General features: G+C 71.4%; 24 protein-coding genes and 1 pseudogene (1 of these 25 cut by a window edge). 15 read left to right on the plus strand and 10 right to left on the minus strand.

What is annotated here, in order from left to right; genetic code table 11:
- The 10 genes from G7043_RS27065 to G7043_RS27110 all read left to right on the plus strand — a co-directional run.
- A protein-coding gene (locus G7043_RS27065; protein ID WP_166050130.1) for a KamA family radical SAM protein crosses the window boundary here: on the plus strand, positions 1-241 show its 3' end. Its footprint begins 1,106 nt before the window's first position; 241 of the gene's 1,347 nt are visible here — the last part of the coding sequence; its start codon lies off the left edge, out of view; the stop codon is at positions 239-241.
- Between the two features lie 212 nt (positions 242-453).
- Entirely contained in the window at positions 454-1,413 is a 960-nt protein-coding gene (gene sbnA, locus G7043_RS27070; protein ID WP_313888086.1) for a 2,3-diaminopropionate biosynthesis protein SbnA, read from the plus strand.
- Between the two features lie 42 nt (positions 1,414-1,455).
- Positions 1,456-2,460 (plus strand): 2,3-diaminopropionate biosynthesis protein SbnB, encoded by a 1,005-nt coding sequence (gene sbnB, locus G7043_RS27075; protein WP_166050134.1) that lies wholly within the window; start codon positions 1,456-1,458, stop codon positions 2,458-2,460.
- A gap of 2 nt (positions 2,461-2,462) precedes the next feature.
- Positions 2,463-2,666 (plus strand): MbtH family protein, encoded by a 204-nt coding sequence (locus G7043_RS27080; protein WP_166050136.1) that lies wholly within the window; start codon positions 2,463-2,465, stop codon positions 2,664-2,666.
- Complete coding sequence (locus G7043_RS27085; protein WP_166050138.1) at positions 2,663-4,582, plus strand: cobalamin-dependent protein; 1,920 nt, start codon at positions 2,663-2,665, stop codon at positions 4,580-4,582. Before G7043_RS27080 ends, G7043_RS27085 begins: the two co-directional genes overlap by 4 nt.
- Positions 4,582-6,873: a M20/M25/M40 family metallo-hydrolase gene (locus G7043_RS27090; protein ID WP_166050140.1), complete on the plus strand. Its 2,292-nt coding sequence runs from the start codon at positions 4,582-4,584 to the stop codon at positions 6,871-6,873. The genes G7043_RS27085 and G7043_RS27090 overlap by 1 nt, the downstream gene beginning before the upstream one ends.
- A complete protein-coding gene (locus G7043_RS27095; protein ID WP_166050142.1) occupies positions 6,873-8,702 on the plus strand; it encodes an ABC transporter ATP-binding protein/permease in 1,830 nt (609 codons plus the stop codon). Before G7043_RS27090 ends, G7043_RS27095 begins: the two co-directional genes overlap by 1 nt.
- A 17-nt stretch (positions 8,703-8,719) precedes the next feature.
- Positions 8,720-14,278, plus strand: a complete 5,559-nt coding sequence (locus tag G7043_RS27100) for a non-ribosomal peptide synthetase (RefSeq protein ID WP_166050144.1) — start codon at positions 8,720-8,722, stop codon at positions 14,276-14,278.
- A gap of 24 nt (positions 14,279-14,302) precedes the next feature.
- Positions 14,303-23,494 (plus strand): non-ribosomal peptide synthetase, encoded by a 9,192-nt coding sequence (locus G7043_RS27105; RefSeq protein ID WP_166050146.1) that lies wholly within the window; start codon positions 14,303-14,305, stop codon positions 23,492-23,494.
- The gene (locus G7043_RS27110; RefSeq protein WP_166050148.1) at positions 23,491-34,212 is read left to right on the plus strand and encodes a non-ribosomal peptide synthetase; all 10,722 of its coding nucleotides are present in this window, start codon (positions 23,491-23,493) and stop codon (positions 34,210-34,212) included. The genes G7043_RS27105 and G7043_RS27110 overlap by 4 nt, the downstream gene beginning before the upstream one ends.
- A gap of 22 nt (positions 34,213-34,234) precedes the next feature.
- Here G7043_RS27110 and G7043_RS27115 read toward each other — a convergent pair whose 3' ends face one another.
- The 6 genes from G7043_RS27115 to G7043_RS27140 all read right to left on the minus strand — a co-directional run bounded on the left by G7043_RS27115 (position 34,235) and on the right by G7043_RS27140 (position 40,160).
- Positions 34,235-34,720, minus strand: coding sequence for a GNAT family N-acetyltransferase (locus tag G7043_RS27115; protein WP_207311749.1), 486 nt, complete (start codon positions 34,718-34,720; stop codon positions 34,235-34,237).
- Positions 34,721-34,732: 12 nt separating this feature from the next.
- Positions 34,733-35,098: a nuclear transport factor 2 family protein gene (locus tag G7043_RS27120; RefSeq protein ID WP_313888087.1), complete on the minus strand. Its 366-nt coding sequence runs from the start codon at positions 35,096-35,098 to the stop codon at positions 34,733-34,735.
- Positions 35,043-35,861, minus strand: coding sequence for a thioesterase II family protein (locus tag G7043_RS27125; RefSeq protein ID WP_166050152.1), 819 nt, complete (start codon positions 35,859-35,861; stop codon positions 35,043-35,045). Before G7043_RS27125 ends, G7043_RS27120 begins: the two co-directional genes overlap by 56 nt.
- On the minus strand, positions 35,858-37,066 hold the full coding sequence (locus tag G7043_RS27130; RefSeq protein ID WP_166050154.1) for a cytochrome P450 family protein: 1,209 nt from the start codon (positions 37,064-37,066) through the stop codon (positions 35,858-35,860). Before G7043_RS27130 ends, G7043_RS27125 begins: the two co-directional genes overlap by 4 nt.
- 206 nt (positions 37,067-37,272) lie before the next feature.
- Positions 37,273-39,444, minus strand: a complete 2,172-nt coding sequence (locus tag G7043_RS27135; protein WP_166050156.1) for a non-ribosomal peptide synthetase — start codon at positions 39,442-39,444, stop codon at positions 37,273-37,275.
- 14 nt (positions 39,445-39,458) lie between these two features.
- Positions 39,459-40,160 carry a thioesterase II family protein gene (locus G7043_RS27140; RefSeq protein ID WP_166050158.1) on the minus strand — a complete coding sequence of 234 codons (702 nt, stop codon included), beginning with the start codon at positions 40,158-40,160 and terminating at the stop codon, positions 39,459-39,461.
- Positions 40,161-40,285: 125 nt separating this feature from the next.
- Here G7043_RS27140 and G7043_RS27145 point away from each other — a divergent pair, with 125 nt between their 5' ends.
- Positions 40,286-40,471, plus strand: a complete 186-nt coding sequence (locus tag G7043_RS27145; protein ID WP_166050159.1) for a hypothetical protein — start codon at positions 40,286-40,288, stop codon at positions 40,469-40,471.
- A 53-nt stretch (positions 40,472-40,524) separates the two neighbouring features.
- On the opposite strand, the gene G7043_RS27150 is transcribed toward G7043_RS27145, so the two are convergent.
- Positions 40,525-40,788 (minus strand): ubiquitin carboxyl-terminal hydrolase 14, encoded by a 264-nt coding sequence (locus G7043_RS27150; protein WP_166050161.1) that lies wholly within the window; start codon positions 40,786-40,788, stop codon positions 40,525-40,527.
- A 56-nt stretch (positions 40,789-40,844) separates the two neighbouring features.
- Here G7043_RS27150 and G7043_RS27155 point away from each other — a divergent pair, with 56 nt between their 5' ends.
- Complete coding sequence (locus tag G7043_RS27155) at positions 40,845-42,512, plus strand: FAD-dependent oxidoreductase (RefSeq protein ID WP_166050163.1); 1,668 nt, start codon at positions 40,845-40,847, stop codon at positions 42,510-42,512.
- Positions 42,512-43,924 carry an ATP-binding protein gene (locus G7043_RS27160; RefSeq protein WP_166050165.1) on the plus strand — a complete coding sequence of 471 codons (1,413 nt, stop codon included), beginning with the start codon at positions 42,512-42,514 and terminating at the stop codon, positions 43,922-43,924. The genes G7043_RS27155 and G7043_RS27160 overlap by 1 nt, the downstream gene beginning before the upstream one ends.
- 24 nt (positions 43,925-43,948) lie before the next feature.
- Here G7043_RS27160 and G7043_RS27165 read toward each other — a convergent pair whose 3' ends face one another.
- The 3 genes from G7043_RS27165 to pdhA are packed head-to-tail and all read right to left on the minus strand — an operon-like array spanning position 43,949 to position 47,282.
- Positions 43,949-45,214, minus strand: a complete 1,266-nt coding sequence (locus tag G7043_RS27165) for a dihydrolipoamide acetyltransferase family protein (RefSeq protein ID WP_166050167.1) — start codon at positions 45,212-45,214, stop codon at positions 43,949-43,951.
- The gene (locus G7043_RS27170) at positions 45,211-46,206 is read right to left on the minus strand and encodes an alpha-ketoacid dehydrogenase subunit beta (RefSeq protein WP_166050169.1); all 996 of its coding nucleotides are present in this window, start codon (positions 46,204-46,206) and stop codon (positions 45,211-45,213) included. Before G7043_RS27170 ends, G7043_RS27165 begins: the two co-directional genes overlap by 4 nt.
- Positions 46,206-47,282 carry a pyruvate dehydrogenase (acetyl-transferring) E1 component subunit alpha gene (pdhA, locus tag G7043_RS27175; RefSeq protein WP_278185856.1) on the minus strand — a complete coding sequence of 359 codons (1,077 nt, stop codon included), beginning with the start codon at positions 47,280-47,282 and terminating at the stop codon, positions 46,206-46,208. Before pdhA ends, G7043_RS27170 begins: the two co-directional genes overlap by 1 nt.
- 161 nt (positions 47,283-47,443) lie before the next feature.
- Here pdhA and G7043_RS27180 point away from each other — a divergent pair, with 161 nt between their 5' ends.
- Together G7043_RS27180 and G7043_RS27185 are read left to right on the plus strand one after the other, a co-directional pair.
- Positions 47,444-47,881, plus strand: coding sequence for an Lrp/AsnC family transcriptional regulator (locus G7043_RS27180; RefSeq protein ID WP_166050177.1), 438 nt, complete (start codon positions 47,444-47,446; stop codon positions 47,879-47,881).
- Between the two features lie 21 nt (positions 47,882-47,902).
- Positions 47,903-48,155: pseudogene (locus tag G7043_RS27185) on the plus strand (aminotransferase); the annotation flags it as partial.

Genomic DNA, 48,155 nt, shown 5'->3' on the forward strand with positions numbered 1-48,155 from the left:
CATGGGCTACCTGCCCGGATACGCGACGCCGCGCATCGTGTGCGACGTGCCGTACGTCGGGAAGAGATGGGTCCACCAGCTCGCCGAGTACGACCGGGAGCTCGGGATCTCGTACTGGACCAAGAACTACCGCACCACCGTCGAGGGCGACGATCCGGGGGCGCTGGACCGGCGCTACCCCTACTACGACCCGATCTCCACGCTCGGGGAAATCGGCAGGAAGCGGTGGGAGGACACGTGAACTGCTGGTCAGACGTCCACTCGCTGACGATTTCCAGTGATTTGTGGACAACGCGAGACAAGCGTGCTTACGATGGCTCCACTGGGGCTTGGGGCTAAGACTGATCACGTGCAGGGGGACATGGTACCGCCACTGGGACATCGTCACAAAGGATTGCGCCGCACTCGTGTTCTGGTAGCGACATGACCGCGCTGACCAACAGGCTGAATGAGGTGGAACGCTCATTCAGCCCGACTCCGCTCGTGTCCGTGGACGACGACAACGTTGATCTGCACGCGAAGCTGGAGTTCTGCAACCCCACCGGGAGCGTGAAGGACCGGGCGGCGTTCTGGATTCTCAAACGCGCGGTCGAACGCGGCGAGATCACCTCTTCCACCACGGTGGTCGAATCTTCTTCCGGGAATTTCGCGATCGCCATGTCGTCGTTCTGCCGCGCACTCGGGATAGCTTTCGTGCCGGTGATCGACCCGAACTGCAACGTCGCCACGGAACAGTATTTGCGGGCGGCGTGCGACAGGGTCGAGAAGGTCACCGAACGCGACAGCTCCGGCGGGTTCCTGCTGAGCAGGCTCGCCCGCGTCCAGGAGCTCGAAGCCGCCCTGCCCGGCGCCTACTGGCCCAACCAGTACGCCAACGCCGACGCCGCCGAGGCCCACTTCCTGCTGACCGGCGGGGAGATCGCGGGGACGCTCGACAGCCTCGACTACGTGTTCATCGGGGTCAGCACCGGCGGCACGCTGGCCGGCCTGTCACAGCGCCTGAAGAAGGAGTTCCCGCAGGTCAAGGTCATCGCGGTCGACACGGAGGGCTCCGTGATCTTCGGCCGGGCGCCGCGGGCGCGCAAGCTGCCGGGGCTCGGGTCGAGCATCGTGCCGCCGCTCGTGGCGAGCGCCGAGATCGACGACGTCGTGATCGTGAGCGAACACGAGGCGGTCCGCGGCTGCCGGGCCCTGCTGCGCCGCTCCGGCCTGTTCGTGGGTGGCTCGACCGGCAGCACGTACGCGGCGATCCAGCGCTACTTCGCCGGCCGGGGCAATTCCACCGAATGGCCGAGAACGCTGTTCCTCTGCGCTGATCGCGGAACGGCCTACGCGGAGACCGTCTACAACAACACGTGGGTCGCGGAAGCACTCGGCGAGGAAACGCGCACACCGGCGACAGTGGCCGGATGACCTGGAAGGAACAAGTTGTCCAGTTTTTCGAATGAGCTTCGCGTGCCCGCGGTACGGGTTATCACGGGCGATGACGTGCACTCGTGCGTGAATGGCAGCGCCGAGGAGTGCGTTGATCTCGTTCGCCGCGCCTACCTCACGCACTCCGCCGGAGACAGCTCCAACCCGCACAGCAGCTTCCTGCGTTTTCCGCACAAGCCGAACTCGCGGATCATCTCGCTGCCGGCCTATCTCGGCGGTGATTTCGGCGTCGCGGGCATGAAATGGATCGCGAGTTTCCCGGACAACACCGCAGGTGGTATCCCGCGCGCGTCGGCGATGCTCATCCTGAACGACACCGAGATCGGTTATCCGTTCGCGTGCCTGGAGTCCTCGATCATTTCCGCGACGCGCACCGCGGCCTCCGCCGTGCTCGGCGCCGAAGCGCTGGCGGGTGAGCGCGCCGCGCGCAGGGTCGGTTTCATCGGGACGGGCCTGATCGCGGGCCACGTCTGGCGCTTCCTGCGCGACCTGAAGTGGCGGATCGACGGCTTCCGGCTCTACGACACCGTGCGCGCCAACGCGGACCGGTTCGGCGAGACGCTCACCGAGGACGGTGCGACCGGCGTGGTCACTGTGGACACCGCCGCCGAGGCGATCGAGGACTGCGACCTCGTGGTGCTGGCGACCGTCGCGGGCGAGCCGCACATCAGCGACCCGGGCCTGTTCGCCCACGCGCCGACGGTGCTGCACCTGTCGTTGCGCGACCTGTCCCCCGAGGTGATCCTCGCGGGCCAGAACATCACCGACGACGTGGACCACGCGGTCCGCGAACGCACGTCGTTGCACCTCACCGAACAGCGCACGGGCGACCGCGCGTTCGTCGCGGGCACGATCGCCGACGTGCTGAACGGCGTGGTGCGGCGCGACCCGGCGCGGGCGGCCATCTACTCGCCGTTCGGGCTCGGCGTGCTCGACCTGGCGATCGGCAAGTGGGTGTACGAGCAGGTGACCGAGCGGAACGACGGCACGGTCATCGACGACTTCTTCGGCAGCGCGGTGAGGTGACGATGAGCGAGATCCAGTACACCGTGGTCGTGAACCACGAGGACCAGCACTCCGTCTGGTTCGCCGACCGGCCCGTTCCAGCCGGTTGGACCGAAATCGGGTTCACCGGCACCAAGGAGGCGTGCCTGGCGCACGTCGAAGAGGTGTGGACGGACCTCACGCCGCGTTCCGTGCGCGAGCGGCTCACCGCGGGGGAGGCACGATGACCGCGGGCGTGCTCCTGGACACCAGGAAGGTCGTCACCACCGTCGAGCTGTCGGTGTTCGAACGGATCACCCCGCTCGTGTCGGGCTACCTCGAGGCGTACGCGTCGACGGATCCGGTGGTGAGCAAGGAGTTCCGCTTCGACAAGTACACGACGAGCATCAAGACGCCGCTCGACACGATCGCGGAGGCCTTGCTGGCCAAGGACTCCGACGTGTTCGCGTTCTCGACGTACGTGTGGAACGTCGGCCTGGTCCGCAAGCTGCTGGTGCGGCTGCGCGAGGCCCGTCCCGACGTGCACATCGTCCTGGGCGGGCCGCAGGTGATGCACCACGGCCTGCGCTACCTCGACCCGGCCGACGAGCGGATGATCGTGTGCAACGGCGAGGGCGAGGTGACGTTCACCGAGTACCTGCGCGAGCTCACCGCGCCGGCACCGGACCTCACCACCGTGGCCGGGCTGACGATGTACCGGGACGGACAGCTGGTCACGACGCCGGAACGACCGCGCATCAAGGACCTCGAGACGATCCCGTCGCCGTTCCTGACCGGGCTGATCTCCGACGAGTACAGCATCAGCATCATCGAGACCAACCGCGGCTGCCCGTACCACTGCGGCTTCTGCTTCTGGGGTGCGGCGACCAACGACCGCGTCTACCGGTTCGACGAGGAACGGGTGCGCGACGAGCTGACCTGGATGGCGCGCAACGGCACGCTGTTCCTCTACATCGCCGACGCGAACTGGGGCATGCTCGCCCGCGACGTCGAGTTCTCCGAGCACATCGCCTCGCTCACCCGCGAGTACCGGCTGCCGAACGTCGTGTACTTCTCCTCGGCGAAGAACAAGCCGCACGCGGTCACCAAGATCACCGGCATCTTCCAGGAGGCCGGGCTGGTCGCGTCCCAGCCGGTCTCCATGCAGACGCTGGAACCGACCAGCTTGAAGATCATCGCCAGGGACAACATCAAGCTCGACGCGTTCGGCTCGGTGCAGGACGACCTGCGCGACCGCGGCCTGAGCTCGTTCATCGAGCTGATCTGGCCGCTGCCCGGCGAGACGCTGGAGACGTTCAAGCACGGCATCGGCACGCTGTGCGAGCGGGACGCGCACACGATCATCTCGTACTCGCACCTGCTGCTGAACAACACGCCGATCTACCACAACCGCGAGAAGCTCGGCCTGATCACCCGGCCGGCCGGTGGTGAGGTCGCCGAGGCGCAGATCGTGATCGGCACGGAGCAGGTCACGCCCGACGAGTTCGCCGAGGGCATGCGGTACTTCTACGCCGTGCACGCGGTGCACAACACGCGCAGCCTGCGCGCCACGGCGAAGTACCTGACGGGCAAGGGGATCACGACGTTCCCCGACCTGTTCTCCGGGATGGTCGAGCACTGGCGCGGCCTGCCCGAGGACGACGCCATCAAGTCCTACGTGGAGCGTTCCATCCGCGACGCGCTGTTCTACGACGTCGGCAACTACGGCCTGTTCGTGCACATGGTGCTGCACGAGCACCGGGCGCTGTTCACCCGGCACCTGCGCGACTTCGTGGCGGCGCAGCCGTGGTGGTCGGACCCGACCGCGCGGGCGTTGTTCGAGATCGACCTGGTGAACCGGCCGTACATCTACTCCTCCACGCCGCTGGAGGAGTTCGATCGTCCTTTCGAGACGGTCGTGGTGTCCGCAGCGTCCGGGCGCACCCGCACGGTCGAGCTCGACCCGTCCTGGCACGAGGAACTGCGCCGGTCGGTGCGGCTGGATCCGCTGGTGCCGCAGGGGCCGCGGTTCGTCGTCGACTACAAGCGGCTGCAGTACCCGTACATGGCGGGGCAGAGCATCGACCACAACGCGAACTACTGCCACGGCATGATCGAGAAGATCGAGAACATCGCGCCGATCTGGCGTTCGACGGGAGCCTGATGTTGCTCGACCGACGCCCAGCACTGGGCGTCCTCGCCGGGATCACGTTGCTCGGGGCACTGGCGGTGGTGGCGTTCGCGCCACCACCCGCCCGTTCCGGTGACGTCCCGGCGCGGGAGTTCTCCGCCGAACGCGCGGCCGTCCACCTGGAGCAGATCGCGCAACGTCCGCACCCGACGGGGACCCCGGACAACGCGCGGGTGCGCTCGTACGTCGCCGACACCGCGCGTTCGCTGGGCGCGCAGGTCGAGGTGGACAGCGGTGACGTGGTGCGGGCGGGGTGGGGCAACCCGTTCCCCGCCGCGAACGTCCACAACGTCCTGGCCCGGCTGCCCGGCATCGACCCGCAGCGCAGCGGCGGGCAGACGCTGCTGCTCGTCGCCCACTACGACTCGGTGCCGACCGGTCCCGGCGCGGCGGACGACGGCGCCGCGGTGGCCGGGCTGCTGGAGACCATCAGGGCGCTGAAGGCCCGGGGCGGCACACCCAACGACGTCGCGTTCCTGTTCACCGACGCGGAGGAGATCGGCGCTCTCGGCGCGGAGAGGTTCGTCCGCTCCCGCGGGGTCGACTGGCTCGGCGCGGTGCTGAACTGGGAGGCCCGCGGCAGCTCCGGCCCGGTGCTGATGTTCGAGACCAGCAGCGGCAACACCGAGCTGATCGACGCCTACGCCGGCACCGGGACCCGTCCGGCGGGCAACTCGCTCGCCTACGAGATCTACCAGCGGATGCCCAACGGCACGGACTTCACGGTCTTCAAGGACGCGGGCGCACGCGGCCTGAACGCGGCGTTCCTCGACGGCTTCCACGACTACCACTCGCCGCACGACGACATCGCGAACCTGGACCGCGACAGCCTGCAGCACCACGGCGAGACCATGCTCGGGCTCGTCGACCGCCTCGGCTCCACCGACCTGCGCACGCTCGGTTCCGACTCGAACGCCGTCTACTTCGACCTGTTCGCCCGCGTGCTGGTGCACTACCCGGCCTGGCTCGCCCTGGTCCTCGCCCTCGTCACGGTCCTGGGGCTCGCGGTCCTCGTCGTGGTGGGCGCGCACCGCGGAGCGTTGCGGACGGCTGGAGTCCTGGCGGTGGCCGGGGTGTCGGTCGGCGCAATCGCGATCACGGTCGCGGTGGGCGTCGGGCTGTGGCAGCTCGTGCTGGTCGTGCGGCCGGGCTTGTCGGCGCTGCCGTTGGAGGAACCGTACGAGCGCGGCTGGTTCGTGGCCGGGTTCCTGGTCGCCGCCGCGGCCGTCGTGCTCGCGGCCGCCGGGGTGGTGCGACGCCGCGAGCAGGCCGAGGTGATCGGCGGTGTGCTCCTGGTCGGGACGGTGGTGGTGGCCGCGACGGCGGTGATCGTGCCGGGCGCGTCCTACCTGCTGCAGTGGCCGGTTCTCGCCGGGCTCGTGGCGTTCTGGTGGAGCATCCGGCGCGGACACGCCGGTGCGCTGCTCCTCGGGCTGCCCGCGGCGGTCGCCGTGGTGCTGTTCGCACCGCTGGTCGGCGCCGTTCTGGTCGCGCTCGGCCTGCAACTCGCCGCCGTGGCGATCGCGGTCGCCGTCCTGGGCGGGCTGCTCCTGCTGCCGTTGCTCACGCCGCTCCCCCGTGCCGCCGTGGTCGTGCCCGTCGTCGTGGCGCTCGCGCTGGTCGGCACCGGCCTCGCCCGCTCGGGCTTCGACCGGACCGAGCCGCGCACGAACGCGTTGCTGTACGTCCGGGACCTGACCGAGAACACGTCGACGTGGATGACCCGCGCCGACGAGACGGACGCTTGGACGTCGTCGGTACTCGGCGCCTCCCCCCGGGAGACGCGGGCGACCACGTACTTCCCGCAGGAGGGCCCGGACTCGTTCCTCGCCGCGGACGCGCCCCGGCTCGACCTGCTGCCGCCCGAGGTGAAGGTCCTCGCCGACGACCGCGGTGCCGAACCGCGGGCCGTCAAGTTCTCCGTGACGTCGCGCCGGGACGCGTGGCGGATCGTCGTCCGCCTGCCGCAGGATCGGTTGCGGGAGTGCACGTTCGCCGGCACGCGGATGGACGAGGCGACGCTCGCCAAGGACGCCGACTACACCGGCGCCGTGGTGTTCCAGTACACCGGCGACTCCGACACGTTCGAGCTGAGTTGTCTCGTCACCCCCGGCCCGCTGCCCGTGGACGCGGCCGACCAGACGATCGGCCTGCCGGACGAGGTCGCCGCCCACGCCGGGCCACGACCCGAGGACACCTCGCTGATGCCGTTCGGTTTCACCCCGGCCGACACCTCCGTCGTCCGCCACGTCGTGGAGATCTGATGACCGACGCGATCACGGTGCGGAACCTGACCCGCAGCTACCGCACGAACCAGCTGATCCTCGCGAACGACGACCTGACGTTCAGCGTGGCCAGGGGCGAGGTGTTCGGCGTGCTCGGTGCCAACGGCGCGGGCAAGACCACCCTCGTCTCGCAGCTGCTGGGGCTCGTCCGGCCGACATCGGGGTCGATCACGGTCGAGGGCGTCGACGTGGTGGCCGACCCGGACGGGGTCAAGCGGATCACCGGTTTCCTGCCGCAGACCGAACTCGCGATGCGCGAGCTGGAAGTGCGGCGCGCGTTGCACTACACCGGCCGCCTGCGCGGGCAGAGCGAGGCCGACGCGCTGCGGCAGACCGACTCGCTGATCGACGAGCTCGGCCTCGGCCCGGTGGCCGGCCGGTACGTCAACCAGCTCTCCGGCGGCATGATGCGGCTGGTCAACTTCGGCATGGCGCTCATGGGCCGGCCGAAGCTGCTGGTGCTGGACGAGCCGACCAACGAGCTGGACCCGCACAACCGCCGTCTGGTGTGGGACGTCCTGGCCCGCCGCAGCGCCGAGGAGGGCGCCACGGTCGTGCTGGTCACCCACAACGTGCTGGAGGCCGAGTCGGTCGTCGACCGGGTCGCCGTGATGAGGCGCGGCCGGATCGTCACGCTCGGGTCGCCCGGTGAGCTCAAGCACCGGCTCGGCGACACCGTGCGGATGGAGCTGCAGGTCCGCGACGGCGGCGAGCTCGGACCGGGTGAGCTCGCGCTGCTCGGCGCCACCGGCACCGTGGTTCCCGGCGCCAGGGACGGCCGCTACCTCGTGCACTGCGCCCCGGCGCGGATGCCGGAGCTGGTCACGGTCGTCACCGAGGGCATGCGGACGATGGGGATCGAGGACTTCCGGCTCTCCCGGCCGTCGCTGGAGGACGTGTACCTGAGCCTCGGCGACGGCCCGGACCCCGAACCGTCCACAGTGGACGTCACGGACTCGGCGGGCTCGGCGGGCTCGGCGGCGGTTCCGGCCGGGGTGGCCGTCCTCGCCCCGCCCGCCGTCCCGGTGGCGGCGCCGGTGAAGCCGGCTCTGCGCGAACGCCTCGCCCGAGGGTTGACGAGCTTCAAGTACCTCTGGCTGGAACAGATGCTGGAGGTCAGGTCCACCTGGTGGTGGAGCCTGTTGTTCGGCTTCCTGATGCCGGTGGCCATGGTGTTCGGGCTGACGAGGATCGGCGGCGGTCTCACCGACCAGAACAGCCTGCTCTACATCGTGAGCGGCGCCGCGGTGTTCTCCGTCGCCACCGAGGGGATCGCGACGCTGGCGCAACGCGTCGGCGTGGTGCGCACGAGCGGGATGTTGCTGTACTACGTGTCTCTGCCGATCAGCCGCACGGCGTTCCTGGCCGCGCTGGTGTTCTCCCGGTTGTTGCTGATCCTGCCGGGCCTGGTCACCCCGATCGTGGCGGCGCGGCTGATGTACGACGCCGACCTGGTCCTGTCCCCCATGCTGCTGGTCGTGCTGCCGCTGACGTGCCTCGCGCTGTCCGCGGTGGGCCTCGCGATCGGCACGGTCGTGGAGAGCATGGACGTGATCGTCGTGATCACGAACCTGCTGATCTTCGTTCTGCTGCTGGCGGCGCCGGTGCTCATCCCACCGGAGTCGCTGCCGTTGCCGTTGCGGCTCATCGGCTACCTGTTGCCACCCACCTACGCCGCGGAAGGACTCCGGCACGCCCTCAGCGGCGATCTCGGCGGGATGTTCCTCGTCGACATCGCCGTGCTGCTGGGGATGACCGTGCTCGGTCTCGCCGCGACGTCCCGCTGGATCCGTTGGCGTATCGCATGACACAAGGAACTCGGCCCATGCTGCTCACCTCCGTCCGCACCGCGCCGACGTTCGTCGACGTGCTCACCGACCGCGCCGCCGGGTCGTCCCGGGTGGCACTGAGGTTCGACGACGGTGCGGGCCAGTCCGCGCTGACCTACTCGCAACTGCACGACCGAGCCCGTTCGGTGGCGGCACTGCTCGCGCAGCGGTGCGCGCCCGGCGACCGGGTGCTGCTGCAGCTGCCGCCGAGCCTCGACTACGTGGTGGCGTTCCTCGGGTGCCTCTACGCGGGCGTGATCGCGGTTCCGCTGTACCCGTCGGGCACCGGACGGCACGTCGCACGGCACCGCGCGCTGGTGGCCGACGCCGCACCGGCGGCCGTCATCGCGCGCGGCGAGGTGTCCGATGTGGACGTTCCCGTGCTCTCGGTCGACGGGGACCTGCCCGCACCCGGCGAGTGGCGGCGGCCCCCGATCACGCCGGACACCGTGGCGTTCCTGCAGTACACCTCGGGCTCGACGGCGACCCCGCGCGGTGTTGTCGTGAGCCACCGCAACCTGCTCGCGAACTCGCTCCAGATCGGCGAGCGGTTCGGCGCGACCGAGGACACGCGCGCGGTCAGCTGGCTGCCGCCCTACCACGACATGGGTCTCATCGGCGGCATCCTGCAGCCGATCCACGCGGGTGCCACGGCCACGCTGTTCGCGCCGGTGTCGTTCATCAGCAACCCGCTGCGGTGGCTGCGGCTGATCTCGGAGCAGCGCGCGACCGTCAGCGGTGGCCCGAACTTCGCCTACGACCTGTGCGCCGACCGCCTCACCGACGCCGATCTGGCGGGGCTCGACCTGTCGAGCTGGGAGATCGCGTTCAACGGCGCGGAACCGGTGCGTGCGGCGACGCTCGAGAGGTTCGCCGAACGGATGGCGCCCTACGGCTTCCGCCGCGAGGCGTTCCTGCCGTGCTACGGGCTGGCCGAGGCGACGCTGATGGTCTCCGGCCACCGGGCCGCGCCGGTCACCACGTTCGCGGCGTCCTCCCTCGTGCCCGGCGAGCACGTCGTGCCGGATCCCGCCGGACGGCCGATCGTGTCGTGCGGGCCGGTGGTCGACGGCGTCACGACGGTGGTGGTGAACACCGAGACCGGTACCGCGTGCCAGGACGGCGCGGTGGGCGAGATCTGGGTGGCGGGTGAGAACGTCGCGTCCGGCTACTGGGGCCGCGAGGACGACGACGTCTTCGGCGCCAGCCTGCCCGGCGACGACCGCGCCTGGCTGCGCACCGGCGACCTCGGGTTCGTCTTCGACGGCCTGCTGCACGTCACCGGCCGCGCGAAGGACCTGATCGTGGTGCGCGGCCGCAACCACTACCCGCAGGACCTGGAGCGCTGTGCCCTGGACGCGCACCCGGCGCTGCGCCGGGGTGCGGCGGCGTTCGGCCTGGGCGAGCGCGAGGAGGTGTGCCTCGTGCTGGAGTCGGCGACGGCGCACCGCGCGGAGGAGAACGCCGAGATCGTGGTCGCCGTGTGCGCGGCGATGGCCCGCGAGCACGGCGTGACGCCCGCGACGATCGTGTTCGTCCGGCCCGGCAAGATCCCCACGACCAGCAGCGGCAAGGTGCAGCGGTCGCGGACGCGGGAGATGTTCGCCGACGGCTCCCTGCAGCCGGTGCACCGCTGGGACGCCGCCGGCGCGGGTGACCTGGCCGCGGTGAGCGAGGAGGACAGGGCCGACACGGCACGGGAGGTCGTGCTGCGGCTCGCGGCGGCCCGGCTCGGGCGCCCGGCCGACCCGGCGGTGCCGCTGGTCGCACAGGGACTCGACTCGTTGAGCGCCACCGAACTGTCCGCCGCGATCACCGACGCGCTCGGCGTGCGGATCGAGCCGCGGACGTTGCTCGACGGCGCCACGATCGACTCGTTGCCGCTGGACGCCCCGGCGGGCCGGACCGCCTCGGTCACGCCGGTCGCGGCCGGGCCGCAACCGATGACCGCCAACCAGAAGGCGTTGTGGCTGCTCGAACAGCTCAACCCCGGCACCGCGACCCAGCACGTCTACGCGGCCATCCGGTTCGAGTCCGAAGTGGACGCCGAGGCGCTGCGGCGCGCGTTCCAGTCGTTGGTCGACCGGCACCCAGCGCTGCGCACGGCGGTGCGCGGCAGCGACGAACCGCGGCAGGAGGTGCTGGCGCACCAGGAGGTCGCGTTCACCGTCGAGGACGCCGCGGCGCTCGACGAGGACGCCTTCGCCGCGCGGCTGGAGCGGGAGACGACCGGCGAGTTCGCGCTGGCGGAGGGCCGCGTGCTGCGGGCGGTGCTGTTCCGCCGCCCCGGCGGGGACGTGCTCGCGTTGGTGGTGCACCACATCGCCGTCGACATGTGGTCCATCGCGGTGCTCGCCGAGGAGCTCGGTCAGCTCTACTCCGGTGCCCCGCTGCCGCCCGCACCCGCCGCGGGTCCCGTCGAGGTGGCGCGCCGGCAGCACGAACTGCTCGCGTCACCGCGCGGTGCCGAGCTGCGCGAGCACTGGCGGTCCGTCCTCGACGGCGTCGAACCCGTGCTGGAGCTGCCGGCGGACCGGCCGCGGCCCGCCACCCGCGGGCACCGGGGCCACTCGGTCACCACGCGCCTGGACCGCGAGCTGACCACCGCGTTGCGCGGGTTGGCGGCCGAGCACGACACCACGTTGTTCGTGGTGCTGCTCAGCGTCTTCCAGGCGCTCGTGCACCGCTACACCGGGGAGCGCGACTTCCTGGTGGGCGTCCCCGCCGCGGGCCGGACCGATCCCGACTTCCACCGGGTGGTCGGCTACTTCGTGAACCCGGTGCCGGTGCGCGCCCGCATCGACGAGGCGCGCACCGCGGCCGAGCACGTGCGCTCGGCGGGCAAGGCGGTCGGCGCCGCGCTGGCGCACCAGGACATGCCGTTCCCGCAGCTGGTCGAGGAGCTGGAGCTCGCGCGGGAGGCGTCCCGGGCGCCGGGGTTCCAGGTCATGTTCAGCCAGACCAGGTCGCACCTCCCCGACTCCACGCTCGGGGTGCTCACCAGCGGCCGCGCCGGCGTGCCGGTGCGGCTCGGCGAGCTGCGCGGTGAGTCCGTCGAACTGACCCGCCACACCGCCGAGGTCGACCTGACGATGGTGGTCGCCGAGGACGGCGACGAGATCGAGGTGGTGCTGAACTACAGCACCGACCTGTTCGACCGCGGCACCATCGACCGGTTCGGCGCGAACTACGCGCTGCTGGCGGCGGAGGTGGCCCGCGACGCGACGCGGCCGCTCGGCGAGATCACGCCGGTCAGCGAACAGGAACTGCGGCTGATCGCGGGGTGGAACGCCACCGCGACCCCCTATCCGCGCACGAAGTCCGTGGTGGACCTGTTCGCCGACCAGGTGGCGGCCCGGCCGGACGCGCCGGCGCTCACCTACGGCGCTCTTTCCTACAGCTACCGCGAACTGGACCAGGTCTCCACCGCGCTGGCCCGCCGGTTGCGCTCCCTCGGCGTCGGCGCGGGGACGCCGGTCGGCCTGTGCACCGACCGCGACCCGACCGTGATCGTCGCGATGCTCGCCGTAGCGAAGGCCGGTGGCGCCTACGTCCCGCTCGACCCGGCCCACCCGCCGCACCGGTTGCGGCAGATCGTCGCCGAGTCGGCGCCCGCGCTGCTGCTCGCGACCGGCAAGTCCACTGTGGACGCCGATCTGCCGGTCGTCGAGGTGCGGGACTTCCTCACCCCGTCCGCCACGGACGACATCGATTGGGACCGTCCGGTCGCCGACAGCCTGCTGTACGTGATGTACACGTCCGGGTCGTCCGGTACGCCGAAGGGCATCTGCATCGCGCACCGCAACGTCGTGCGACTGGTGCGGGACACGAACTACATGACCATCGCGCCCGGCGACCGGGTCGCGCAGATCTCCAACGCGGCGTTCGACGCGGCGACGCTGGAGGTGTGGGGCTCGCTGCTCAACGGCGGTCACCTCGTCGGCTTCGACAAGGACACCGTGCTGTCCCCGCCCGCGCTCGCCGAGGCTCTGCGGTCGGGCGGCATCCACACGGTGGTCTTCGCGACGCCGCTCTTCACCCAGGTAGCGGCCTACGACGCCGGCACGTTCGCCGCGGCCAAGCAGCTGCTGGTCGGCGGCGACACGATGGACCCGAAGATCGCGCGGGCGGTGTCGGAGCTGGGCGGCCCGCTGCTGTCCAACGGGTACGGCCCGACCGAGTCCGCCACGTTCGCGACGGTCCAGGCCCTGCCGGAGGTCGGCCAGGACGTGGCGCGGTTGCCGATCGGCGGCCCGATCTCCAACACGCAGGTGCACATCCTCGACCCGCTCATGCGGCCGGTGCCCATCGGAGTGCCGGGCGAGCTGCACATCGGCGGCGACGGCCTCGGCCACGGCTACCTGAACCGCGCGGGCCTGACCGCGGACAGGTTCCGGCCCGACCCGTTCAGCGGCGTACCGGGCAGCCGCCTGTACGCCACCGGAGACAAGGCGCGCTGGCTGCCGGACGGCTCGGTCGACTTCCTGGGCAGGCTCGACTTCCAGGTGAAGATCCGCGGGTTCCGCATCGAACTCGGCGACGTCGAGGCGGCGCTGGTCGAGCACCCCGGCGTCGTGGAAGCGGTGGTCGTGGCCGACGACTCCGTTGGCGAGAAGCGCCTGGCCGCCTACTACGCGGGCTCCCCCGACCCAGCCGAGCTGTCCGCCCACCTCGCGGCACGGCTGCCGGAGTACATGGTGCCCGCTGTGCTGGTCCGGTTGCCGGAGCTGCCGAAGAACCCGAACCGCAAGCTGGACCGGGCGGCACTGCCCCGTCCGTCCGAGGCGGTCGTGGCGCCGGCCGCCGGTGACACGACGGCGGAGATCTGCGCGTTGTTCGCGGAGCTGCTGGGGCGGGCGGAGGTGCTGCCGGACGACAACTTCTTCGAAATCGGCGGCCACTCACTCGTCGCGATCAAACTGCTGACCCGCATCCGTGACACCTACGGCGTCGAACTTCCGCTCAACGATCTGTTCACCGACCCCACCGCCCGCGCGGTGGCCAAGTGCATCGACCAGGCCACCACACCGGAACCCGACACCTCCAGCCAGATCTGCGCACTGTTCGCCGAACTGCTCGGACGACCAGAAGTGCAGCCGGACGACAACTTCTTCGAAATCGGCGGCCACTCACTCGTCGCGATCAAACTGCTGACCCGCATCCGCGACACCTACGGCGTCGAACTCCCCCTCAACGACCTCTTCACCGACCCCACCGCCCGCGCCGTGGCCAAGTGCATCGACCAGGCCACCACACCGGAACCCGACACCTCCAGCCAGATCTGCGCACTGTTCGCCGAACTGCTCGGACGACCAGAAGTGCAGCCGGACGACAACTTCTTCGAAATCGGCGGCCACTCACTCGTCGCCATCAAACTGCTCACCCGCATCCGCGACACCTACGGCGTCGAACTCCCCCTCAACGACCTCTTCACCGACCCCACCGCCCGCGCCGTCGCCAAGTGCATCGACCAGGCGAGCACGCCCGCACCAACTGTTCCGGCCGGACCGGCCGCCGTCCCGCGCGACGCGTACGCACGTCCCGCGTCCCGCTGACCCGCCACGGATCGGATCGAACGAATGACCCAGGACCAGGTCTACGTCATGCCCGCGTCGCCGGCGCAGGTCGGGTTGTGGCTGCTCGCCCAGCTCGACCCCGCGTCGACGGCCTACCACGTGCCGGCGGCGGTGCGGCTGCGCGGGCCGCTGGACGCCGAAGTGCTCGCGCGGGCGTTCGACGCGCTCGTGGCGCGGCACGAGATTCTGCGGACGACGTTCACCACCGAGAACGGCGAGGTGTGCCAGGTCGTGCACCCGCGCGGGCTGGCGGGGCTGGAAGTGGTCGACCTCGGCGACGACCCCTCGTCGTGCCTGACGGCCTGTGTGGAGCAGGCGGCCCGGCCGTTCGACCTGGAGGCGGGGCCGCTGGTGCTGCCCCGGCTGTACCGGCTCGGCGACGACGATCACGTGCTCTCGCTGCTGATGCACCACATCGTCACCGACGGCTGGTCGTCCGGGATCATGGTGCGCGAACTGGCGGCGCTCTACACCGCGCAGCGCTACGGGCTCGGTGACCCGTTGCCGGCCGTCGGGTTGCAGTACGCGGACTTCGCGCTGTGGCACCGCGATCTCCTCGCGAGCGGGACCGGGGAGAAGCAGCTGGACCACTGGCGGCGGGAGCTGGCCGGCGACGACGTCGTGCTGAGCCTGCCGACGGACCGCCCGCGCCCGGCCAACCCGACGTTCGTCGCGGACCGGGTGGACGCGGTGCTCGACCCGGCGAAGTTGCGCGCGGCCGCGGCGAAGCACGGCGCCACGCTGTTCATGGCGGTGCACGCCGCGTTCGCCTCGGTGCTCGCGCACAGCTCGGGCCGGCGCGAGGTTCGGCTCGGTGTGCCCAGCGCGTACCGCGAGCACGCCGGCACGCAGGACGTGGTCGGGTTCCTGGCGAACACGCTGGTGGTGCGCACCGAATGGGACCGCGACCGCACGTTCGCCGACCTGCTCACCCAGGTCCGCGACCGCACCACCACGGCGCTGGCCAACGACGACGTCCCGTACGGCGAACTGGCGAGGGCGCTGGGCGGCCCGCTGGTGCAGGCGATGATCGCCATGGACAACGCCCCGGACACCTTCACCCTCTCGCCCGGTCTCACCGGCTCACGGTTCGAGATCCCGCAGACGACGGCGAAGTACGAGCTGACGCTGTTCGTCCGGGAGACGCCGGACGCCCTCGAGCTGGCACTCGAGTACAGCGCGGAGCTGTTCGACCGGTCGACCGCGCAGACGCTGCTGGATCGCGTGCTCGCGGTGTGTGCCGCGGACACCGCGACCACCCTGGGCGAGATCCACGCGGTGACCGGTGCCGAGCAGGCGCTGCTCGACGAGTGGTCGCGGGGTCCGGACGTGCGGCCGGGCAAGCTCGCCCATGCGATGTTCGCCGAGCACGCCGCCGCGCACCCGGACGACGTGGCGGTGGTCGACGGAACCCGCGTCGTCACCTACGGCGCGCTCGCGGCCGAGGCGGAACGGATCAGCGGCGTGCTGCCCCGCGGTGGGCTGGTCGGGGTGTCGCTGCCTCGGTCCGCGGACCTGGTGGCGGCGCTGCTCGCGGTGTGGCGCAACGGATGCGCGTACCTGCCGCTCGACCCGAGCCTGCCCCCGGCGCGGCGCGCGGCGATCGTGGCGGACGCACAACCCGCGCTCGTGCTCGGACCCGACGAGGTGGCGAACGCGACCGGCACCGGGGAACCCGCACCCGTCCAGGACTCCGATCTCGCCTACGTGCTCTACACCTCGGGGTCGACCGGCCGTCCCAAGGGCGTGGCGGTCACCCACGGCAACCTGGCCAACTACCTCCGGTTCGCCGCCACCGAGTACACAGTGGACGGACCACCGGTCGCGCCGCTGCACACGACCGTCGGCTTCGACCTCACGGTGACGAGCCTCTGGGTACCGCTCACCACCGGCGGCACGGTGCACGTCGTCAGCGAGGACGACTCGCTCGACGGCCTCGCCGCGCTGCTCGGCACCGGCGCGGCCACGCTCGTGAAGCTCACGCCCGCACACCTCGACGCGCTCTGCGACCTGTTGCCGGACAACGCACTCGCCCAGTCGCGCGCCTGCTTCGTCGTCGGCGGGGAGGCGCTGTCCGCGGCACTCGTGCGCCGGTTCCTGGCGATCGCACCGCACGTCAGGGTGGTCAACGAGTACGGGCCCACCGAGGCGACCGTCGGCTGCTGCGTCGACGGCGACGTGGCCGGCATCGGCGACCGGCCGACCATGCCGATCGGTGTGCCGATCAACGGGACGACGCTGCGGGTGCTGGACGAACGGCTCGAACGGGTCCCCGTCGGCGTGCCCGGTGAGCTGTGCATCAGCGGGGCCGGTGTCGCCCAGGGCTATCTCGGGCAGCCGGAGCTGACGGCGGAGTCGTTCGTGACGGACCCGTGCACGGGCGCACGGATGTACCGCACCGGCGACCTGGTGCGGTACCTGCCCGACGGCAGGCTGGAGTACCTGGGCCGGGCCGACGAGCAGGTCAAGATCCGCGGTCATCGGGTCGAGCCCGCCGAGGTCGAGGCCGCGTTGCGCGGGCTGCCCGAGGTCCACGGTGCTGCGGTCGTGGCACGTGAGCAGGCTGCGGGCAAGGTCCTCGTGGGGTACGTGGTGACGGGTGCCGACCTGCGGGAGCTGACCGCGACGCTCACCACCGCGCTGCCCGCGCACATGGTGCCGCTGCTCGTCGCCGTGCCAGAGATCCCGTTGACGGCCAACGGAAAGGTCGATCGCGCGGCCCTGCCGGAACCGGCGAGCGAACACCGCCCGCACGTCGCTCCCCTGGCAGGCACCGAGACCGTGATCGCGGACGTGTGGCGCGAGGTGCTGGACGTCGAGGTGATCGGCCGCGACGACGACTTCTTCGCGCTGGGCGGGCATTCGCTCGCGGCCAGCCGGGTCGTCGCCAGGTTGCGCGACCGGTGCGGCGTCACGCTGCCGATGCGCACGCTGTTCGAGGCGACCACGCCGGCGGAGCTCGCGGCCGTCGTGGACCGCGAGTCCGCGGACGCCGCCGAACCCGAGGCGGACGAGCCGGCCGACCGGTTGTCGTTCGCCCAGCGCCGGTTGTGGTTCCTCGACCGGCTGGAGCCGGGCAGTCCGCTCTACAACGTGCCCGCCGCCTTCGTCCTGCGCGGCGAGCTGGACGTCGAGGCGTTGCGCGCGGCGGCCACCGGACTCGTCCGGCGGCACGAGGCCCTGCGCACCGCTTTCCCGACCGCGGCCGACGGCACCGCCCGCGTCGTCGTCACCGACCTCGACACGCTCGACCTGCCCGTCGTGGACGTCGCCCCGGCCGAGGTCGAGCAGCGCGCCCTGGCCCAGGCCGCCACGCCGTTCGACCTCGCCGAAGCACCGCTGGTGCGACTCGAACTCCTGTGCACGGGCCAGGACCACGTCCTGCTGGTGACGATGCACCACATCATCTCGGACGGCTGGTCGGTCGGCGTGCTGCTGCGCGACCTCGCCGAGCTGTACCGGGCCCAGCGGGCCCACGAGACACCGAACCTGCCCGAGCTCACCTCCACCTACGGCGACCACGCCCGCCGCCAGCACCGGCGGATGGACCGCGGCGACCTCGACGGCCAGTTCGCGTACTGGGCGGACCGGCTGCGCGGCCCGCTGCCGGTGCTCGACCTGCCCTCCGACCGGCCGCGCGGCACCGGCCCGCGCCCCGGCGGAGAGCTGCTCCACACCTGGGACGCCGAGCTCTCCGACCGGCTCGACGCGTTCTCCCGCGAGGTCGGCGCCACGCCGTTCATCACCGCGCTCGCGGCGTTCTACGCGTTCCTGCACCGCCACACCGGCCAGCAGGACCTGGTCGTCGGCACCCCGGTCGCGGGCCGCACCCACGCGAGCACCGAGAACCTGGTCGGCTGCTTCATCAACATGCTGCCGCTGCGCGCGGAGATCGACCCCGCGTGGTCGTTCGCCGAACTGGTTGCGGTGGTGCGCCGGCACGCGCTCGACGCGTTCGACCACCAGGACGTACCGTTCGAGCGGCTCGTCGAGCAGGCGGGCCGCGACCAGAGCCGCACGCCGCTGTTCGGGGTGCTGTTCGGCCTGCAGAACACGCCGCTGCCGAGCGAGGGCCTGCCGGGGCTGGAGATCGAGGAACTACCGGTGCACTCCGGCACCGCGCGGTTCGACCTCACCGTCCTGCTGGAACCGCGCGCGGACGGGCACCGGCTGCGGATGGAGTACGACGCGGGCCTGTTCGACCGCGCGACGGCGGCCAGGTTCGCCGAGCGCTACGAGACGGTGCTGCGAGGCGCGCTCACCGCGCCGGACACGACGATCACCGACCTGCCGGTCCTCGGCGAGAGCGAACAGGAGCTGCTGCGCGGCGTTCCCGGTACCACCGTCGTGCCGTTCCCGACCGACCGGGCGTTCGCGGAGCTGTTCGCGGACCAGGTGCGGCGCACGCCGGACGCGATCGCGGTGACCGACGCCGGCGGCTCCCTCACCTACGCCGAACTGCTGGCCGCCGCCTCCCGGTTCGCCGCGGGGGCCCGTGACCGCGGGGTGCGGCAGGGCGAGCGGGTGGCGTTGCTGCTCGAACGCGGTACCGGGTTTCTCACGGCCGTGATCGGTCTCTTCCTGATCGGCGCGGCGTACGTGCCGCTCGACCCGCGTTACCCCGCCGCCCGGCTCACCAGGATCCTCACCGGGAGCCGGGCCCGGCTCCTGCTGCACGACCAGGCGACCGCCGGTGTGCTCGCGGACCTGGCGCAGGAGCTCCCGCACGCGGACCTGGCCGAGATCGGCGGAGAACCGCTGCCGCGCGAGCAGTGGGCGTGCCACCCCGACGACCTCGCGTACGTGATCTTCACGTCCGGCTCGACCGGCGTGCCGAAGGGCGCGATGGTCGAGCAGAAGGGCATGGTCAACCACCTGTGGGCCAAGGTCCACGACCTCGGCTTCACCAGCGTCGACACGATCGTGCAGAACGCGTCCGTGTGCTTCGACATCTCGGTGTGGCAGTTCCTCACTCCGTTGGTGGTGGGCGGCCGGGTCGTCGTGGTGACCGACGACGAGGCCCGTGACCCCGCACCGCTGTGGGGTGCGGCCCGCGAGCACGCCGCGACCGTCCTGGAGACGGTGCCGTCGATGCTGCGTGCCGCGCTCGACCTGCCGCGGTTGCCCGAGGCTCCGGAGCTGCGCTGGCTGGTCGTGACCGGTGAGGCGCTGCCGCCCGCGCTCGTGCGGGACTGGCTCGACCGACAGCCCGGCGTGCCGATCGTGAACGCCTACGGCCCGACCGAGTGCTCCGACGACATCACGCACGCGGTGCTGACCAGCGCGCCCGAGACGGTGCCGATCGGCAGGCCGGTGCCGAACATGCGGCTGCACGTGCTCGACGCGGCGCTGCGGCCGGTGCCGGCCGGGGTGCCCGGCGAGCTGTACGCGGGCGGGATCGGCGTGGGGCGCGGTTATCTCGGCGACGCCGCGCTCACCGCGGCGCGGTTCGTGCCCGACCCGTTCTCGGACGTGCCGGGTGCCCGGCTCTACCGCACCGGTGACCTGGTCCGGTTGCGGCAGGACGGCCTGCTCGAGTTCCTCGGCCGGGTCGACCACCAGGTCAAGATCCGCGGCCACCGCGTGGAGCTCGGTGAGATCGAGTCGGTGCTGACCACGCACGACGGGGTCCGCGAGTGCGTGGTGACGGCGGTGACCGACGCGCGGGGCGACACCGTGCTCGTTGCCTACGTCACCGGCACGGGCACGCCCTCCGAACTGCGCGAGCACGTCGCCGCGGCGGTCGGCACGCAGCTCGCGCCCGCGCAGGTGGTCGTGCTGGAGTCGTTGCCGCTCAACGCCAACGGCAAGATCGACCGGGCCGCGCTGCCCGCACCGGAGTGGGGTGCGGCACCGGAGCGGGTGCGGGTCGAGCCGCGCGACGACCTCGAACGCACCGTCGTGCGGGTGTGGGCCGACGTGCTCGGTGTCGCGGACGTCGGGGTCACCGACGACTTCTTCGACCTCGGCGGTCATTCTTTGGTCGCCGTGCGGGTCCAGGCCCGGTTGCGCGAGGCTCTCGGCAGGGACGTGCCGCTGCGGATGATCTTCGGTGCACCGGTGGCGGAGGACTTCGCCGCGCTGCTGCGCGCCGCGCCGGCCGTGACCGCGGACCCGCTGCCCGCCACCCCGGCCGGCGGCCGCGAACCGCTCTCGCCCGCGCAGGCACGGCTCTGGTACTTCGAGCAGCGGGTGCCCGGCACCCACGTGCTGAACATGGCGGCCGCGTACCGCATCTCCGGTCCGCTCGACCCCGCGCGGCTGGAACGGGCGATCAACGCGGTCGTCGCGACCCACGACGTGCTGCGCACCGGTTACGGCGACGAGGACGGCATGCCGTACTCGCAGGTGTTCCCGCCGCATCCGATCGAGGTCGCGGTGCACGACGTCACCGAGGCCGACCTGCCCCGGCTCGCCGAACAGGAGTCGACGCACGTCTTCGACCTCACGACCGGCCCCGTGCTGCGCGCGGCGCTCGCCCGGCTCGGCGCCGAGGACTGGGTGCTGTTCGCGACGGTCCACCACCTGGCGGCCGACGGCGGTTCGGTGCAGATCCTGATCTCGGACGTGTTCCGCCACTACGCCGGGCTGCCGCCGCTCCCCCCGTCCGCGCGGTACGCGGACTGGACCAGGTGGCAGAAGTCCACAATGGACGAAGACCGGCACCTCGCGCACTGGCGCACCGCGCTGGCCGACCTGCCCGCGGCCGTGACGCTGCCGCCGGACCGCCCGCGTACCGCCGCGCAGACCTACCAGGGCGCACTGGTCGCGACCACGGTCCCGACATCGCTCGCAACCGGCCTGCGCTCGCTCGCGAGGGACCACGACGCGACGCTGTTCATGGTGCTGCTGGCCGGTTTCCAGGCGGTGCTGGCCCGCCTCTCCGGCAGCACCGACGTGGTGGTCGGCAGCCCGGTCGACGGCCGCGCCCACCCTGCGGTCGAGCACACGGTCGGCTGCTTCATCAACACCCTGCCGCTGCGCGCCGTCGTGTCACCCGGCGGTTCCTTCACCGAGCTGGTCGGCGCCGTGCGCGGCACCGTGCTCGACGCGTTCACCCATCAGGACCTGCCGTTCGAGCGGATCGTCGCCGAACTGCCCGGCCGCGACCACGCACTCAGCCCGGTCTTCCAGGTGCTGTTCAACATGCTCGACCCCGACGACCCGCTGGCCGCGCTGCCCGGCGACCTGGCGGTGCGGCCCTACGGCGAGCACCTGCTGTCGCTCGGCGCGAAGTTCGACGTCAGCCTGTACGTGCGGGACCGGGGAGAGCAGGGCATCGCGCTGACGGCGGTCTACAACACCGCGCTGTACGACGAGGGCCGGATCGCGGACCTGCTCGACCGGCTGACCGCGCTGCTGGCCGAGGCGGTGGCCGCGCCGTCCTCGCCTGTCGGCGCGCTGCCCGCCCGCACGGCTCTCGACGCGGCACTGCCCGACCTGTCACCGCAGCCGGCCGCCGAGTGGAACGGCGGCCTGCTGGACCGGTTGGACCACTGGGCCACGCACACGCCGGACGCCGTGGCGGTCGACGACGGCTCGCGCCGGGTGACTCACCGCGAGCTGCGCGCCGCCGTGGAGGGCACCGCCGCGGCCTTGGTCGCCCACGGCGTCAAGCCAGGCGATGTCGTTGCGGTGCAAGGAAAGCGGCACGCGCTGCTGCCGGCCGCCGTGCTCGGCGCGATGCACGCCGGAGCGACGTTCCTGGTGCTCGACCCGGACCACCCCGAGGCCGAGCGGCAGCGCCGGTGCGCGGCAGCGGGATGCCAGGTGGTCGTCGTGCCGGAACCCGAGGAGGCCTCTGGCGGCGTCCTGGCGGTGCAGACCGCGGGATCGACGCCACGAGTCACCCGTGATCCGGACGCGACGGCCTACCTGGTGCACACCTCGGGCACGAGCGGCGAACCCAGGGCCGTGGCCACGAGCGAGCGGCCGCTGGCCCACTTCCTGGAGTGGCACACGTCCCGGCACGGGTTCGGCCCCGACGACAGGTTCGCGGCCCTGTCCGGCCCCAGCCACGACCCGTTCCTGCGTGACCTCTTCACTCCGCTGTGGTGCGGCGGCCAGCTGCGGATCCCGGCCGCGCCGGTCGTGCGCGACCCGGACGCGCTGGCCGCGTGGCTCGCGGACAACGCGGTCACGGCGGTTCATCTGACGCCGTCGCTGGCGCGGTTGTTCGCGGGTGCGGCAGCGCGGCCGCTGCCCGAGCTGCGCTGGGCGTTCTTCGGCGGCGAACCCCTGACCGGCCAGACCTGCGCCGACCTCGCCGCGCGGGCGCCCGATGTGCGGTGCGTGAACTTCTACGGCGCGACGGAGACCCCGCAGGCCGTCGCGGCCCAGGACGTCGACCTCGACGCCGCCCGCTCCCACCCCGGCGCGACCGTCCCGATCGGTCGCGGCGTGGGCGGCGCGGAGCTGCTGGTGCGCGTGGGCGAGCGGCGGGCGGGGGTGGGCGAGATCGGCGAGATCGTCGTGCGCACGCCGTACCTCGCGCTCGGCTACCTCGGCGATCCCGAGCTCACCGCGGCGCGGTTCGGCGACGGCGAGTACCGCACCGGCGACCTCGGCCGGTACCGGCCCGACGGCACCGTGGTGCCCGAGGGACGTGCCGACCGGCAGCTGAAGGTGCGCGGGCACCGGATCGAGCCGGGCGAGCTGGAGTCGAGGCTGCTGCGGCATCCCTGCGTCACGGCCGCGCACGTGCTCGCCGACGGCGATGTGCTCGTCGCCCACCTGACCGGTGAGGAGCAGAAACTGCTCGACTGGTGCCGTGCCGAGCTGCCCGAGCACCTGGTGCCCGGCCGGGTCGAGTGGTGGGACCGGTTCCCGCTCACCGCCAACGGGAAGCTCGACGCCGCCGCGCTCGCGGCACGGCAGGTCCACGTGGCCCCGGTCGCCCCGCGCACCGACGCCGAACACGCGGTGCTCGCGATCTGGCGGGACGTGCTGCCTGGGCGCGAGTTCGGGGTGGAGGACGAGTTCTTCGCGGTGGGCGGGCATTCGCTGGCCGCGGCCCAGGTGCTCGCCCGGATCCGGCGCGACTTCCAGGTCACCTTCGACTTCGCCGACTTCTACGACGCCACCACGGTCGCGGCCGTCGCCGTCCTGGTCGAGGAACGGCTGATGGCCGAACTCGACGATCTCACCGACGACGAGGTGCTGGCGATGCTGGACGAGGAAGAAAAAACCCGATGAGCGACACCACGAACGCCGCTGAGGCACGCCGCCGTCTGCTCGCCAAGCGCCTGCGCGGCGGCGCGAAGCCGCTGACCGAGGGGCCGCGTCTCGGCCGGGGCGAGCTCCTGCCCGCGCAGGAACGCCTGTGGGTGCACCAGCAGCTCGACCCGCACAGCACCGCGTTCAGCATCTGCGAGGCCGTCCGGATCGAAGGGCCGCTCGACGTCGCCGCCCTGCGGCACGCGGCCGCCGAGGTCTCCGCACGGCACGAGACGTTGCGCACGACCTTCCACGCCGAGGACGGTGTGGCGTACACGCTGACGCACGAGGAGCTGCTCCCCGAGGTCACCGTCCTCGACTCCACAGTGGACTCGGCGGTGACACACGCGGTCACGCGGCCGTTCGACCTCGCCACCGGACCGCTGCTGCGCCTCCACGTCGTGCCGGACGGCCAGGCGCACGTGCTGGTCCTGTCGACGCACCACATCATCGCCGACGGCTGGTCGATGTCGCTGCTGATCACCGAGCTGACCGCGGCCTACCTGCGGCGCACCGGTGCGCCGATCCCGCCTCCCGAGCCGATGCGCGCACACTGGAGCGACGTGGTGCGCGTCCGCCGGGGAACACCACAGTCCACAGTGGAGGAACAACTCGCCTACTGGCGCGCTGAACTCCACGCGCTCCCCGAGCGCTCTGCCGACGAGTCGCCAAAGGGCGGCACCGTGCCGGTTCGGCTGGCTCCGGCGTTGACCGAGGCACTGCACGCCGCGTGCGCCGCACACGGTGTCACGCCGTACGTGGTGCTGCTGGCCGCGTTCGCCGTGGTGGTGTCCCGGCGGACCGGTGCCGCGCGGCCGGTCATCGGCATGCCGGTCGCGGGCCGGCAGGCACCCGAGTACGAGGCGCTGATCGGCTACTTCGCCAACACGCTGCCGATCTCCGTGCCCGTCGCCGAGACCGGCACCGCGCTGTGGGCGGCGTGCCGGACCGCGGTGCTGGGCGCGCTCGACCACCAGGACGTGTCGCTGTCGGAGATCGCCGGTGCGGTCGGCGGGCACAACCGCCCGTTGTTCCAGGCGCTGTTCGCGCTGCAGAACTACCCGTACGAGCCGATCACCTCCGACGGCCTCACCGTCACGCCGATCCCGTTGCCCAAAACGGAAGCCAAGCTCGACCTGAGCCTCTACCTGTACGAACGCGACGGCGCGGTGCAGGGCTACCTGGAGCACCGCCTGGCGCGGTGGAACACCGCCCAGGCCACGGCGATCGCCGACGACGTGGTCCACACGCTCACCGCGATGCTCACCGACCCGGCGGCCGTGCTCGACCACGACCTCCCCGCGGCCGAGCAGCAACGGCTCCTCGCCGCGGGCGCCGGTCCGGTGCGCGACCGCCCCTCCACCACCGTGCACGGCCTGGTCGAGGCGAGCGCGGCCCGCACTCCCGACGCCATCGCACTGGTCGACGCGGACGGCACCGAGCTCTCCTACGCCACCGTCGACCGCCGCGCCAACCAGCTCGCGCACCACCTCCTCGCGTCCGGGCTGCAACGCGGCCAGCGGGTCGCGGTCGTCCTGCCGCACGGCGCACCGCTGGTCATCACGATGCTGGCGGTGCTCAAGGCGGGCGGCGCCTTCGTCCCGGTCGACCCCGCCTACCCGGCCGACCGGATCGCGACGATGACCCGCGTCGCCGAGAGCGTTCTCACGATCGACGGCGTCGTGCTCACCGACGACCAGCCGACGCACGCCCCGGCCGTCGAGGTGCACCCCGACGATCTCGCCTACGTCGTGTTCACGTCGGGCTCGACCGGCGTGCCCAAGGGCATCGCGGTGACGCACCGCGGCGTCGTGAACCACAACCTCGCGACCGTCGAGGTCTTCGGGCTGTCGTCAGCGGATCGCGTGCTGCACGTCGCCTCCCCCGGTTTCGACGCCACGATCGAGGAGGTCTTCCCCGCCCTCGCCTGTGGCGCGACCGTCGTCGCCCGCACGCCGGACGCGATCGACTCGTTCACCGGCTTCGACAGGTTCGTGGCGCGGCACCGGATCACCGTGCTGCCGCTGCCGACGGCGTACTGGGAAGGCTGGTACGAGGAGCTGCGCGCGGCCGGCACCGGCCCGGCGCGGTCGGTGCGGATGGTGACGCTGTCCGGTCAGCGGGTCAACGCCGTGCTGGTGCGGCACTGGGAGTCCGGCGCGGCCACCTCGCGCGTGGCGCTGGTCAACACCTACGGGCCCACCGAGGCCACCGTCACGACGACGACCTTCACCGTGGCGGCGGAGGGTGCGGCACCTGGTGCCGAGGCAGCCCCGTCCCAGGGTGAGATCCCGATCGGCTTCCCCTGGCCGGGCTACCGCACCTACGTCGTGGACGACCACTTCCGCCTGGTCCCCGACGGCGCGACCGGCGAGCTGTGCGTCGGCGGCGCCGGGGTCAGCCTCGGCTACCTCGGGGCACCGGCCGCCACCGCGGAACAGTTCGTGCCCGACCCGTTCGCACTGGAACCCGGTGCCCGCATGTACCGCACGGGCGACTACGTGGCGCGCCGGCCGGACGGCACGCTGGCGTTCGTCGGGCGGATCGACGGCCAGGTCAAGGTGCGCGGCAACCGGGTCGAGACCGGCGAGGTCGAGGCGGTGCTGGCGGCGCATCCCGCGGTCAGCCAGTGCGTCGTGATCGCCTACCCCGTGGGCGCCGGCGACCACCGGCTCGGCGCGCACGTCGTGGTGCGGGAGGACGTGACCGGCGAGCAGCTGGCCGCGCACGTCGCGGGCCGGTTGCCCGCGTACATGGTGCCGGGTGGTTTCGCCGTGCACGACGCGTTGCCGCTGACCTCGCACGGCAAGGTCGACCGCAGGGCGTTGCCGGAACCGGAAGCGTCCACATCGGACAGCGAACCTCCCGCCGGGCCGACCGAGATCGCGCTCGCCGCGCTGTGGCGGGACGTGCTCGGTGACCAGGTCATCAGCCGGGGTGACGACTTCTTCGGCCGCGGCGGCACCTCGCTCAGCGCTACGGCGCTCGCGTCGCGGATCGAACGCGACCTGGGCAGGGCACTGCCGTTGCGCGAGCTGTTCGCCAACCCGGTGCTGGCGGCGATGGCCCGCGCTGTCGAGGCCGCCGAACCGTCGACGCTCGCGCCGATCAACCCGGTGTCCGACACCGACCTGCCCGCTTCCCCCGCGCAGCGGCGCGTCTACCTGATCCAGGAGTCGGCGCGGGAGGCCACGAGCTACAACATGCCGATGGCGTTGCGCGTCACGAAGCCGGTGGCCCCGGCGGCTCTGCGCGACGCGCTGCAGCGGCTGGTCGACCGGCACGAGTCGTTGCGCACGACCTTCCACCTCGTCGACGGCGAGGTGCGGCAACGGATCCGGCCGCACGCCGAGGTCGGGTTCACGACGTCCGCAGTGGACGGAGAACCGAACCTGCCCGAGCAGATCCGGCCGTTCGACCTCGCCGGGGACACGCTGCTGCGCGCGCACTGGTTCGCCACGCCCACCGGTGGCGTCCTGTTCCTCGACGTGCACCACATCGCGGCGGACGGCGCGTCGGTGCAGGTGCTGGTCGAGGAGTTCCTGGCGCTGCTCGAGGGCACCGAGCTGCCCGAGCCCGGGATCCGGTACCGGGACTTCACGCATTGGCAACGACTGGCGGCACCCGCCAGGACCCCGGCCCTGCGCGAGCACTGGGCCGCGCGGGTCGAGAACCTGCCCGCGCTGACGTTCCCGTACGACCACGACCGTCCGGCGACCCGCACGTTCGCGGGCTTCACCAGCACCTTCACCGTCGAGTCCGAGACCGCCGCGGCTCTCGTGGCGCTGTCCCGCGACGAGGGGGCGACGCTCAACATCGCGCTGCTGGCGGCGTACGCGGCCGCGCTGTCGCGGTACGCGGGCCAGCCGGAGGTCGTCATCGGCTCGCTGGTGGCGGGCCGCACGCATCCCGACGTCGACCGCGTGGTCGGCATGTTCGCGAACTTCCTGCCGTTGCGCGTGTCTCTCGCGCCCGGCGACACGTTCCGGACGCTGCTCGGCCGCACCCGCGACCTCGCGCTGGCCGACTACGACCACCAGGACCTGCCGTTCGAGGAGATCGTCGCACTCGCGGGCCGTCAGCACGGGCACAACCCGCTGTTCGACACCATGCTGATCTTCCAGGAGGACCGCGGCCGCGTCGCGAACACCGCCGGGTACGAGGCGCTGCCGGTGGAGCACGGCACCAGCAAGCTCGACCTGAAGCTCGACGTGTTCCCCGAACCGGACGGCAGCCTCAGCGTGCAGGCGGAGGCGAACGCGGCGCTGCTCGAACCGGACACGGTGCGCCGGTTCGTCGAGCACCTGCTCGCGCTCTGTGCCGCCGCCACGGCCGACCCCGACGCGCCGCTCACGTCCCTCGCACCGCTCTCCCCCGCCGAACGGGCCAGGATCGACGCGGCCCGGCGGCTCGACCTGCTCGTGGTCTCGTCGTTCACCGCGGACCCGATCAGCGCGCCCTACCTGTGGTGGTGCGAACAGTTCGGTCATCGAGGCCAGGTCCGGCACGGCGCGTTCGGGCAGGTGTTCCAGGAACTGCTCGATCCCGAGAGCGGCTGGCACACCCATCCCGGACCCGCCCTGCTGCTGGTGCGGTTCGAGGACTGGCCGGCCGAGGAGCGCTCGTACACCGAGCTGCTCGCCGCGCTGCGGTCCACCACGGCGGGCCCCCGGCTGGTGGGAGTCCTGCCGTCGGAGCTCGACATCGCCCGGCGCTGGCGCCGCGATCTCGCCGGCCTGCCGGTGACCGTGATCGACCTCGAAGCGGCGCTCGACCGGTTCGGCGTGACGGACTGGGACGACCCGGAGGCGTTCGCGCTGGGCGCGGTTCCCTACACCGAGGACTTCTTCGCGGTGGCGGGCACCGAGGTCGCCCGGCGGGTGCTGGGCACCGTGCGCGCACCGTTCAAGGTCATCGCCGTGGACGCCGACGACACGCTCTGGCGCGGCGTCGTCGGCGAGGACGGGCCGTTGGGCGTGGAGGTGGACGAGCCGGCGCGGGCGCTGCAGGAGTTGTTGCTGCGCAAGCGGACGGACGGCTTGGTGCTCGTCCTGCTGAGCAAGAACACCGAGCAGGACGTGCGGGAGGTGTTCACGCGCAACCCCGGAATGGTGATGAGGGAGGAGCACTTCACCGAGATCCGGGCGAACTGGCGGCCCAAGCACGAGAACCTCGGCGAGGTCGTGGCGAAGCTCGGGCTCGGCCTCGACAGCGTCGTGTTCCTCGACGACAGCGCCGCCGAGTGCGCCGCGATGGTGGCCGCGCTGCCGGAGGTGCTCACGTTCCGGCTGCCCGCCGACGCCCGTTTCCTCGACCACGTCTGGGCGTTCGACACGCACCAGGTCACCGACGAGGACCGGCAGCGCGCCGAGCGGTACCGGGCCGAGCTCCGGCGCCAGGACGACCTGAGCGCCGCGCCGTCGCTGACGGACTTCCTGGACGGGCTCGGCCTGCGGGCGTCGTTCACCGAGGCCACACCGGACGAGCTGGAGCGCGTGGCCCAGCTCACCCAGCGCACCAACCAGTTCAACCTGAGCGGCCTGCGGCTGACGACGTCCGAACTGGACGGACGGGTCGCGCACGTGCTGCGGGTGCGCGACAGGTTCGGCGACCACGGTCTGACCGGCGTCGTGCTCAGCACCGTCACGGATCGCACGCTGCACCTCGACAACGTCCTGCTGAGCTGCCGCGTCCTGGGCCGCACCGTCGAGGAGGCGGTCCTGGCGGGCGTTGCGGCGCTGTGCCGTGAGCACGGGCTCGACCGGGTCACCGCCGACCACACCGCGACCGAGCGCAACCAACCGGCGAGGGCGTTCCTCGACGACTACGGCTGGCGCCCGTCAGGCGGGACCCGCTGGGAGATCCCGGTGTCCGCGCTGCCGGAACAGCCCAGGTACGTGGCGCTGAGCTTCAGCAAACCACGAACCGTCCACTTCGGACTGGACCACGTCGGCGTGGCGGTCCGATCGCTGTCCGACGCTCGCGCGGCGCTCACCGCCGCCGGTTTCCGCGAGACAGCCGCGGCACACGACCCGATCCAGCGGTCATCACTCGCGATGTTCGAACGGCCGGGAAGCCCGCGCGTCGAACTGGTGGCGCCCGACGGCGCGGATTCCCCGACGGCGGGACTGCTCGATCGCGCCGGGGAACGGCCTTACCACCTGTGCTACCGGGTCACCTCGATCCAGGAAGCGGTGGAGTCGCTGCGTGCGGCGGAGATCTCGCTCGACGCGGTCGGCGAGGCCGTGCCCGCCGTGCTGTTCGGCGGACGGTTGGTCCAGTTCTTCTCGGTGGCCGGCGTTGGGCTGGTCGAGTTCGTCGAAGGCCCGGCCGAAGAGCACGGATCCGTTGTGGTGCACCAAATCGACGGCACGGCGGCCGAACGGTTCTTCGCCGCGGTCGGCCACGGCTCGGCCGAGCTCGTGCGCGGGCCCGGTGACCCCGGTCCGCTGGGGCTGCGGGGCGACGTGCCCGCGTTCGTCGCCGCACCACCGGCTTCGGAACGACCCACCGCCGCGCCGCGCGACACACCTCGTTGGCAGGACGGCCAACCGGACGTCGACCGGCTCGTGCACCGCGCTCACCACGTGCCACTGCGCCACGTCGCGCCGGAGGACCTGATCACCGCCTACCGGCGCGCCGCGGCGACGGCCGGGTCAGGCGAGCCGTACGTCGCGCCCCGCACCGCCACCGAGGCCACCGCCGCGGCGGCGTTCGGACGGGTGCTCGGCGTCGACGAGGTCGGCGTGCACGACAGCTTCTTCGCGCTCGGCGGCAACTCGTTGCAGGCCGTGACGCTGCTCGCGCACCTGAACCGGGCGCTGGGCACCGATCTGCGGTTGCAGCAGCTGTTCGAACAACCGACCCCGGCAGGCCTCGCGTCGGCACCGATGTCCCAGGGCGACGCGCTGGTCCTGCCCATGGCCCCCGGTGGCCAGATCGTCCCGTCCACCTCCGCGCAACGCAGGTTCTTCGTGCTGCAACGGATGGATCCGGGCGGCACCCAGTACAACCTGCCCCACCTGATGGAGCTCACCGGCGATCTGGACGTGGAACGGGTGCGCACGGCGTTGCGCGGACTCGTCACGCGCCACGAGGCGTTGCGGACCTCGTTCCGGCTGGACGGCACCGAACTCCTGCAGGTGGTCCACGACGACGTGCGCACCGACCTGGCCGAAGTGGCGGAGGACCTGGCACCGCAGGAGATCTTCGCGCGGTTCGTGCGGCCGTTCGACCTCGAAACCGGACCGCTGGCGCGCATGGTCCTCGTGCACGGGTCGCGCAGCTCGTACCTGCTCGTGGACATCCACCACATCGTCGCGGACGGCACGTCCATCGGGCTGCTGGTCGGCGAGTTCGCGCGGCTGTACGCGGGTGAGGAGCTCCCGCCGGTCCGGCAGTTCCGGGACTGGGCGGCGCTGGAGCGGTCCGAGCGGTACGCGCGCAGGCTCGCGGACTCGCAGGACTACTGGCTGACCCGGTTCGCCGACCTGCCCCAGCCGCTCGACCTGCCCACCGACCACCCACGTCCTCCCGTGCAGAGCGCCGAGGGCGACAGCGTCCGCTTCACCGTGCCCGCCGAGGTCTTCACGGGCCTGCGCCGGGCGAGCCAGGCGGCGGACACCACGCTGTTCGCGACGATGCTGGCCGGGCTCTACGTGACGTTGTGGCGGCACAGCGGGCAGACCGACCTCGTCGTCGGCACGCCGTTCGCGGGCCGCACGGTGCCCGGTACCGAGACGATCACCGGTCCGTTCCTCAACGCGCTGCCGCTGCGGGCGCACGTCGAGCCGGGCGCGACGGTCGCGGACCTGCTCGGCCAGGTCCGCGCCACGGTTGCGGACTCGTTGCGGCACCAGGACTACCCGTCCGCCGACCTGGTCGAACGGCTCGGTGTCGTCCGCGATCCGAGCCGCAACCCGCTCTACGACGTGATGTTCGCCTTCCAGAACATGGACCTCGCCGACGCGGACCTGCCCGGGGTGACGGTGCGGCAGCCGGAGGTCGAGACCGGGCGGTCGTTGTTCGACCTGGAGCTGAAGGCCCGGCCGGAGGGTGAGGTGATCGAGTGCCGCCTGGACTTCGCCGTCCGGTTGTTCCGCCGGGAGACCGTGGAAGCGCTCGTCCGCCGGTTCCTCACCGTGCTGGCCGGTCTCACCACGCCGGAACGCCTGCTCGCCGACCTCGACGTGCTGGGGCCCGAGGAACGCGCCGCGCTCGTCGCCGGGCTCGGCTCCCGCACGGCCGAGTTGCCCCCGCAGGACACCGTGCTGTCCCGGATCGAGGCCGTCGCGGCGGCCGATCCCGGCAGGACCGCGGTCGTTGCGTCCGGCAGGTCGCTGAGCTACGGCGAACTGGTCGCGGACGCGGCAGCCGTGGCGGGGCTGCTCACCGGTCTGCGACGGGAGCAACTCGTGGGCGTCCTGGCGCCGCGCGGGCCCGCGATGATCACCGCGATGCTCGGCGTGTGGCGGGCGGGCGGCGCGTTCGTGCTGCTCGATCCCGGCCAGCCGGACGAACGACAGCTGGGCATGCTCACCGACGCCGGGTGCGAGGTGGTGCTGGCCCAGCCAGGACTGCTCAGCGACGCGCTGGCCACCCGGTTCGACGGAAGGATCGTGCCGCTCGACACGACCGGCCCGGCCACCGCCGCAGCGCCGGTGAGTCAGGACGACCTCGCGTACGTCCTGTTCACCTCCGGCTCCACCGGCCGGCCCAAGGGCGCGATGGTCGAGCAGCGCGGCATGCTCAACCACATGCTCGCCAAGGTCGAGGACCTCTGCCTGGACGCGAGCACCGCGCTCGTCCAGAACGCCGGCCCGAGCTTCGACATCGTCGTGTGGCAGTGCCTCGGCGCGCTCGTCGCGGGCGGCCGCACGGTCGTCGTGAGCGACGAGGCGATGACCGATCCCCGCGTGCTGCTGCGCGAGGCCGCCGAGGCGACCGTGCTCGAAGTCGTGCCGTCGATGCTGGAGGTGATGCTCGACCTCCTCGAACGCGAATCCCGGCGGCTGCCGCACCTGCGCACGCTGGTGTCCACCGGCGAGGCCCTGCCGCGCCCGCTCGCCGCGCGCTGGCTGGCCGCGTATCCCGGCATCGCGCTGGTCAACGCCTACGGCCCGACGGAGGCCTCGGACGACATCACGCACCTCACCGTCGACCCGCGCCTGGGCGAGGGTTCGGTGCCGCTCGGCCACCCGATCCGCAACGCGCGCATCTACGTGGTCGACCGGACGATCCCGCTCGGTCCGGCCGCGCTCGTGCCGACCGGTGTGCAGGGCGAGATCTGCGTGGCGGGCCCGTGTGTCGGCCGTGGATACGTCAACGACCCCGAACGGACCGCGGCGGCGTTCGCCGACGACCCGTTCGAGGGCGGCCGGCTCTACCGCACCGGTGACCTGGGGCGGTGGCTGCCGGACGGCACGCTGGAGTTCCTGGGGCGCGCGGACTCCCAGGTGAAGCTGCGCGGGCACCGGGTCGAGCTCGGCGAGATCGAGGCGGCGCTGAGCGAGGACCCGAGCGTCACGGCCGCCGTGGTGCTGGTGCAACGGGCGGCGGGCCGGCCGGAACGGCTGGTCGCGTACGTCGTCGCCGAGCCCGCGCACGCGTTCGACGAGCAGGACGTGCTCGACCGGGTGGCGAAGTCGGTGCCGGGGTACATGGTGCCGGACGTGGTGCTGCGGCTCGACCGCCTTCCGTTGACCCGCAACGGGAAGATCGACCGCAAGGCGCTGCCGGAGGCCGAGTGGACGGTGGCGCCGGCCCGGACTCCGTTGTCCTCGGACACCGAACGACTCGTGGCGGAGATCTTCGCCGAGGTGCTGGGCGCGGACACCTCGGACGCCGCGGCGGACTTCTTCGACCTCGGCGGACATTCGCTGCGCGTGGTCGCGTTGCTCGTGCTGTTGCAGGCGCGGACGGGCATCGAACTGCCCGTGGCGGACGTGTTCGCGGACCCGACGGTGCGCGGGATCGCCCAGCGGGTCGAGCAGGTGCGCGCGTCGGGCGTCTCGGCGGTGCGGGTGCACCACCTGCTCGGCCGGCCGGGCGACCCGCCGGTGTTCCTGTTCCCGCCGATCGCCGGCTGGGGCACCGTCTACCTCGGACTCGCCGAGTCCCTGCCCGGCCGCGCGGTGCACGCGTTCGACTTCGTCGAGGACGACCACCGGGTCGCCCACTACGCCGATCTCGTGGAACGCCACGCGAACGGCCCGCTGGTGCTCGGCGGCTACTCGGCGGGCGGCAACCTGGCGTTCGAGGTGGCACGTGAGCTCGAAAGCCGCGGCCGCGGTGTGGACCGGATCGTGCTGTTCGACTCGATGCCGTGCACGGAGCCCGGTTCGGACCAGCATGCCGCTCTCGCTGACCGCATCCGCGCGGACATGGTGGAAGGGCTCGCGCTGCTCGACCCCGTGCTGCAACGCGTGTTGTCCGACCCGCACCTGCAAGAACGGGCCGCCACCAAGCGCGCCGACTACACCGAGTACTGGAACTCGCTGGTGCACAAGGGAACCGTCGCCGCGCCGATCACCCTGGTGCGCGCGGAGCAGTCCGCACTCGACGAACACGCGCTGGCGGGCTGGCGGCGGTTGACGCCGGAGCTGACCGTCGTCGCCGGTTTCGGCCGGCACGCCGAGATGATGACCGGCGCACCCGCCGAACCGAACGCCCGCGTGCTGGGCGAGATTCTGACGTGAGAAGGACGGCCGGGCTCGTGACTCACGGCACGAGCTCGGCCACCACCTCGTCGCCCTCCACGAGGTCGAGCTCCACGAAACCCAGACCGGCGTAGAGCTTGCGCGCGGCCACGTTCTCGGACTGATAGGACAGTCGCGCCCGGACGAAGCCGGGTTTGGCCGTCAACCACCGCAGCAGCACGGTCATCGCGGCCCGACCGAGGCCTTCGCCCTGCCGCGCCGCGTCCACGACCAGCCCGCCGATCCAGTGCGCGCCGTCTTCCGGGTCGTACGCCCACATGACGTGCCCGACGACGTCCTCGTCCGCCCGGATCCCGAGCGAATGCCACTCCCCTTCGCGCAACGACAGCAACAGGTAGCGGGCCGCCGAGGGCGCCACGAAGTCGCGCTGGTCGTCGCGTGGCACCACGTCGGCGACCGCGCGCCAGTTGTCGTCGGTGATGGCGGTGAGCGTCACGAGGCGGCCTCGACCGTCGCGCACGCCTGAGTCGATCAGGTCCTCGGTCACCGGACCATGCTGTCAGACCATGGGAGCGAAGAAGAAAGTGTCCCTGCGCTGGAAAAACCCCTGGTCGTTGAAGACGAAGAAGTCGGCGAACCGCAACGACACCGCGCGTCCGTCCTTCAGCACGCCGTGGAACTCGCCGTGCACGGCCGCACGATCGCCGTCGAGCACGGCGGCCGACACCGAGTGGCTGCCTTCCCGGATGGCCCTTTCCTCACCGTAGAAGCGTTTCAGGCTTTCGCGCCCGACCAGGGGCGCGTAGCCGGGCCGGTGGTAGACCGCGTCGCTGGCGAACAGGTCCAGCAGCCCGGTCAGGTCGTGTGCGTCAACTCGTTGGTAGTACTGGCGAACCCGCTGTTCGCGGGCGATCTGGTCGGTCACTGCCGTCAATGGAACCCCCATGTTCCCGGCTGGTGCCCAGCAACGTGTCCTCGATGATGGTCATCAGCTCGTCCAGATGGTGGTGCAGGTAGAAATGTCCGCCGGAGAACCACCGGACGGCGGTCCGGCCGGTGCTGAGGTCGTCCCACCGTGCCAGCCGTTCGCCCGCGGTGTCCGGGTCCTGCTCACCGCCGAATGCGGTGACCGGCACGGAGAACGCGGGGCGCTCCGGATGCCGGTAGGTCTCGCAGAGCTCGTAGTCCGCCTTGAGCACGCGGAGCAGCAGCCCCATCAGCTCCGGGTGGTCGAGCACCTCGCTCGCCGTGCCCTGCAACGTGCTGATGTGGTCGTGAAACTCCTGATCCGGCAACGTGTGCAGGGCGGGACCGACGTGCGGCAGGTGCGGGGCGGTGTAGCCGGAGACGAACAGGTGCACCGGTGTCCGCCCCCGTTCGGCCATGGCGTGCGCCAGCTCGTAGCCGATGAGCGACCCCATGCTGTGGCCGAAGATCGCGACCGGCCCGCGCACCCGTTCCAGCACAGGGCCGATCAGGCCGTCGACGACCTCGGACACCGACCGCACCAGCGATTCGCCGAAGCGCGCCTCGCGGCCGGGCAACTGCACGGGCAGCACCTCGATCGCGGGGCCGAGCCGGTCCTGCCAGTCCCGGTAGGCGGACGCCCCCGCACCGGCGTGCGACACGCAGATCAGCTGAACCGCCGCTGTGTCCAGGGGTTTCGTCGCGAACCAGCGCCCGCTCACCGTTCCTCCACCGTGATGCCGTCCGACCAGCGAACCGGCAGACTCCGCACGCCGCGCAGCAACGTGCCCGGCAACCAGCTCAGCTCGTCGAACGGCACGTCCAGTGCGATGCCCGGAAACCGTTCCAGCAACGAACGGATCGCGATGCGACCCTCCATCCTGGCCAGTGGCGCACCGAGGCAGTAGTGCACGCCGTGACCGAACGCGAGGTGTCCGCCGCCGTCACGGCGGACGTCGAACTGTTCGGGAGCGTCGAACCGCGTCTCGTCGCGGTTCGCCGACGCGAGCGTGACCAGCACCGGGTCGCCGGTCTCGATCGCAACGCCGCCGATCTCCACGCGCTCCAGTGCGAACCGGAAGGTCGCCGACTCGATCGGGCCCTCGAACCGCAGCACCTCCTCGACCGCGCCGTCCACCAGCGACAGATCCGCGAGCAGAACGGTCAGCTGGTCGGGGTGGCGGACCAGGGTCAGCACGGCGTTGGAGATGAGGTTGACCGTGGTCTCGTGCCCCGCGGAGAGCAGCAGGTACGCCATCGACCGCAGTTCGGCGCTGGTGAGCCGGTCGCTGTCCTCGTCGGTCGTTCTGATCAGCGCGCTGAGCAGGTCGTCGCCGGGTTCGGCGCGCTTGGCCGCGACCAGGTCGCCGAGGTAGTCCTTGAGCTGCCCGAACGCCGCGATCTTCTCCGCCAGCCCGATCGGCGCGTTGATGGCGTTCGACCAGCCGCGGAACGACTCCCGGTCCATCGCGGGCACACCGAGGAGTTCGCAGATCACCCCGATCGACAGCGGGAAAGCGAAGTCCTCCACCAGGTCCGCCCGCCCCCTGGCCTGCATGGAGTCCAGCAACTCGGCCACCTGACGGTGCACACCACCCGCCATCGCCTCGACCCGGCGCGGCGTGAACTCCTTCGAGACGAGCCTGCGCAGACGGGTGTGCTGCGGCGGGTCGCTGACCAGCAGGTGAGGCCCGAGGAACTCCTGGTCGAACGAGCTGGCACCGATCTTGGTCAGGTCCTTGGACAGCCTGGCGTCGGCGAGCGCCGCACGGGCGACCTCGTAGCCGACCACCAGCCACATCTCCTGCCCGTCCGGCAGCCGCACCCAGTGCACGGGTCCGCGTTCCCGCAGCCGCGCATACACGGCGTGCGGTTCCCTCAGCAGATCCCCCGACAACTCGCCGGCCCCCAGCAGGACCGTGTCCATCCATGTCTCCCCTCGACACAATGCACCCTACGCAACGATTCCAACCGATGCGAGGTCCTCGGGGAAGTCCATTTCCGGAGTCCATTGTGGACATATGTCGGGCGTGCGCGATGAATCCTGACGTTCCGCGCCAACGGTACCGCTGACCTGGTCCGTCCACGGTTGACAGTGGCTTTGCGAGCATGCCGCGCGGTCCATTGTGGACATCACTCCGGCAGTGCGAGCTGTCCGTTCACCAGCGCGGCGATCCCGCGCACCGTCGGGTTCTGGTACAGCTCGCGCAACCGCACGGACGGAAACCCGGCGGCGCGCAGCGCGGCACCGATCCGCACTCCGATGTGCGAATTGCCGCCCAGGTCGAAGAAGTTGTCGTCCACCCCGACCGGTGTGCCGAGCAGTTCGGCCCAGATCGCGCGGATCCGGGCGGTCACGGGGTCGAGCTCGCCGGCGTCGCTCTCACTGGACGGCCTCACGGGTGCGGGCAGCCGCTTGTGGTCCAGCTTTCCGTTGGTGGTCAGCGGAAGCTCGGCCACGGGGGTCACCGTCGCGGGCACCATGTAGTCAGGCAGGACCGTCGCCGCGCGCTTGCGGACGACGGTGGCGTCGCCGCCGGTCAGCACCACGTAGGCGTCGAGGCGTGGGGTCGCCGGGTCATCGCGGCGCACCACCACGGCGGCCGCGCGGACGTCGGGGTCCTCCAGCAGGACCGCGCGGATCTCGTCCAGCTCGATGCGGAAGCCGCGGATCTTGACCTGGCCGTCCATCCGCCCGAGGTGCTCGAGCGCCCCGTCCGGCCGCAACCGGCCCAGGTCGCCACTGCGGTACATGGTGCCGCCCGCGAACGGGTCGGGCCGGAACCGTTGGGCTGTCAGGTCTTCACGGCCCAGGTAGTGCAGGGCCACCCCGGCGCCACCGACGACGATCTCGCCGATCACGCCCGGCGGCACCAGCCGGCCGGCCTCGTCCATCACGTACAGGTGCCAGCCCGGCAGTGCCGGACCGACCGAACGCGAGGCGGCCAGCGCGTCCTCCCGCGTGACGACCTGCACGGTGGTGTGCACGGTCGTCTCGGTGATGCCGAAGAGATTGACCAGCTCGCAGCGGGGGTGCAGATCCATCCACGGCAACAGCATCCGGGTGTCCAGCGGCTCGCCCGCGAACAGCACCAGCCGCACGGCGGACAGCTCCCGCCGCACCACGGGCAGCAGCTGTGTGAAGGCCGACGGCGTCTGGCTGAGCACCGTGACCTCCTCGGCCTCGAGCAGGTCGCGGAACTCCTCTGGCTCGCGTGAGACGAAGTAGGGCACCACGACGAGCCGGCCCCCGGTGAGCAGGCAGCCCCACATCTCGAAGACCGAGACGTCGAACGCGCTGGAGTGGAACAGCGACCACACGTCGTGCAGGTCGAGGTCGAGCTCGGCGCGCGCGGCGTCGACCAGGCTGATCACGTTGCGGTGCGGGATGACGACGCCCTTGGGACGCCCGGTCGAGCCGGAGGTGTAGATGACGTACGCGGGGTCGGCCGGAGTGGTCGTGACCACGACCTCGGTAACGGAGTCGAGCGCGTCCGGCGGCACGACCACGACGTCGCCTGCCGCGGGGAACTCCTCCCGCCTGGTGATCACGACACCCAGGCCCGCGTCCTCGACGGTGTGCCTGAGGCGGTCCGCGGGGTAGGCAGGGTCGGTCGGGACGTACGTCGCGCCCGCCTTGAGCACGCCCAGCAACGTCACGACGAGCTCGGCAGTCCGCTCCAAGCAGACCCCGACCCGGTCGCCCGCGCGCACACCGAGGTCGTGCAGGCCACCGGCGAGAGCGGTGGCGCGGCGGTCGAGCTCACGGTAGGTCAGCCTGTTCTCGGTGTCGCACAACGCGATCGCGTCCGGCGTGGTCGCCGCCACCCTGGCGAATGCCTCGTGGATCGTGGTCGGCGTGGTGACCAGCGGGTCCCTGGGACGGCCCAGTGCCGCCACCCGTTGCTGTTCGGCGGCGTCCATCAGCTCCACCTCGGCCTCCGGTGTGCCGTCGAGGAGCTGCCGGTGCACATGGGCGAGGTGGTGCAGGAACGCACTGGCGATCTCCGGTGCGAAGTGCGCACGGAGGTAGTCACACCGCAGCACCGTGCCTTCGCCGTCGGGGAGCACCGACACGGTGAGCGGAGCCGACCGCGCCGCACCACGCCCGGCGGCGGTGAACACCAGCTCCGCGCACGGCGTCTCCGCCTCGGGATCGTAGCGGCGGAGCACGACGGCCAGCGCCGCCTGCCAGGCGGCCTCGTCCCCGCCGCCGGGCACCGCGATCTGGTGCGTGCCCGTTCCCTCTCCGCCGCCGAAGCCCCACGAGGGTGCTTCGACGTCGTGCCACACCGTTTCCGACATGACCCGCTCCCCTGTCAGCCGACCGAGCTCGTGACCAGCCGCAGCAGCGGGCCGATGTCGTCGAGCAGGTACATGTGGCCGCCCGGCACCTCTGCGCTCTCGAAGCCCCGGCCCGCGACCTTCTCCCACGCCGCCACGTCCTCACGACTGACCAGCGGGTCGTCCTCAGCGCGCACCGCCGTGATCGGCGCGGCCAGCGCGAGGTCGGTGCTCGGCGCGTACCGCTCGTGCATCTCGATGTCGGCGCGCAGCACCGGAAGCACCAGCTCGCGCAGTTCCTCCAGCTCCAGCATCGGATCCCGGTAGCCGGTGAGCTCGGCGACCCGGTCGAGGAACTCGTCGTCGGCCAGGCCCGTCGCACCGTGTCCCGCCTGTTCGAACGGCGCCCGCGCACCACTGGCGAACAGCCGCACCACCTCGACGCCCGGCACCCGGGTCAGCCGGTGGGCGAGCTCGTAGGCGAGCACGGCGCCCATGCTGTGCCCGAACAAGGCCAGCCTGTCGCCGCTCGCGGGTGCGAGGTCGGCCAGCAGGCCGTCGGCCGCCTGGTGCACGTCCCGGTACGGTTCGGCGTCCATCAGCCGTTCCCGTCCCGGCAGCTGCAGCGGCACGATCTCCAGCGCGTCGCCCGCCTGCCGCTGCCAGTGCCGGTAGAACGACGCGCCGGCGCCCGCGTACGGCAGGCACAGCAGCTTGACCTTCACGTCAGCGCTCATCGTCTCGTCCCCCTCGTTCCCGCCCGAGCTCAGCGGCGACGACGGCACCGATCGCCGCGAGTGGTTCGGGCATCATCATGAGTTCGTGCTCGCAGGCGATCTTGTGAGCCTATCTCGCCGAGGACGTGCGGCCGCAACGCCCCGTCGGCGAGCTTCGCGTCGTCTCCCGCGACCTCGGCGAGGATCTCCGCGACTCAAGGGCGCCCCGCAACGCGATGTTCCCGGTGCCGTTCCGCATCGACCCGCAGCCGGATGCTCAGGACGGCAACACCGTGACCCGGACGGTCATCAGGACCTACCAGGTGAAGTGACCCGCAGTTCCTGCCTGCGCGGCGGTCGCGACAACGTCCGCCGCGCAGGCAGATCACACGATCGTGTCGTCCACGAAGCACCAGCGCCAGGTCTCCCCCGGCTCGAACGAACGCATGACCGGGTGCCCCTCGTCGGCGAAGTGCTTCGAGGCGTGTTTGGCGGGCGACGAGTCGCAGCAGCCGACCTTGCCGCAGCCGAGGCACAAACGCAGGTGCACCCACCTGCCGCCGACGGCCAGGCAGTCCTCACACCCCTCCGGCGTGCCAGGTGCGGGCTCAGGACCCAGCTCGGCGAGATGTTCGCAGGTTGTGGTCACGGCCCGACGGTACCTCGGTTACGACCATCGGCGAGTTCTGGTGTTTGACTGAGCACATGACGACTGCCGACCGCGTCGCGCGGCCTTCGATTCTCACGGTGGACGACGACCCGGCCGTGTCCCGGGCGGTGGCGCGCGACCTGCGACGGAAGTACGGCGAGCACTACCGCGTCGTGCGAGCGGAGTCCGGGCCCCAGGCACTCGAGGCGCTGCACGAGATCAAACTGCGCGGCGAGGAGGTCGCGGCGCTGCTCGCCGACTACCGGATGCCGCAGATGAGCGGCATCGAGTTCCTCGAACAAGCCATGGACGTGTTCCCCCAGGCGCGCCGGGTGCTGCTCACGGCCTACGCCGACACCGACGCCGCGATCCAGGCGATCAACGTCGTCGACCTCGACCACTACCTGCTCAAGCCGTGGGATCCGCCGGAGCAGAACCTCTACCCGGTGCTCGACGAGCAGCTGCGCGCCTGGGCCGTGAGCGACCGGCAGCCACCGCAGCGGGTGCGGGTGATCGGGCACCGCTGGTCACCACGTTCCTACGAGGTACGTGACTTCCTGGCCCGCAACAGCGTTCCCTTCCGCTGGCACGCGCTCGACGAGCAGGAGGCACGCTGCCTGCTCACCGCGGCGCGTCAGGACGGGACGACGCTGCCTGTCGTGATCACGGCTGGGGGCAGGGCCCTGGTCGACCCCTCCGACGCGGAGCTCGCCGCCGAGGTGGGCCTGAGCACGCAGCCGTCGGCCGAGTTCTACGACCTGATCGTCGTGGGTGGCGGCCCCGCGGGGCTCGGCGCCGCGGTGTACGGAGGGTCGGAGGGGCTGCGCACCGTCCTGGTCGAACGGATCGCGACGGGTGGCCAGGCCGGTACCAGCAGCCGCATCGAGAACTACCTGGGCTTCCCCGACGGGGTGTCCGGCGGGCAGCTGACCGAACGGGCCCGCAGGCAGGCGGTCAAGTTCGGCGTCGAGCTGCTCACCACCCGCGACGTCGTCGCCCTCGAACGCCGGGGAGCCGCGCGAATCGTGCGGTTCGGTGACGGCACCGAACTCGCCGCCCACACCGTCATCCTCGCCACCGGCGTGTCGTACCGGTTGCTCGACGCGCCCGGACTCGGCGAGCTGACCGGGCGAGGCGTGTTCTACGGCGCCTCGACCACCGAGGGCCCGAACTGCGCCGGCCAGGACGTCTACCTGGTCGGCGGCGCGAACTCCGCCGGCCAGGCGGCCGTCTACTTCTCCGGGCACGCGCGCAAGGTGGTGATCCTGGTGCGGGGTGACTCGCTCGAGCAGTCGATGTCGCGGTACCTGATCGACCAGCTCTCGGCGATCCCGAACGTGGAGCTGCGCACGCACACCGAGGTCCGCGGTGGCACCGGTGAAGATCATCTTGAGACGCTGACGTTGCTGCACAACAAGACCGGCGAGACGACGACCGTCGAGGCGAGCTGGTTGTTCGCGTTCATCGGCGCCGCCCCGCGCACGGACTGGCTGGACGGCACGCTGGAACGTGACGAGCACGGGTTCCTCCTCGCCGGGCCCGACCTCGGCGGCTCACCGCCTGGATGGGACCTCGAGCGGGCGCCGTACCACCTGGAGACGAACGTGCCCGGCGTGTTCGTCGCGGGCGACGTCAGATCGGACTCGGTGAAGCGCGTCGCGTCCGCGGTAGGTGAGGGCGCCATGGCCGTCACCCTGGTCCACCGCTATCTGGCGAGGTCGTGATGGAGAGGCTCACCGCGGCCGCACTGCGCGAACTGTTCCTGTTCGAGAAGCTCGACTCCGAACAGCTGGACTGGCTGGCCGAGCACGGCCACGTCGAGACCCGCGAGGCGGGCACGCCCGTGCACGTCGAAGGCGAACCCGCGACGTGTTTCTTCGTGCTGCTCGAAGGAACGGTCGCCCTGTGCCGCAACATCGGCGGCCAACGCGTCGAGGTGAGCCGCAGCAGCCAGCGCGGCTCGTACTTCGGTGCCACCCAGGCCTACCTGGAGCTCGACCAGCCGACCTACCAGATGACCGTCGAGTCGATCACCGCCACGTCGATGCTGCAGTTCGACGCCGACGAGTTCGGGCCGATGGTCCGCACCTGGTTCCCGATGGCGATGCACCTGCTGGAGGGCCTGTTCTGGGGCATGCGGAACGCCCAGGCGACGGTGGGCCAGCACGAACGGCTCACCGCGCTCGGCGCCCTGTCCGCGGGCCTCACCCACGAGCTCAACAACCCGGCCGCGGCCGCCGTGCGGGCCACCGCGGCGCTGCGTGAGCGCGTCGCGGGAATGCGGCACAAACTCGCCCTCGTCGCGCAGGGGGCGATCGACCCGTCCGTGCTGCCGGCTCTGGTCGTGCTGCAGGAGAAGGCGGTCGAACAGGTCGCCAAGGCGCCGAAGCTCAGCCCGCTGGAGGCCAGCGACGCCGAGGACGAGGTCGCCGACTGGCTCGACGACCACGACGTCAGCGGCGGCTGGGACGTCGCGCCCGTCCTGGTCGCGGCCGGGCTGGACGTCGAGTGGCTCGAGGGAGCACTCGCGAAATGCCCCGCGGCCGTCACCGGATCCGCCGTGCACTGGCTCAGGTACACGGTCGAGACCGAGCTGCTGATGAACGAGATCGAGGACGCCACCACCCGAGTGTCCACTTTGGTCGGTGCGGCCAAACAGTACTCGCAGATGGACCGCACGCCCTTCCAGGTGGTCGACGTGCACGACTTGCTCGACTCCACGCTGATCATGTTCGGCGGGAAGCTCACGGACGTGCGGGTGGTCAAGGACTACGACCGCGCACTTCCCCACATCCCCGCGTACGCCGGCGAGCTCAACCAGGTGTGGACGAACATGATCGACAACGCCCTGAGCGCGATGGGCGGTTCCGGAACGCTGACCGTGCGGACCTTCAGCGAGGACAGGCACCTCGTCGTGGAGATCGGCGACACCGGCCCCGGCATCCCGGCAGAGGCGCGAAGCCGGATCTTCGAACCGTTCTTCACCACCAAGCCGGTCGGAGAGGGCACCGGGCTCGGGCTGGAGATCTCGTGGCGGATCGTGGTCAACAAGCACCACGGCGCCATCCGGGTGGAGTCGGTGCCGGGCGACACGCGGTTCCAGGTCGTCCTGCCGCTGGAGGCGACAGGACGGTGACCGGCGATGGCGGACCTGACGTCGCTACAGGTCCGCCATCGCCGACTTCGGAGCCTCGACGCAGTCCGCGACGAAACGGAGGAAGCCGCCCGCCGTGCCGCCGTCGCAGACGCGGTGGTCGAACACGAGCGACAGCTGCACGATGTGCCGCACCACGATCTCTCCTCCGACCACCCACGGCCGGGGCAGGATCCGGCCCATGCCGAGGATCGCGACCTCGGGGTGGTTGATGATCGCGGCGCTGCCGTCGACCCCGAGCACCCCGTAGTTGTTCAGGGTGAACGAGCCCGAGGTCAGCTCGGATGCGGTGGCGGTGCCCGCACGCGCCGCGGCGGTGAGGCGGCGGATCTCGGTGTCGAGTCCGCGCATGCTCAGGCGGTGCGCGTCCTTGATCGCCGGGACGACGAGGCCGCGGTCCGTCTGCGCGGCGAGGCCGAGGTTGACGCCGTCGAGGTGGGTGATCTCGCCGCGCTCGGTGTCGACGCGGGAGTTCAGCTCGGGGAAACGGGCGAGGCCCGCCACCACGAACCGGGCGATCATCGCGAGGATTCCCGGTGCGGCACCGGTTTCCTTCAGCTCGTCGCGGAGTTCGAGCAGTGCCGTCGCGTCGACGTCCACCCAGGTCGTCGCCTCGGGGATCTCGGTGCGACTGCGGGTCAGGGTCGTGGTGACCGCCTTGCGCAGGCCGGTCAACGGCACTCGGGCGCGGATCGGCAGGCCGGTGCGCTGGTCCACGTCGCTCACTAGCCCGCTCACGACCCCGACCGGCTCGGGCACGGCGACAGCGGCTTCGACGTCGCGGCGGGTGATCAGGCCGTCGGGGCCGGTGCCGGTCAACGAGGTGAGGTCGACGCCCTTGTCACGGGCGAGCCTGCGCACGATCGGCGACTGCACCGCGGGTCGTTCTCCGTTGCGCGGCAGCGAAGTGGGCACGGAACGCGAAACAGCCCTCCTCCGGCGGCGGCGAGACGAGTCCGCCCCCGAAGTCCCGTAGCCGATCAGGACGTTGCCCGAACCGGCACGCTCTTCCTCGACGTAGGTCTCGGCGGGCCCGGCCTGGACCGAGATCAACGGCGAGCCGACCTGGAGGGTGGCGCCTTCCTCACCGTGCAGTCGCGCGATCACCCCACCGAACGGCGACGGCACCTCGACCATCGCCTTGGCCGTCTCGACCTCGGCGACGGGCTCGTCCACCGCGACGGAGTCACCGGTCTTGACGAGCCACCGGATCAGCACGGCCTCGGTCAGTCCCTCACCGAGGTCGGGCAGGTCGAACACCTGGGTGGTCATGCGACGTCCTCTTCCCACTGCAGCGTGTCGACGGTGTCCAGGATCCGGTCCACCCCCGGCAGGAAGTGGTGCTCCAGCTTCGGTGGCGGATAGGGCACGTCGAAACCGGTGACCCGGCGCACCGGCGCTTCCAGGTGGTGGAAGCAGCGCTCCCCCACCCGTGCCGCGATCTCCGAGGCCACCGAGGCGAATCCCGGTGCTTCGGCGACCACCACCGCCCTGCCGGTTCTGCGGACCTCGGCGCACACGGTCTCGTCGTCGAACGGGACGATGGAGCGCAGATCGATCACGCCCAGGTCCCGGCCTTCGGTCGCGGCCTGCTCGGCGGCGGCCAGCGCCACCGGCACCGACGGGCCGTAGGCGATCAACGTGGCGTCCGCGCCGGGTCGCCGGACCACGGCACGGCCGATCGGCGGTACCGGCACCGACACGTCGACTTCTTCCTTGGTGAAGTAGTGCTTCTTGGGCTCCAGGAAGATCACCGGGTCGGAGCCGGCGATCGCCTCGCGCAGCAGGCCGTAGGCGTCGGCGTTGGTGGCCGGTGCGACCACGGTCAAACCGGGAGTGTGGGCGTAGTAGGCCTCGGACGAGTCGCAGTGGTGCTCCACCCCGCCGATTCCGCCGGCGTACGGGACGCGGATGACGATCGGCAGCCGCACCTTGCCGCGGGTGCGGTTGCCCAGCTTCGCGACGTGGCTGACGATCTGCTCGAACGCGGGATAAGCGAAGGCGTCGAACTGCATCTCGACGACCGGGCGCATGCCGTTCATGGCCATGCCCACCGCCATGCCGACGATTCCGGACTCGGCCAGCGGGGTGTCGAACACCCGGCTCTCCCCGAACTCGCGGTGCAGCCCGTCGGTCACCCGGAACACGCCGCCCAGTTGGGCCACGTCCTCGCCGAACACGACGACCGAGTCGTCCTCGGTGATGGCGTCCCGCAGCGCGGCGTTGATCGCCTGCGCCATCGTCATCTTCGTCGCCGCGCTCATCAGGCCTCCTCGAGTTCGAGCTCGGCCCGCAGAGCCGCGCGCTGTTCCGCGAGCTGCGGCGTGAGGGTGGAATAGACGTGGGCGAACACTTCCTCCGGATCGGCGACCGTCTCGGCGCCGACTCCGGCCCGGACCGCTGCCGCCATCTCCTCCGCGGCGGCGGCGATGTCCTGCTCACGTTCGTCGTCGAGCGCGCCGATCGCCGTCAGGTAGGTGCGCACCCGCAGCAGTGGATCACGCGGAAGCCATGCGGTGACCTCGTCGTCGGCGCGGTAGCGGCTGGCGTCGTCGGCGTTGGTGTGGGACTCGATGCGATAGGTGTCCGCCTCGACCAGGGTCGGCCCGTCACCCGCACGAGCCCGCGCGACCGCCTCACCGAGCACCTTCTCCAGCGCCGGCAGGTCGTTCCCGTCGACACGCACGCCAGGCATGCCGTAGCCGATCGCCTTGGCCGCGAGGGAGGGGGCCACCGACTGGCGCGCGAGCGGGACCGAGATCGCGTACTTGTTGTTCTGCACGAAGAACACCACCGGCGCACGGAAGACGGCGGCGAAGTTGCAGGCCTCGTGGAAGTCGCCCTCGCTCGTCGCGCCGTCGCCGCACAACGCCATCACGACCGTGTCCTCGCCTTTGAGGCGCGCGGCGTGACCGACACCGACCGCGTGCAGCAACTGCGTCGCCAGCGGTGTGGCCTGAGGCGCGACCTTGTGCACGTTCGGGTCGTAACCGCAGTGCCAGTCACCGCGCAGCAGCGTGAGCACCTCGACCGGGTCCACCCCGCGAGCGGCGATCGCGGCCGAGTCGCGGTAGGTCGGGAACAGCCAGTCCCCCTCCGCGAGCACCGACGTGCACGCGACCTGGCAGGCCTCCTGCCCCCGTGAGGACGGGTACACGGCCAACCGTCCCTGGCGGACCAGCGCACCGGCCTGTTCGTTCAGCCTGCGGGCGAACACGAGTTTGCGGTACCCCTCGGCCAGTGCCTCGGCGTCGGGTGTCGGCGCTCCCCTGACCAGGCGACCGGTCTCGTCGAGCAACCGGGCCGGGGTGATGGCCGCCTTGAGTTGACCGGCACTCAATCCACACCTCCACATGGCGTTACACTCGTCACGAATATTGCCTAGATGGACGGCCATTCGGACAGATCCAGGAACCAGTGCGAGACGATTGACTTGCCTGCACGATTCAGCAGGTCCAGTTGGCTCGACACCCCGCGCTTTTGACCTCGGGAGCGAGACACGTGGACACGGAGCTGGACGAGATCGACCACCGGATCCTGCGCGAACTGGAGTCGGACGGGCGGTTGTCGGGGCGAGCGCTGGCCGAACGCGTGACGATCTCGCGTGCGAACGCCTACGCCCGGTTCGAGCGCCTGGTCGCCGACGGGGTGATCACCGGTTTCACCGCACGGGTCGACCCGCTCAAGGTCGGGCTGACCACGTCCGCCTACGTGGCGATGACGGTGCGGCAGAACAACTGGCGCGATCTGCAGTCCGCGCTGCGGGAGATCCCGGAGGTGCGGCACATGGCGTTGGTGGGCGGCGAGTTCGACGTGATGCTGCTCGTCAGGGCGGAGGACAACAACGCGTTGCGCCGCGTCGTCCTCGAACAACTGCAGACGATCCCCGGCGTGCTGTCGACCAAGACATTCCTGATCTTCGAAGACGCCGAGAGCTGACCCCGACGGAGGATGTGCCGCATGACCGTGCGAACCCGTGCCGACCTGGCGTCCTTGCCCGCCTACGTGCCCGGCAAGTCCATTCCCGGCGCCATCAAGCTCGCGAGCAACGAGGTGTCCGCCGGACCGCTGCCCAGCGTCGTCACAGCGATCGCCGAAGCCGCCACCGCCATCAACCGCTACCCCGACTCGGGCTGCGTCGAACTCACCGGACGACTGGCCGACAAGCTCGGCGTCCCCGCCGACCACCTGGCCCTCGGCTGCGGCTCGGTGA

Origin of the sequence: Lentzea alba (assembly GCF_011067745.1) — a bacterium.
GTDB classification, from domain to species: Bacteria; Actinomycetota; Actinomycetes; order Mycobacteriales; family Pseudonocardiaceae; genus Lentzea; species Lentzea alba.

What these genes read in the sequence shown, in the direction of transcription:
- G7043_RS27080 (WP_166050136.1), top strand. Translation starts at nt 2,463, where the DNA reads ATGAGCGAGATCCAGTACACCGTGGTCGTGAACCACGAGGACCAGCAC.
- G7043_RS27085 (WP_166050138.1), top strand. Translation starts at nt 2,663, where the DNA reads ATGACCGCGGGCGTGCTCCTGGACACCAGGAAGGTCGTCACCACCGTC.
- G7043_RS27090 (WP_166050140.1), top strand. Translation starts at nt 4,582, where the DNA reads ATGTTGCTCGACCGACGCCCAGCACTGGGCGTCCTCGCCGGGATCACG.
- G7043_RS27095 (WP_166050142.1), top strand. Translation starts at nt 6,873, where the DNA reads ATGACCGACGCGATCACGGTGCGGAACCTGACCCGCAGCTACCGCACG.
- G7043_RS27100 (WP_166050144.1), top strand. Translation starts at nt 8,720, where the DNA reads ATGCTGCTCACCTCCGTCCGCACCGCGCCGACGTTCGTCGACGTGCTC.
- G7043_RS27105 (WP_166050146.1), top strand. Translation starts at nt 14,303, where the DNA reads ATGACCCAGGACCAGGTCTACGTCATGCCCGCGTCGCCGGCGCAGGTC.
- G7043_RS27110 (WP_166050148.1), top strand. Translation starts at nt 23,491, where the DNA reads ATGAGCGACACCACGAACGCCGCTGAGGCACGCCGCCGTCTGCTCGCC.
- G7043_RS27130 (WP_166050154.1), bottom strand. Translation starts at nt 37,066, where the DNA reads ATGGACACGGTCCTGCTGGGGGCCGGCGAGTTGTCGGGGGATCTGCTG.
- G7043_RS27135 (WP_166050156.1), bottom strand. Translation starts at nt 39,444, where the DNA reads ATGTCGGAAACGGTGTGGCACGACGTCGAAGCACCCTCGTGGGGCTTC.
- G7043_RS27140 (WP_166050158.1), bottom strand. Translation starts at nt 40,160, where the DNA reads ATGAGCGCTGACGTGAAGGTCAAGCTGCTGTGCCTGCCGTACGCGGGC.
- G7043_RS27155 (WP_166050163.1), top strand. Translation starts at nt 40,845, where the DNA reads ATGACGACTGCCGACCGCGTCGCGCGGCCTTCGATTCTCACGGTGGAC.
- G7043_RS27160 (WP_166050165.1), top strand. Translation starts at nt 42,512, where the DNA reads ATGGAGAGGCTCACCGCGGCCGCACTGCGCGAACTGTTCCTGTTCGAG.
- G7043_RS27165 (WP_166050167.1), bottom strand. Translation starts at nt 45,214, where the DNA reads ATGACCACCCAGGTGTTCGACCTGCCCGACCTCGGTGAGGGACTGACC.
- G7043_RS27170 (WP_166050169.1), bottom strand. Translation starts at nt 46,206, where the DNA reads ATGAGCGCGGCGACGAAGATGACGATGGCGCAGGCGATCAACGCCGCG.